Annotated in this window: 52 protein-coding genes and 1 pseudogene (2 of these 53 running past the window's edge); 19 read left to right on the forward strand and 34 right to left on the reverse strand. The window is 61.3% G+C overall.

Annotated features, from left to right (window positions below):
* From rsxC to gloA, 6 genes are all read left to right on the forward strand, one after another.
* Positions 1-1,116, forward strand: partial view of an electron transport complex subunit RsxC gene (gene rsxC / locus AB5Y98_RS09285; protein ID WP_368231787.1) — the final stretch only. It extends 1,620 nt beyond the left edge of the window; only the last 1,116 of its 2,736 coding nucleotides appear in the window; its start codon lies off the left edge, out of view; its stop codon occupies positions 1,114-1,116.
* 3 nt (positions 1,117-1,119) lie between these two features.
* Complete coding sequence (gene rsxD / locus AB5Y98_RS09290; RefSeq protein WP_025201512.1) at positions 1,120-2,172, forward strand: electron transport complex subunit RsxD; 1,053 nt, start codon at positions 1,120-1,122, stop codon at positions 2,170-2,172.
* A gap of 112 nt (positions 2,173-2,284) precedes the next feature.
* Positions 2,285-2,917, forward strand: a complete 633-nt coding sequence (rsxG, locus tag AB5Y98_RS09295) for an electron transport complex subunit RsxG (protein WP_010633633.1) — start codon at positions 2,285-2,287, stop codon at positions 2,915-2,917.
* 16 nt (positions 2,918-2,933) lie between these two features.
* Positions 2,934-3,692, forward strand: a complete 759-nt coding sequence (locus tag AB5Y98_RS09300) for an electron transport complex subunit E (protein WP_017764207.1) — start codon at positions 2,934-2,936, stop codon at positions 3,690-3,692.
* A 14-nt stretch (positions 3,693-3,706) separates the two neighbouring features.
* On the forward strand, positions 3,707-4,348 hold the full coding sequence (gene nth / locus AB5Y98_RS09305) for an endonuclease III (protein WP_017778817.1): 642 nt from the start codon (positions 3,707-3,709) through the stop codon (positions 4,346-4,348).
* A 96-nt stretch (positions 4,349-4,444) separates the two neighbouring features.
* The gene (gene gloA, locus AB5Y98_RS09310; protein ID WP_021467004.1) at positions 4,445-4,858 is read left to right on the forward strand and encodes a lactoylglutathione lyase; all 414 of its coding nucleotides are present in this window, start codon (positions 4,445-4,447) and stop codon (positions 4,856-4,858) included.
* Between the two features lie 68 nt (positions 4,859-4,926).
* Here gloA and AB5Y98_RS09315 read toward each other — a convergent pair whose 3' ends face one another.
* Together AB5Y98_RS09315 and AB5Y98_RS09320 are read right to left on the reverse strand one after the other, a co-directional pair.
* A complete protein-coding gene (locus tag AB5Y98_RS09315; protein ID WP_005302285.1) occupies positions 4,927-5,802 on the reverse strand; it encodes an OmpA family protein in 876 nt (291 codons plus the stop codon).
* Positions 5,803-5,870: 68 nt separating this feature from the next.
* Positions 5,871-7,844 (reverse strand): methyl-accepting chemotaxis protein, encoded by a 1,974-nt coding sequence (locus tag AB5Y98_RS09320; RefSeq protein WP_368231788.1) that lies wholly within the window; start codon positions 7,842-7,844, stop codon positions 5,871-5,873.
* Between the two features lie 148 nt (positions 7,845-7,992).
* Between AB5Y98_RS09320 and rnt the strand changes: the two genes are divergently transcribed.
* Both rnt and AB5Y98_RS09330 read left to right on the forward strand, forming a co-directional pair.
* The gene (rnt, locus tag AB5Y98_RS09325) at positions 7,993-8,652 is read left to right on the forward strand and encodes a ribonuclease T (RefSeq protein ID WP_017764203.1); all 660 of its coding nucleotides are present in this window, start codon (positions 7,993-7,995) and stop codon (positions 8,650-8,652) included.
* A gap of 270 nt (positions 8,653-8,922) precedes the next feature.
* The gene (locus AB5Y98_RS09330; RefSeq protein WP_005302295.1) at positions 8,923-10,245 is read left to right on the forward strand and encodes a Na+/H+ antiporter family protein; all 1,323 of its coding nucleotides are present in this window, start codon (positions 8,923-8,925) and stop codon (positions 10,243-10,245) included.
* Positions 10,246-10,625: 380 nt separating this feature from the next.
* Here AB5Y98_RS09330 and AB5Y98_RS09335 read toward each other — a convergent pair whose 3' ends face one another.
* From AB5Y98_RS09335 to AB5Y98_RS09350, 4 genes are all read right to left on the reverse strand, one after another.
* A complete protein-coding gene (locus AB5Y98_RS09335) occupies positions 10,626-12,521 on the reverse strand; it encodes a DEAD/DEAH box helicase (RefSeq protein ID WP_005302298.1) in 1,896 nt (631 codons plus the stop codon).
* A 180-nt stretch (positions 12,522-12,701) separates the two neighbouring features.
* The gene (locus tag AB5Y98_RS09340) at positions 12,702-13,163 is read right to left on the reverse strand and encodes a hotdog fold thioesterase (protein ID WP_368231789.1); all 462 of its coding nucleotides are present in this window, start codon (positions 13,161-13,163) and stop codon (positions 12,702-12,704) included.
* A 139-nt stretch (positions 13,164-13,302) separates the two neighbouring features.
* On the reverse strand, positions 13,303-13,791 hold the full coding sequence (locus AB5Y98_RS09345; protein ID WP_324043279.1) for a hypothetical protein: 489 nt from the start codon (positions 13,789-13,791) through the stop codon (positions 13,303-13,305).
* The gene (locus AB5Y98_RS09350) at positions 13,791-16,847 is read right to left on the reverse strand and encodes an FAD-binding and (Fe-S)-binding domain-containing protein (protein WP_368231790.1); all 3,057 of its coding nucleotides are present in this window, start codon (positions 16,845-16,847) and stop codon (positions 13,791-13,793) included. The genes AB5Y98_RS09345 and AB5Y98_RS09350 overlap by 1 nt, the downstream gene beginning before the upstream one ends.
* 169 nt (positions 16,848-17,016) lie before the next feature.
* Here AB5Y98_RS09350 and AB5Y98_RS09355 point away from each other — a divergent pair, with 169 nt between their 5' ends.
* The 3 genes from AB5Y98_RS09355 to AB5Y98_RS09365 all read left to right on the forward strand — a co-directional run bounded on the left by AB5Y98_RS09355 (position 17,017) and on the right by AB5Y98_RS09365 (position 21,084).
* A complete protein-coding gene (locus AB5Y98_RS09355; protein WP_010633622.1) occupies positions 17,017-17,943 on the forward strand; it encodes a cation diffusion facilitator family transporter in 927 nt (308 codons plus the stop codon).
* Between the two features lie 297 nt (positions 17,944-18,240).
* Entirely contained in the window at positions 18,241-19,776 is a 1,536-nt protein-coding gene (locus tag AB5Y98_RS09360; RefSeq protein ID WP_124249860.1) for a TerC family protein, read from the forward strand.
* Positions 19,777-19,962: 186 nt separating this feature from the next.
* On the forward strand, positions 19,963-21,084 hold the full coding sequence (locus tag AB5Y98_RS09365) for an alkene reductase (RefSeq protein ID WP_368231791.1): 1,122 nt from the start codon (positions 19,963-19,965) through the stop codon (positions 21,082-21,084).
* A gap of 84 nt (positions 21,085-21,168) precedes the next feature.
* Here the strand turns inward: AB5Y98_RS09365 and AB5Y98_RS09370 are convergent, their stop codons facing one another.
* Positions 21,169-22,188 (reverse strand): adenosine deaminase, encoded by a 1,020-nt coding sequence (locus AB5Y98_RS09370; RefSeq protein WP_368231792.1) that lies wholly within the window; start codon positions 22,186-22,188, stop codon positions 21,169-21,171.
* A 212-nt stretch (positions 22,189-22,400) separates the two neighbouring features.
* On the opposite strand from AB5Y98_RS09370, the gene AB5Y98_RS09375 reads away from it, so the two are divergent.
* The 5 genes from AB5Y98_RS09375 (at position 22,401) to AB5Y98_RS09395 (ending at position 27,824) form a co-directional block, all read left to right on the forward strand.
* Entirely contained in the window at positions 22,401-23,150 is a 750-nt protein-coding gene (locus AB5Y98_RS09375; protein WP_368231793.1) for an HAD-IIA family hydrolase, read from the forward strand.
* 56 nt (positions 23,151-23,206) lie between these two features.
* Complete coding sequence (locus tag AB5Y98_RS09380) at positions 23,207-24,781, forward strand: cation:proton antiporter family protein (protein ID WP_010633618.1); 1,575 nt, start codon at positions 23,207-23,209, stop codon at positions 24,779-24,781.
* A gap of 125 nt (positions 24,782-24,906) precedes the next feature.
* A complete protein-coding gene (locus AB5Y98_RS09385) occupies positions 24,907-25,272 on the forward strand; it encodes a cupin domain-containing protein (RefSeq protein ID WP_368231794.1) in 366 nt (121 codons plus the stop codon).
* 207 nt (positions 25,273-25,479) lie between these two features.
* The gene (gene asnB, locus AB5Y98_RS09390; RefSeq protein WP_368231795.1) at positions 25,480-27,144 is read left to right on the forward strand and encodes an asparagine synthase B; all 1,665 of its coding nucleotides are present in this window, start codon (positions 25,480-25,482) and stop codon (positions 27,142-27,144) included.
* Between the two features lie 179 nt (positions 27,145-27,323).
* Positions 27,324-27,824, forward strand: a complete 501-nt coding sequence (locus AB5Y98_RS09395) for a thioredoxin family protein (protein ID WP_126881600.1) — start codon at positions 27,324-27,326, stop codon at positions 27,822-27,824.
* An 81-nt stretch (positions 27,825-27,905) separates the two neighbouring features.
* Here AB5Y98_RS09395 and maiA read toward each other — a convergent pair whose 3' ends face one another.
* The 6 genes and pseudogenes from maiA to AB5Y98_RS09425 form a co-directional block, all read right to left on the reverse strand.
* A complete protein-coding gene (gene maiA / locus AB5Y98_RS09400; RefSeq protein ID WP_041203201.1) occupies positions 27,906-28,544 on the reverse strand; it encodes a maleylacetoacetate isomerase in 639 nt (212 codons plus the stop codon).
* Between the two features lie 73 nt (positions 28,545-28,617).
* Positions 28,618-29,616 (reverse strand): fumarylacetoacetate hydrolase family protein, encoded by a 999-nt coding sequence (locus tag AB5Y98_RS09405; RefSeq protein ID WP_368231796.1) that lies wholly within the window; start codon positions 29,614-29,616, stop codon positions 28,618-28,620.
* A gap of 11 nt (positions 29,617-29,627) precedes the next feature.
* Positions 29,628-30,788, reverse strand: a complete 1,161-nt coding sequence (locus AB5Y98_RS09410) for a homogentisate 1,2-dioxygenase (RefSeq protein WP_005302352.1) — start codon at positions 30,786-30,788, stop codon at positions 29,628-29,630.
* 47 nt (positions 30,789-30,835) lie between these two features.
* Positions 30,836-31,933: a 4-hydroxyphenylpyruvate dioxygenase gene (hppD, locus tag AB5Y98_RS09415; protein WP_019840442.1), complete on the reverse strand. Its 1,098-nt coding sequence runs from the start codon at positions 31,931-31,933 to the stop codon at positions 30,836-30,838.
* A gap of 236 nt (positions 31,934-32,169) precedes the next feature.
* Positions 32,170-32,828 (reverse strand): annotated as a pseudogene (locus AB5Y98_RS09420) (HAD family hydrolase).
* On the reverse strand, positions 32,825-33,484 hold the full coding sequence (locus tag AB5Y98_RS09425) for a TIGR01621 family pseudouridine synthase (protein ID WP_017764188.1): 660 nt from the start codon (positions 33,482-33,484) through the stop codon (positions 32,825-32,827). Before AB5Y98_RS09425 ends, AB5Y98_RS09420 begins: the two are co-directional and overlap by 4 nt.
* An 86-nt stretch (positions 33,485-33,570) precedes the next feature.
* Here AB5Y98_RS09425 and AB5Y98_RS09430 point away from each other — a divergent pair, with 86 nt between their 5' ends.
* Positions 33,571-35,154, forward strand: coding sequence for an ABC transporter substrate-binding protein (locus AB5Y98_RS09430; protein WP_368231797.1), 1,584 nt, complete (start codon positions 33,571-33,573; stop codon positions 35,152-35,154).
* A 66-nt stretch (positions 35,155-35,220) separates the two neighbouring features.
* Here the strand turns inward: AB5Y98_RS09430 and AB5Y98_RS09435 are convergent, their stop codons facing one another.
* From AB5Y98_RS09435 to AB5Y98_RS09450, 4 genes are all read right to left on the reverse strand, one after another.
* A complete protein-coding gene (locus AB5Y98_RS09435; protein WP_368231798.1) occupies positions 35,221-36,774 on the reverse strand; it encodes a PAS domain-containing methyl-accepting chemotaxis protein in 1,554 nt (517 codons plus the stop codon).
* Positions 36,775-36,930: 156 nt separating this feature from the next.
* Entirely contained in the window at positions 36,931-37,617 is a 687-nt protein-coding gene (locus tag AB5Y98_RS09440) for an AcvB/VirJ family lysyl-phosphatidylglycerol hydrolase (protein ID WP_368231799.1), read from the reverse strand.
* Between the two features lie 9 nt (positions 37,618-37,626).
* A complete protein-coding gene (gene mprF / locus AB5Y98_RS09445) occupies positions 37,627-40,176 on the reverse strand; it encodes a bifunctional lysylphosphatidylglycerol flippase/synthetase MprF (protein ID WP_024941090.1) in 2,550 nt (849 codons plus the stop codon).
* 455 nt (positions 40,177-40,631) lie between these two features.
* Entirely contained in the window at positions 40,632-42,257 is a 1,626-nt protein-coding gene (locus tag AB5Y98_RS09450) for an MCR-3-related phosphoethanolamine--lipid A transferase (RefSeq protein ID WP_368231800.1), read from the reverse strand.
* Between the two features lie 388 nt (positions 42,258-42,645).
* Here AB5Y98_RS09450 and AB5Y98_RS09455 point away from each other — a divergent pair, with 388 nt between their 5' ends.
* Both AB5Y98_RS09455 and AB5Y98_RS09460 read left to right on the forward strand, forming a co-directional pair.
* The gene (locus tag AB5Y98_RS09455; protein WP_368231801.1) at positions 42,646-43,425 is read left to right on the forward strand and encodes a hypothetical protein; all 780 of its coding nucleotides are present in this window, start codon (positions 42,646-42,648) and stop codon (positions 43,423-43,425) included.
* Between the two features lie 121 nt (positions 43,426-43,546).
* Positions 43,547-44,761 (forward strand): MFS transporter, encoded by a 1,215-nt coding sequence (locus tag AB5Y98_RS09460; RefSeq protein WP_368231802.1) that lies wholly within the window; start codon positions 43,547-43,549, stop codon positions 44,759-44,761.
* A gap of 128 nt (positions 44,762-44,889) precedes the next feature.
* On the opposite strand, the gene AB5Y98_RS09465 is transcribed toward AB5Y98_RS09460, so the two are convergent.
* The 17 genes from AB5Y98_RS09465 to aopD all read right to left on the reverse strand — a co-directional run.
* Positions 44,890-45,522: an HrpE/YscL family type III secretion apparatus protein gene (locus tag AB5Y98_RS09465; RefSeq protein ID WP_054544601.1), complete on the reverse strand. Its 633-nt coding sequence runs from the start codon at positions 45,520-45,522 to the stop codon at positions 44,890-44,892.
* Positions 45,501-46,127 (reverse strand): Yop proteins translocation protein K, encoded by a 627-nt coding sequence (locus tag AB5Y98_RS09470; RefSeq protein WP_336290920.1) that lies wholly within the window; start codon positions 46,125-46,127, stop codon positions 45,501-45,503. The genes AB5Y98_RS09465 and AB5Y98_RS09470 overlap by 22 nt, the downstream gene beginning before the upstream one ends.
* Complete coding sequence (gene sctJ / locus AB5Y98_RS09475) at positions 46,127-46,864, reverse strand: type III secretion system inner membrane ring lipoprotein SctJ (RefSeq protein ID WP_269320737.1); 738 nt, start codon at positions 46,862-46,864, stop codon at positions 46,127-46,129. The genes AB5Y98_RS09470 and sctJ overlap by 1 nt, the downstream gene beginning before the upstream one ends.
* A 6-nt stretch (positions 46,865-46,870) precedes the next feature.
* Positions 46,871-47,209, reverse strand: a complete 339-nt coding sequence (sctI, locus tag AB5Y98_RS09480) for a type III secretion system inner rod subunit SctI (RefSeq protein ID WP_005347994.1) — start codon at positions 47,207-47,209, stop codon at positions 46,871-46,873.
* Positions 47,209-47,763, reverse strand: coding sequence for a YopR family T3SS polymerization control protein (locus tag AB5Y98_RS09485; protein WP_268010582.1), 555 nt, complete (start codon positions 47,761-47,763; stop codon positions 47,209-47,211). The genes sctI and AB5Y98_RS09485 overlap by 1 nt, the downstream gene beginning before the upstream one ends.
* The gene (locus AB5Y98_RS09490) at positions 47,760-48,113 is read right to left on the reverse strand and encodes a YscG family type III secretion system chaperone (RefSeq protein ID WP_268010581.1); all 354 of its coding nucleotides are present in this window, start codon (positions 48,111-48,113) and stop codon (positions 47,760-47,762) included. Before AB5Y98_RS09490 ends, AB5Y98_RS09485 begins: the two co-directional genes overlap by 4 nt.
* On the reverse strand, positions 48,113-48,370 hold the full coding sequence (gene ascF, locus AB5Y98_RS09495) for a type III secretion system needle filament protein AscF (protein ID WP_005302405.1): 258 nt from the start codon (positions 48,368-48,370) through the stop codon (positions 48,113-48,115). The genes AB5Y98_RS09490 and ascF overlap by 1 nt, the downstream gene beginning before the upstream one ends.
* Positions 48,363-48,575: an EscE/YscE/SsaE family type III secretion system needle protein co-chaperone gene (locus tag AB5Y98_RS09500; RefSeq protein WP_017786730.1), complete on the reverse strand. Its 213-nt coding sequence runs from the start codon at positions 48,573-48,575 to the stop codon at positions 48,363-48,365. Before AB5Y98_RS09500 ends, ascF begins: the two co-directional genes overlap by 8 nt.
* On the reverse strand, positions 48,538-49,839 hold the full coding sequence (sctD, locus tag AB5Y98_RS09505; protein WP_336290921.1) for a type III secretion system inner membrane ring subunit SctD: 1,302 nt from the start codon (positions 49,837-49,839) through the stop codon (positions 48,538-48,540). Before sctD ends, AB5Y98_RS09500 begins: the two co-directional genes overlap by 38 nt.
* Positions 49,836-51,680, reverse strand: a complete 1,845-nt coding sequence (sctC, locus tag AB5Y98_RS09510) for a type III secretion system outer membrane ring subunit SctC (RefSeq protein WP_244365668.1) — start codon at positions 51,678-51,680, stop codon at positions 49,836-49,838. The genes sctD and sctC overlap by 4 nt, the downstream gene beginning before the upstream one ends.
* Positions 51,653-52,078, reverse strand: a complete 426-nt coding sequence (locus tag AB5Y98_RS09515; RefSeq protein ID WP_054544595.1) for a YscB family type III secretion system chaperone — start codon at positions 52,076-52,078, stop codon at positions 51,653-51,655. The genes sctC and AB5Y98_RS09515 overlap by 28 nt, the downstream gene beginning before the upstream one ends.
* Before the next feature lie 15 nt (positions 52,079-52,093).
* On the reverse strand, positions 52,094-52,912 hold the full coding sequence (locus tag AB5Y98_RS09520; RefSeq protein WP_244365664.1) for a T3SS regulon anti-activator ExsD domain-containing protein: 819 nt from the start codon (positions 52,910-52,912) through the stop codon (positions 52,094-52,096).
* 119 nt (positions 52,913-53,031) lie between these two features.
* Positions 53,032-53,847 carry an AraC family transcriptional regulator gene (locus AB5Y98_RS09525; protein ID WP_054544593.1) on the reverse strand — a complete coding sequence of 272 codons (816 nt, stop codon included), beginning with the start codon at positions 53,845-53,847 and terminating at the stop codon, positions 53,032-53,034.
* A gap of 347 nt (positions 53,848-54,194) precedes the next feature.
* On the reverse strand, positions 54,195-54,596 hold the full coding sequence (locus AB5Y98_RS09530) for a YscW family type III secretion system pilotin (RefSeq protein ID WP_274437062.1): 402 nt from the start codon (positions 54,594-54,596) through the stop codon (positions 54,195-54,197).
* Positions 54,593-54,826 (reverse strand): T3SS regulon translocated regulator ExsE family protein, encoded by a 234-nt coding sequence (locus AB5Y98_RS09535; protein ID WP_017783016.1) that lies wholly within the window; start codon positions 54,824-54,826, stop codon positions 54,593-54,595. The genes AB5Y98_RS09530 and AB5Y98_RS09535 overlap by 4 nt, the downstream gene beginning before the upstream one ends.
* Positions 54,827-54,828: 2 nt before the next feature.
* The gene (locus AB5Y98_RS09540) at positions 54,829-55,272 is read right to left on the reverse strand and encodes a type III secretion system chaperone (RefSeq protein WP_005302426.1); all 444 of its coding nucleotides are present in this window, start codon (positions 55,270-55,272) and stop codon (positions 54,829-54,831) included.
* A 134-nt stretch (positions 55,273-55,406) separates the two neighbouring features.
* Positions 55,407-56,249: the 3' portion of a type III secretion system translocon subunit AopD gene (gene aopD, locus AB5Y98_RS09545; protein WP_017784900.1), read on the reverse strand. Its footprint extends 48 nt past the window's final position; the window shows 843 of its 891 coding nt (coding positions 49-891); its start codon lies beyond the right edge, outside the window; the stop codon is at positions 55,407-55,409.

Genomic DNA, 56,249 nt, shown 5'->3' on the forward strand with positions numbered 1-56,249 from the left:
GAAGCCCGCCGCGCCGCCAAGGCGCTCGACACGGCGCCAGCCATGCCGGGCGATGCCACTGCCACCACAGAGGCGGATCCGAAAAAAGCGGCCATCGCCGCCGCACTGGCGCGGGCCAAGGCCAAGAAGGCAGCCCAGAGCGGTGACACCGAGGCGGCACAGGCCACCCCGGCGGATGCCACAGCGTTAACCAGTGCTGCTGCCCAGAGCGATCCCAAGAAGGCCGCCATCGCGGCAGCCATTGCCCGTGCCAAGGCGAAGAAAGCGCAAGCCGGCAGCGAGGCTGATGCCACCGAACCTGGCGCTGACAGCAGTGCGGCAGCAGCCGAGCCGACCGGCGCGGGGGACGATCCCAAGAAGGCGGCCATTGCCGCCGCCATCGCCCGTGCCAAGGCCAAGAAGGCCGCTGCTCAGGCGCAAGGTGACACTGTCGTAACCGAAGATGAAGAGGCCGTCGCGGCAGCCCCTGCCGCCGTCTCGCAACCTGACGCTGCCGACGCGGATCCCAAGAAGGCAGCCATCGCCGCCGCCATCGCTCGGGCCAAGGCCAAGAAGGCCGCGACTCAGGCGCAAGGCGACGCAGCCGTGAGCGAGGGTGAAGAGGCCGTTGCAGCCGCCCCTGCTACCGACCCACAGCCTGACGCTGCCGACGTGGATCCCAAGAAGGCGGCCATTGCCGCCGCCATCGCCCGCGCCAAGGCCAAGAAGGCCGCGGCTCAGGCGCAAGGTGACGCCGCCATCGCCCGCGCCAAGGCCAAGAAGGCCGCGGCTCAGGCGCAAGGTGACGCCGCCATAAGCGAGGGTGAAGAGGCTGTTGCAGCAGCCCCTGCTACCGTCCCGCAGCCTGATGCCGCCGACGCGGATCCCAAGAAGGCGGCCATCGCTGCCGCCATCGCCCGTGCCAAGGCCAAGAAGGCCGCGGCTCAGGCGCAAGGCGACGCAGCCGTAAGCGAGGGTGAAGCGGCTGTTGCAGCCGCCCCGCAGCCTGACGCCGCCGACGCAGATCCCAAGAAGGCGGCCATCGCTGCCGCCGTGGCCCGTGCCAAGGCCCGGAAACTGGCGGCCGAGGCGGCAGCCCAGGCCTCCCCTTCTCCATCGACCGACAAGAGCCACTGATCCATGTTCAATATCGCGAGTGCGCCGTTTGCCCATAACCGCAGACAGACCCAAACCCTGATGTTGCTGGTGATGCTGGCCTGTCTGCCCGGTTTTCTGGCGCAGACCTGGTTCTTTGGCTGGGGCACCCTGATCCAGATCCTGCTGGCCCTGGTCACGGCGCTGGCCTCCGAAGCCCTGGTGCTGCGCCTACGCCAACGCCCCGTCAAGCCAGCCCTGCTGGATGGCAGCGCGGCGCTCACCGCCGTGCTGATCGGTCTCTCCCTGCCGCCGCTGCTGCCCTGGTGGATGCTGGTGCTGGGCACCGCGTTTGCCATCATCATCGCCAAGCACCTCTACGGCGGACTGGGCCAGAACCTGTTCAACCCTGCCATGGTGGCCTACGTGCTGCTGCTGGTTTCCTTCCCGGTGCAGATGACCAGCTGGCTGCCGCCGTCTAGCATCGCCGCCTACGACATCGGCTTTGGTGATGCGGCCTCGGTGATCTTCACCGGCTTCAGCCTGGATGGCTACAGCATGGCCCAGCTCAAGCAGGGAGTGGACGGACTGACCATGGCCACACCGCTGGATACCCTGAAAACCGGGCTGACCCAGGGCCTCACCGCCGGCGAGGTGATGACCCACAAGGTGTTCGAGGGCTGGGGCGGCATCGGCTGGAGTTGGGTCAACCTCGGCTACCTGCTGGGCGGTCTGTTCCTGCTGCAACAGAAGGTGATCAACTGGCGCATCCCGGGGGCCATCCTCGGCGCCCTGCTGCTGGCCGCCACCCTGGGTTATCTGGTGACGCCGGATGCCACCGCCACCCCCATGTTCCACCTGTTCAGCGGCGCCACCATGCTGGGGGCCTTCTTCATCGCCACGGATCCGGTGAGTGCCAGCACCACACCGCGCGGCCGCCTGGTCTATGGCGTGCTCATCGGGGTGCTGGTCTACCTCATCCGCCGTTTTGGCGGCTACCCGGATGCCTTCGCCTTTGCCGTGCTGCTGGCCAACCTGTGCGTGCCGCTGATCGACAGCCTGACACGCCCCAAAGTCTATGGAGCCCGCCGCAAATGATCTCGACAGCCAACGCCTGCATGGCTTGCTGGACAGACAGCCTGAGCTGTCCCAGCGCCCATGGCGCCCGTCGTATGAGCGTCGCACACACCTCACTCTCAGGAACGATGCAATGTTAAAGAGCATGCGCAAGAACGGCGTCACCCTGGCCATGTTCGCCCTGGCCTGTACCGCCCTGGTGGTGCTGACCAACGAATTGACCCAGGGCCGGATCGCCCATCAACAGCAGCTGGAGAAGCTGCGCACCCTCTCCGCCCTATTGCCGGAGGGGAGCTATGACAACGATCTGGTGGCCAGCTGCAAGCTGGTGCAGAGCAAACGCTATCTGGGCAGCGACCAGCCGATGCCCCTCTACACCGCGACCCTGCAGGGCACCACCACCGGCTATGCGCTGGAAACCGTGGCCCCCGACGGCTACAGTGGGGCCATTCGCCTGATCGTCGGCACCGACGCCAAGGGCACCGTCAGCGCGGTGCGGGTGTTGACCCACAACGAGACGCCCGGTCTTGGCGACAAGATAGAGTTGAAAAAATCTGGCTGGATCAACAGCTTCGTCGGCAAGTTTCTCAACCGCGACAACGAATCCAGCTGGGCCGTGAAGAAGGATGGCGGCGAGTTCGACGCCTTCACCGGCGCCACCATCACCCCCAGGGCCGTGGTCAAGGCGGTGAAGAACCTGCTGTTGCTGCAACAGGAGCACCCCGAGCTGCTGCGGGACGCCCCCGCCTGTGACGCCACCCCCTAACGCCGGAGCACAAGCTATGGAACAAGTTGATGTGATTGACGGGCAGAGCCCGATCAGCGAGAGCAATGGCCGCCGTGAAGAGCTCAAGGAGCTGATGCTGCAGGGGCTGTGGAAGAACAACCCCTCCCTGGTGCAGGTGCTGGGGCTCTGCCCCACCCTGGCGGTCTCCTCCACCTTCACCAATGCGCTGGGGCTCGGCCTTGCCACCATGGCGGTACTGGTCAGCTCCAACCTCGCCATCTCCCTGGTGCGCAACTGGGTGCCCAAGGATATCCGCATCCCGGTCTACGTGATGATCATCGCGGCCCTGGTGACCAGCGTGCAGCTGTTGATGAACGCCTACACCTACGGCCTCTATCAGGCGCTCGGCATCTTCATCGCCCTCATCGTCACCAACTGCGTCATCATAGGCCGGGCCGAGGCCTATGCCTCCAAGAATCCGCCACTGCTGGCGGCCATCGACGGCTTCATGATGGGACTGGGCTTTACCCTGGTGCTGCTGGTGCTGGGGGGCCTTCGCGAGATCATCGGCATGGGCACCCTGTTTGACGGTGCCGACCTGCTGCTGGGTGAGTGGGCCAAGTCCCTGCGCATCGAGCTGTTCCACGCCGACGCCAGCCTGCTGCTGGCGATCCTGCCCCCTGGCGGCTTCATCGGCCTCGGCCTGATGATCGCCGGCAAGAACGCCATCAACGACTGGATGGGCCGCAAGCAGAGTGCCGAAAAGGCCCATTGCAGCGTGCCGGCCGCGGGCGCCCGCGCGACCCAGCTCTGAGCCAAGAGGGAGCCATGAACAACCAGAAACGCAGACTGATCCTGGAGCGACTGCGGGACGACAATCCCCACCCCACCACAGAGCTCAACTTCACCACGCCGTTCGAGCTGCTGATCGCCGTGCTGCTGTCGGCCCAGGCCACCGACGTGAGCGTCAACAAGGCCACCGACAAGCTCTACCCGGTGGCCAACACCCCGCAGGCCATGCTGGATCTGGGGGTGGACGGGCTCAAGGAGTACATCAAGACCATTGGCCTGTTCAACACCAAGGCCGAGAACGTCATCAAGACCTGCGCCATCCTGCTGGAGCGCCACGGCGGCGAGGTGCCGGAGAATCGCGAGGCCCTCGAGGCCCTGCCCGGTGTCGGCCGCAAGACTGCCAACGTGGTGCTCAACACCGCCTTCGGCTGGCCCACCATCGCCGTCGATACCCATATCTTCCGGGTCTCCAACCGCACCGGTTTTGCGGTGGGCAAGAACGTCGATCAGGTGGAGGAGAAGCTGCTCAAGGTGGTTCCGGCCGAGTTCAAGCTGGATGTGCACCACTGGCTGATCCTGCACGGGCGCTACACCTGTCTGGCCCGCAAGCCGCGCTGTGGCTCCTGCATCATCGAAGATTTGTGTGAGTACAAAGAAAAAGTCTACCCCGAGAGCTGATCCGCAGGGCGAGGCCTGGCTCACAGGCGTCTGCGGACCCAGGCCGAGGGCCATGGATTCAAGGCAGTACCAATCACCAACCCGGAGAATTGAGCAATGAGAATTCTGCATACCATGTTGCGCGTCGGCGATCTGCAACGTTCCATCGACTTCTACACCCGTGTGCTGGGCATGAAACTGCTGCGCAAGAGCGAGAACAGCGAATACAAGTACACCCTGGCCTTCGTCGGCTACGGCGACGAGAAGGATGAGGCCGTCATCGAGCTCACCTACAACTGGGGCGTGAGCGAGTACGAGCTGGGCTCGGCTTACGGCCACATCGCGCTGGAAGCGGACGACATCTATGCCACCTGCGATGCGCTGCGCGCCGCCGGTGCCAAGATCACCCGCGAGCCGGGTCCGGTCAAGGGCGGTACCACCGTCATCGCCTTCGTCGAGGATCCGGACGGTTACAAGATTGAACTGATCGCCAAGAAAGATGCCGGCAGCGGCCTTGGCGAGAGCTTCTGATCCAGGCTTGTCCCCGAAAAAACCAAAAAGAGCGCCGAGGCGCTCTTTTTTTATGGCAAAGATATTACTCAGATGGCGCCATTGCGGCCCATGTTGATCACCACCCGCCGGTTCTTGGCACGGCCACCCTCGGTCTCGTTGGAGGCGACGTGCTGCTTCTCGCCGTGCCCTTCCACCGAGATCTTGCCGGGATCGATACCCAGATCGACAAACACCTTCTTGATGGCATCGGCCCGCTTCTCCGAGAGCTTCTGGTTCGGCCAGCGGCCGCCATAGCTGTCGCTGTAGGCGTCGATCACCACCACGTCGATGCTTTTGTCCACCTTCACATACTCGCCGATCATCGCCAGCCGCCGCTTGGAAGCCAGCGACAGCTGATCGCTGTTCTTGTCGTAGGTGAGCACGCTGAAGGCGATGTCGTTGAAACTGTAGGGCAGCAGGCCGTTCACACAGTCCATGAAGGCCTGGTACTTGACCCGGAAATTGACCGAGGAGAGGGAGACCCGCACCGGCCGGTTCTGGCGATACCAGTCGCGATACTGGAAGGTCGGCATGCGCCCCCCCTCCAGCTCGTCCAGCATGGTCCAGGCGGTCTGCCCCTCCACCAGGCCATCAAACTGCTGGTAAAAACGCAGCTGGCTTATCTCCCGACCGGCCAGGCCAGGGCGCCAGATGGGCGGCATGATGCCCAGACTCACCGTCTGGGTCTGGGCCTGCTGGCGCAGCCCCTTGAGTTCGAAGTCCAGATTGATCTTGCGACCGGCGCGGCTGACGAAGGCCCCCGTGCCCCAGCTGGGGATGGGATGCTCGAGCCGGCACTCCACCTGGGTATCAGAGGTCAACCGCCAGACGGATTGATCCAGGCCGGCACCGAATTCGGTGACCCCCGCCTGCAACTGCATACTCACTGATATGCTGACCAACCCCAACACCCAAGCGTTCAACTGCCTGCCCTCCACACGATCTCTGGTTAGGTATCGGCAGGGACAGGACAAGCTTTAGGTCAAAGCGCTCAATGGGGTGAAGATCCGCCCATCAGCTTGAAGCTGGCGATGCGGCCTGCCAGCTCTCGTGCCAGCTGATCCAGCTCAACGCTGTTCTGCTGCAGGGTCTCCGAGTGCTGGCGATGCGCCTCGTACACCTCGCGGATGGTCATCACGTTGTGCTGGATATCGTCGGTGACGTAGCGCTGCTCCTCGGTGGCGGTGGCCACCTGGGCCGTCATGTCGCTCACCTTGCGCACCTCGTTGACGATGTCGGTCAGCTCACTGCCCGCCCGCTTGGCTTCGGTCACGCTCAGCCCCGCCTGCTCGGTCCCCAGGTGCATGGCAGTCACCGCCTGATTGGCCCCCTGGCGCAGACGCGCCAGCATCCGCTCGATGTCGTCGGCGGCCTGCTGGGTGCGCGATGCCAGCGCCCGCACCTCTTCCGCCACCACCGCAAAGCCGCGACCGGATTCGCCGGCACGGGCCGCCTCGATGGCCGCGTTGAGGGCCAGCAGGTTGGTGCGATCCGAGATCTGCTTGATGAGGTTGAGGGCCTCCCCCACCGACTCGGTATCCTGATGCAGGCTGTCCACCAGTTGCTGGGTATCGCTCAGGGTACCCGCCACCAGCTGGATGGCGTCTATGGTCTGATCCACCTCCTTGTCCCCCTGCCGGGCCCGGCCGATGGCCTGCTGGGTCGCCAGCGAGGTCTGGGTGGCATTGCGCGCGATCTCCGCCACCGTCGAGGCCATCTCGGTGGCGGCGGTCGCCACCAGGTCCACCTGACCAAAGCCCCTGGCCACCCCGGCGTTCACCTCGGTGATGACGTTGGCCGAGGCGGCGGCGCTGCGGGTCAACACCTCGCAGGAGCGGCGCACCGCCAGCAACAAGCCTTCTAGGTGTTCGAGGAAGTGGTTCAGATCCCGCGCCAGCGCCCCCAGCTCGTCACCGGATTGCCAGTTGACCCGCACCGTCAGGTCGTTCTCCTTCACCAGCCGCTTGAAGGTCTGGTGCAGCGCCGTGAAGCCCAGATGCAGATCCCGCACCACCCGCCAGCAGACGAAGGTGGTCAGTGCCACGCACAGCAAGACCCCGATGGCAGCCCACCAGAAGTCGCTGGCACTCTGGGCCCGCATCTGGTCGACCCGCTCGGACAGCTGTTGATAGAGGCGATCCTCACTCTGTTTGAGCAGGCCTATCTTGTCGGTACTCAAGGCAAACCAGGCTTCGGCATCCACCCCGAAACCACCGCTGGCCGCCTTGTCGAGCGCCAGTTTCTCCATGGCGGCCACCTTGGCTACCACGGGCGAGGCCAGGCTGTCGGCCAGCAGCTGGCGCTGGGAGAGGCTCGCCACCGCCTGGAAGCGTTCAAGATAAGTATTCTGGGCCGCCAGCAGCGAGATGAACTGCTGCAGCAGCGCTGGCGTGAAGCTGTCTCGGCCGAACACGTTGCTCAAGGTCGCCCGCTCCAGCCCCATCCGCTCCTTGCTCTGCAAGAAGGCGGCATAGGCGTTGGTCTGCAGCGCTATGGTGGCATCCCGGCTGTGGATGCTGATCTGATCCACCACCGCCAGCAGGCGGGAGATGATCCGGCTGTAGACGCCGACCTGCTCCGCCACCTCCACCCCCAGCGCACTGACCCGCTCGCGCATGGCCGTCAGCCCGGCCAGCTCCTGCTGCACCTCGCTGAGCGCCAGCAGGGCCGGGTCTTGTGCAAAACGCTGCAGCAGGCCATCCACCACCTTGCGCTGGGCCGGCAGGGCATCGCGGAACTTGTTGCCGCCAGAGCCGAGGAAGCCGGCCGACATGCCGCGCTCTTTTTGCAGCTCGTGGGCCAGTTGCGCCGCTTCCCGAACCACATCCAGCGCGGCCTGGGCCTGGCTCATCTCCTGTTCGACCCGATAACGCTCATACACGTACCGGCCGGAGAAAAACAGCAGGGCCAGCAGTGGCAGGCAGACAACCAGCAACATCTTGTGCGCCAATCCCAGCTTCTTCATCCTTGCTCTCCATTCCATTGATTGAGTGGTCAATTATAAGCTCGCGTGTCGATAATAGAATCGGCTAGCGCCTGCAGGGCGGCGGAGATGGGACAAGGGCCCGCTTTTTTGCCATAATGCCGCCTCATTTCACGCCGACCGAGATACCATGACCGACGCAGTTCACACCCTCAAGGGCCGTTTTCGTGGCTTTTACCCCGTCGTCATCGATGTTGAAACCGCCGGGTTCAATGCCAGAACCGACGCTTTGCTGGAGATCGCTGCCCATACCCTCAAGATGGACGAGCAGGGCTGGCTCGTGCCCGATCAGATCTTCCATTTTCATGTCGAACCGTTCGAGGGCGCCAACCTGGAAAAGGCGGCGCTCGACTTCACCGGCATCGACCCCTTCAATCCCCTGCGTGGCGCCGTCAGCGAGAAAGAGGCGCTGACCGAGATCTTCAAGGGCATTCGCAAGGGGATGAAGGAGCAGGATTGCGGCCGCGCCATCATAGTGGCCCACAACGCCACCTTCGATCACGGCTTCGTGATGGCCGCCGCCGAGCGGGCCGGCCTCAAGCGCAATCCGTTCCATCCGTTTGCCACGTTCGATACCGCGGCGCTCTCCGGCCTGGCCTTGGGTCAGACGGTGCTGGCCAAGGCGTGCCAGAGCGCCCGCATCCCGTTCGACAACAAAGAGGCACACTCCGCCCTCTATGACACCGAACGCACCACAGAGCTGTTCTGCCATATCGTCAACCGCTGGAAGAGCCTGGGTGGCTGGCCACCCGCTCACCCGGACAACGAGAGTGACGATGCGGGCGAATAAACCCCGATCTCAAGCAGGCTGCCACGGCAGCCGCTTTTCTTTGCACGGTTTGCCTCTGCTGGTTTATTCCTGATCTGGTTTGACCAGAATAGATAATAAAGTGCCATCCAGCGCCTTTTTTCACGCCTCCGACCCCGTTGTCGGCAGCAGAGCGCCGTGAATGCTGCAGATAGGCCATCAGCCTGATTTTTTACTCGACATTTGTCACATTTTTCGCAAACTAACTGCCTTTCACACGACAGACAGCAACACAAACTATAAGGAAATCAAATGAATCCTGTTGTTATCGCAGTGGCGCTGATGCTGGTGCTCAGCCTACTGCGGATCAATGTGGTGGTCTCCCTCGCCATCGGCGCCATCGCGGGCGGCCTGATCGGGGGGCTCACCCTTGAGCAGACGCTCTCCACCTTTACCGGTGGCCTGGGTGGCGGCGCCGAGATCGCCCTCTCCTACGCCATGCTGGGTGCCTTCGCCGTCGCCATCTCCCGTTCCGGCATCACCGATCTGCTGGCCCGCAAGGTGATCAGCCAGCTCGGCAAGGATGCCAGCAGTACCCGCATTCTCTGGGTCAAGAGCCTGCTGCTCGCCTCCGTGCTCGCGGTCTCCGTCTCTTCCCAGAACCTGATCCCGGTTCACATCGCCTTCATTCCCATCCTGATCCCGCCGCTGCTGCACGTCATGGCCCAGATGCAGATCGACCGTCGTCAGGTGGCCTGCGTCATCACCTTCGGCCTGACCGCGACCTACATGCTGCTGCCGGTGGGCTTTGGTGGCATCTTCCTCAACAACATCCTGGCCAAGAACCTGATCGACAACGGCGTGCCGGTCGAGCTCAGCCAGCTGCCGATGGCGATGGCCATCCCGGTGCTTGGCATGTTCTGCGGCCTGCTCATCGCCGTCTTCTTCAGCTACCGCAAGCCGCGCCAGTACGATCTGGAGAAGATCCTGGCCGCCGAGCCGGAGACGGTCGAGCTCAACCTCAGTCACATCTGGGTGGCCCTGCTGGCCATCGCCGTGGCGCTGGGGCTGCAACTGATGACCAACAGCATAGTGCTGGGGGCCCTGGCGGGTTTCGTCATCTTCACCTGTGGCGGCGTCATCAAGTTTCGCGAGAGTCAGGATGCCTTCACCCAGGGCGTGCGCATGATGTCCCTCATCGGCTTCATCATGATCTCCGCCGCCGGTTTTGCCGCCGTGATGAAGGAGACCCACGGGGTCGACAGCCTGGTGCAGTCCGTCGCCGGCATGATGACCGGCCACAAGGGGCTGGCCGCCCTCCTGATGCTGCTGGTGGGCCTGCTCATCACCATGGGGATCGGCTCCTCCTTCTCCACCGTGCCCATCATCGCCACCATCTATGTGCCGCTGTGCATCCAGCTCGGCTTCTCGCCCATGGCCACCATCGCCCTGGTGGGTGCGGCCGGCGCGCTGGGGGACGCGGGTTCGCCCGCCTCGGATTCGACCCTGGGTCCCACCTCGGGCCTCAACGCCGACGGCCAGCACGACCATATCTGGGACAGCGTGGTGCCGACCTTCATTCACTACAACATCCCGCTCATCCTCTTCGGCTGGATTGCCGCCATGGTGCTCTAAGCCGGGCAGCAAGAGACAAGACAACAAAAAGGCGACCTACGGGTCGCCTTTTTGCTGCCTTCATAGTTCCATGTATACGCCGGAATATATGAGCGGACAGGCGAGGTACTTTTCCTTCCTGGCTGCTCTGTCGGCCCTCTCTTGTTCTGCTTCGCTCTCCCCTTCGCGCAGGTTCTGCTCGCAACGGCACAAGGCGGCTCCTGGGCTGGCAACCTTAGTTACCATCCTGCACTTGGCAGCCGATACCGGTGGCAGTGCCAGGCAGCCTGTCGGCGATACCAATGACGCTCAATGGGTGAGCCCCACCAGCACAGCGTGGGTAAACCTCAGGCAATAAAAAGGCCGCTCGATGAGCGGCCTTTTTAGATAACAATCAGAGCTTAGCTGTCGCGGCGCTTGCCACCGAACTTGCGACCCTTGTCGAAACCGCCTTCACGGCGATCCTTGTTGAAGGGACGGTCACCCTGCGGACGGCGATCCTTGTTGAAAGGACGGTCGCCACGGAACGGACGATCACCGCGCGGCGGACGGCTGCTGGTGTTGCCACCGGCCGGCACCTCGGTGTAGCGGCTGATCTGCAGCGGACGCTGGCAGACACGGGCCTTCTTGATCACTTCCAGCACGTCAGGGCTGATGCCCTTGGGCAGATCGACGGTGGAGAAGTCGTCAGCGATGTCGATGTTGCCGATGAAACGGCTCTCGATGTTCGCTTCGTTGGCGATGGCGCCCACGATCTGACCCGGCTTGACGCCGTGATGGGCACCCACGTCTACGCGGTAGCGCTCCATCTCCACGTCCGGGTTGTCTTTGAGCGGACGCGGCTCCAGGGACGGCATGCGACGGGCCGGGCGATCGCCACGGTCACCGAAGTCACGACCGCCGCGGTCGTTGAACTCACGACGCTCGAAACCACCGCGATCGTTGTTGTTGCTGAACAGAGGATCCGGGATGGAGTCATCCAGCAGCAGCGGCTGATCACCCTGTACCAGCTTGGCCAGTGCGGCAGCCAGCTCCAGCGGATCGGCAGAATCTTCTTCGATCAGCTCGTTCACCAGGTTCACGTAGATCTCGAGCTCTTCGCCCATCATGGTTTCGCGAATGCGCTCCTTGAACTTGGCCAGACGGTGCTGGTTGATGTCCTCGGTGCTCGGCATCTTCATCGGCTCGATGGCCTGACGGGTAGCGTGCTCGATGGCGCGCAGCATGCGGCGCTCGCGCGGTGCCACGAACAGGATGGCCTCGCCCTTGCGACCGGCACGGCCGGTACGGCCGATACGGTGAACGTAGGATTCGGTGTCGTACGGAATGTCGTAGTTCACTACGTGGGTGATGCGCTCAACGTCCAGACCACGAGCAACCACGTCGGTGGCGATCAGGATGTCCAGCTGGCCCTGACGCAGCTTGTCAACGGTACGCTCACGCAGCTTCTGCGGGATGTCGCCGTGCAGCGCTTCACAGGCGTGACCACGAGCAGCCAGCTTGCCGGCCAGCTCTTCGGCGGCGTTCTTGGTACGCACGAACACCAGCAGCGCTTCGTAGGGTTCCACTTCCAGCAGACGGGTCATGGCGTCCAGTTTGTGCAGACCGGTCACCTGCCAGTATCGCTGGCGAATGGTGGTGGCGGTCGCAGTCTTGGAGGCGATCTTGATCTCTTTGGGCTGCTTCAGGTGCTTCTGGGCAACGCGACGGATCTGCTCCGGCATGGTGGCAGAGAACAGGGCAACCTGACGACCGGCCGGGCACTGATCCATGATCCAGTCCACGTCGTCGATGAAGCCCATGCGCAGCATTTCGTCCGCTTCGTCCAGCACCAAGGCTTTCAGACCGGAGAGGTCCAGGTTCTTGCGACGGATCAGGTCCATCACACGGCCCGGAGTACCCACGACAACCTGAGCACCGCGACGCAGGGCGCGGGTCTGGGTTTCGTAGGAGGCGCCGCCGTAGATGGGCAGCACGTGGAAATCAGGCATGTGGTGGGCATAGCGTTGGCACGCTTCAGCCACCTGCAGGGCCAGTTCACGGGTAGGCGCCAGCACCAGGATCTGGGTGTTGCGGTTACCAGCTTCCAGACGAGACAACAGAGGCAAGGCAAAAGCAGCGGTCTTCCCTGTACCGGTTTGCGCCTGCCCCAGCAGATCGTGGCCCGCCATCAGGTGGGGAATTGCTGCGGCCTGGATGGGGGACGGGCGCTCATAGCCCACGTCCTGCAGCGCTTTCAGTACAGGCGCGGCCAGTCCAAGCTCACTAAAAAGGGGCAGTTGTTCGGTATCAGACATAGATTCTTCCAGATTAAGGCAGGCGGCTAACACCGCGGAATAGCAAAAAGGCGGCGATTATAGCGCCACTTTGTTCTGCTGTCTTGAAAAATGTGATAGGCCTCTCAAGACGTTGGCAATTATAGAGGGATCTGACGACTATGGCTTGCTTATTTTTCACTCATGGTGCGTGATTGCGGATCACGCTTCGCCAGAGTCCTTGTCTCGCTTGTGCTTGAGCACCGCCATGGTCAACCGGCTGGTGCACAATAAACGACCACGTTCATCGCGAATTTCTATCTGCCACACCTGAGTGGTCGCCCCCAGATGCAGCGGCGCGCAGCGCCCCGTCACCACCCCTTCCCGCTTGGCCCTCAAGTGGTTGGCATTGACCTCCAGCCCCACGCAGTAACTGTCAGGTCCGACCGCCATGTTGGCCGCAAGTGATCCCAGCGTCTCCGCCAGCACCACGGAGGCGCCGCCGTGCAGCATGCCGAGCGGCTGATGGGTGCGGTGATCCACCGGCATGGTGGCCTCCAGCCAGTCAGGGCCAAAGGCGGTGTAGACGATGTCGAGGTGGGCCATCAGGGTATTGCGGGAGCAGGCGTTGAGCCTCTCAAGGCTCATGGGCTTGCGCCAGATGGGGGCGTTCTCTTGACTCATGACGAGCTGACTCCTTCTGTGATCAATGGGTTATCGCTGCGCCGTAGCGGCAAACCAGCAGTGTCGGCGAAAATGGCGCAGAAAAAAAGATGCCCCGCTTGAGGGGCATCTTCAGGGCTGGCCGGCTGGCCAGACCCTGTCACCAGGGGTAGGTCACCCCGGGCCACTCGGCCCAAGGGACGTCCCGCCCCGGCAGGCTCGGCGCGGGCCACTGCCACACCTTGCCAAGCCAGGTGCGCAGTTCGGCCTCCAGTTCGGCATCGGTGAGCGGCGCCTCGGCCACCTTCCAGAAGAAGAGCTCCACCGCCACCTCCGGCAGCACCGAGGGGTAGAGATAAACCCCGCCCCAGAACTCGGGCTCCCGCGCCGGGCTCCAGAGGCCATAGGCAAAGGAGCGTTTGGCCAGGAACTCGGAGCGCTGCCACTCCAGATCGGCCTCGTGCTGGCTCAGGCTGAAACTGGCGGAGGGCCACACATCGTCCGGGCGAAACAGCTGATGAAGCTGCTCGCGCTCGCGCAGCATGGCGACGAACTCCACCACCGCCTGGGCCGGGCTGACCGGCAGCAGCAGGAAGTGCGGGTGCCGATAGGCTTGCGGCACCCGAAACCGCTTGGGCAGAGTCAGCATCAGAGCAGTTCCAGCAGGGCCTGCAACGGGTGCTTGAGTTTCCCCCCCTCCATCCGCTTGACCTGGCTGCGGCACGAATAACCGGTGGCCAGGCAGCGCTCCTTGGGCAGGCGCGCGAGGGGCTCGGCCCAGCTCAGACCATAGATGCCTTTGGAGTTCTCCACCTGTTTGGCGTCGTGGCCATAGGTACCGGCCATGCCGCAGCAGCCCACCGAGACCGGCTGCAGCGTGGCACCGAAGCGGCGGAACAGGGTGCTCCAGTCGCCGTGGGTGGTGGGCTTGGCGGTCTTCTCGGTGCAGTGAGCGAACAGATACCAGGGTTCGGTGCCCGCCTCTTCCCGCACCGGCAGCGCCTCGGCCGGCAGGGAGAGCAGCCACTCCTGGGGCAACATCACCTGGAAGTCGCCGCGAGCGGGGCCGAGCACCTTCACGTATTCATCCCGATAGCAGAGCACCAGGGAGGGATCGACCCCCACCATGGGGATGCCAAGGGCCGCCACCTTGTTGAGGAACTGGGCGCTGCTGGCCGCGGTACGGGCAAAGGCGCGCAGGAAACCCTTCACGTGCTGGGGCTTGCCGTTGGGCTTGAACGGCAGCAAATAGGGCTGCAGGCCGAGCTTGCTGGCCAGCTTCACTAGGTCCCGCACCACGGGGGCGTCGTAATAACTGGTGAAGGGATCTTGCACGATGAGCACCACTTTTTGACGCTGCTCTGGGCTCATGGCCTCGAGGCCCGGCAGATCGAAATAGCGGGCGCGATGGTCGCGCAGCTCCTCGGCCAAGGTCGGCACGCTCAAGAGCGGCACATCCACCATGCCGATGCTCTTCTCGGTCGCCTTCTGGGCCCACTCTTTTTCGAGGAAAAAGTTGACCAGTTTCGGCGCCTTGGCCAGCAGGGGGGCGTAGCTCTCCACCGTGCCGACGAAGTAATCCTTGGGTCCACGCAGATAGCGGCTGTGGTAGAGCAGCATGAAGCGGGCGCGGAAGGTGGGTACATCCACCTTGATGGGGCACTGGCTGGTGCACGCCTTGCACGCCAGGCACCCCTCCATCGCCTCCATCACCTCGTGGGAGAAGTCATACTGGCCGCGAGCGCGGGCCACCGTATTGCGGAACTTGTCGACAATCTGCTTGAAGCGCAGACCGCCGCTTTGCAGCGCCACCTCTTCGGCAAGAGGGTCGAAGCCCTGCTCCGCCAGCTGGCGCAGCCATTCGCGCATCAGGCCGGCCCGCCCCTTGGGGGAGTGGCGGCGATCGCGGCTGATCTTGACCGAGGGGCACATGGGGGAGTCGGTCTCGAAGGTGAAGCACAGACCGTTGCCGTTGCAATCGAGCGCCCGGGTATAGCTGGTGCGTACCGCCAGCGGGATCTGGCGGTCAAACTTGCCACGCTTGGGCCCGTCCACCGACACCAGTTCGGCGCCGCTGCCGTAAGGCATGCAGATCTTGCCCGGGTTGATGCGATTGGCCGGGTCGAACGCCCCCTTGACCCGTTGCAACTCCTCCCACAGCTCGCCGAAGAAGGCGGGGCTGTATTCGGAACGAAAGCCCTTGCCGTGCTCCCCCCACATCAGGCCGCCATATTTGGCGGTCAGCGCCACCACCTGATCGGAGATGCGCCGCAGCAGCACCTCCTGCTCCGGGTCGCACAGATCGAGCGCCGGGCGCACGTGCAGCACCCCGGCATCGACGTGGCCGAACATGCCATAGTCAAGGCCATGGCCATCGAGCAAGGCTCGAAACTCCATGATGAAATCGGCCAGGGATTCCGGCGGCACGGCGGTGTCTTCGGTGAAGGCCACCGGCTTCTTGCGCCCCTCGGCGTTGCCGAGCAGCCCCACCGACTTCTTGCGCATGCCGTAGATGGTCTCGATGCTCGGCAGGTGGTCGCACACCTGATAGCCGATGACCCCGGCTTCACCACGCGCCAGCAGGCCGTCGATGCGCCGGCACAGCTCGGCTACCTTGGCTTGGTGCTCGGCCTCATCGGTGTCGGCAAACTCGACGATGTTGAGCCCCTGCAGATCCTTGCCGGGTACGTCCTGGATGAGATCCTTCACCGAGTGCCAGATGATGTCGGCGCGGGCCAGCCCCAGCACCCGGGAGTCCACCGTCTCCACCGACAGGGCGTGGGCCTCCACCATAAAGGGGGCGTTGCGCAGGGCCGAGGGGAAGCTGTCGTACTTGACGTTGACGAGCGTGCGGTAGCGCGGGATGGGGGTGATGTTGAGCCTGGCTTCGGTGATAAAGCCCAAGGAGCCTTCCGAGCCGCACAGCACCCGGCTCACGTCCAGGGTGTCGCTCTCTGGAATATAAAGGTGCTTGAGATCGTATCCGGTCAGAAAGCGGTTGAGTTTGGGGAAGGTGGCCTCGATGTCGGCGCGCCGCTCGCGGCCTATGCGATAGAGGGTGCGATAGATCTCCCCTTCACGACTCTCCAGCGCCAGCTTGTCGGCCAGTCGCTCACCGGTCACCGGCTCGGTGGCCATGAGCTCGCCGTTTTCCAGCACGGCCTTGAGACCCAGCACGTGATCCGAGGTCTTGCCGTACACCAGCGACCCCTGCCCGGAGGCGTCGGTGTTGACCATGCCCCCCAGGGTGGCGCGGTTGGAGGTGGAGAGATCCGGCGAGAAGAAGTAGCCATGAGGCTTCAAATAGGCGTTGAGCTGGTCCTTCACCACCCCGGCCTGGGCTCGCACCCAGCCCTCTTCCAGATTAATTTCCATGATCTGGTTCATATGGCGCGAGAGATCGACGATAATGCCGCCGCCCAAGGATTGACCATTGGTGCCGGTACCGCCGCCGCGAGGGAAGAAACTCAAGGCTGCGTACTCGGGCCCCTGGGCCAGCTTGAGCATCACCGCAATATCGTCTGCGCTGCGCGGATAGAGAACCGCCTGAGGTACGACCTGATAGACGCTGTTATCAGTCGCCATCGCCAACCGGCTTGCATAAGACTTTTCGATATCACCACGAAATGCTGATCGCGCCAGCAACTCAAGAAACTGCAGGGTTGTAGGTGACAAACTGTCCTGGTAATCGAGTCTCGGGATCATGAATCCTTGTTCCCATCCTTTGCTTGATGCCGGCATTCCGGCGACAACGACCGTTCGGGCCAGCCTCTTCGCGGGCCCCCGAACCAGTCCGCTCACATGTGAGCGGGCAGTATATCAGCTAGAAAACCGCTTGCGCGCGCAATCTTCACCATTTGAAAGGAGGACTTTTATGGCTCACTACAGCCATGTTATCAGTACGCTTATCCGCACCGAAAAACAGGCACTGACCCTGTCGCTGTTTGGTTGCATCACCTTTGCCATCTTCGGAATCGGCTATGGCCTCTTCGTCGGATCCAACGCCATCATGCTCGACGGCATCTTCACCCTGTTCAGCATGGGCATGACGGGCCTCGGGCTCATCACCGCCTACCTGGTCACCCGCCCCTCCGACGCCCGTTTTCAATACGGCTACGCCCACTTCGAACCCATCGCCAACGTCATCAACGGCACCATCATTCTGCTGCTCTGTCTGGCTGCGCTCTACAACGGCCTGACCACCCTGCTGGCAGGGGGACGGGAGATCGATCTCGGCCACGCCCTCATCTATGCCGTCGTCTCCACCTTCTTCTGCGGCATCATCTACCTGGTCGAGGCCAACGTGGCCGAGCGGGTCAACTCCGAGCTGGTGCGGGTGGATTCCAAGGAATGGCTGGTGGACACCCTGCTCAGCACCACCCTGCTCATCGGCTTCGTGGTCGCCATCGGCCTCGATGCCATCGGCTACGGCCACTACAACCGCTACATAGACCCGCTGCTGGTCTCTCTCTTGGCCCTGTGCGCCACCCTCATCCCCATCAAGGTGCTCGGTCGCAACCTGCGGGAAGTGTTGAAGATCGCTCCCAAGGGGGACGTCTCCCGGCTGGTGGCAAACGAAGTCGAGGCCCTGCGCCTGCGCCATGGCGTCGAGTGCTACAGCCATCTGGCGAAAAGCGGCCGCCGCTTCGATCTCGAGCTCAACATCCTGGTGGCGCCGGGTCAGGAGTGGCCCATCGAGCGCCAGGATGCCCTGCGCCAGGAGCTCTGGTCCCGCCTCGGCGACACCCTGGGGGACGCCTGGTTGTCGGTCTGCTTCACCCGCGAAAAGCGCTGGCTGTAACCACCGCTTGAACTGCCGTTTGGGGGAGGCCAGCCGCCGCCTCCCCCTGTCATCACATCTTCATGGCTTCCCTCTTGCCAAAACGGCGCCAACCGCTATCATCAGGGCTCACTTTTAACCCGAGGTTTTATTGCCCATCATGGACAATCCCCGAAGTTGCCCTTCGTTTCTTCCCGTCAAAACCTATCTTTACCTGCTTAATCAGCGCCTCTGAATAACGTCATAGCCTTGCTGTCACTACGGCCATCGTGCGCCGTGATCACTCTTTGCTCTGTCTGTTTTTATTGAGGTCACTACATGGAATTGCTGCTGGATCCCCACATCTGGATCGGTCTGTTTACCCTGATCGTTCTGGAAATCGTGCTCGGGATCGACAACCTGGTCTTCATCGCCATCCTGGTGAAAAAACTGCCCCCCGCCCAGCGGGACAAGGCCCGCATCATCGGCCTGTCGCTGGCCCTGTTGATGCGCCTGGGGCTCCTGAGCGTCATGTCCTGGCTGGTCACCCTGACCACCCCCATACTGCACATCTGGGATCACCCCTTCTCCGGGCGGGACCTGATCCTGATGGGGGGCGGCCTGTTCCTGCTGTTCAAGGCCACCTCCGAGCTGCACGAGCGGCTGGAGGCCAAGCCGCCCGAAGAGGGACCGGTCGGCGTCTACGCCAGCTTCGGCGTGGTGATCACCCAGATCCTGGTGCTGGATGCCATCTTCTCGCTGGACTCCATCATCACCGCCGTCGGCATGGTGGAACAGCTCGGCGTCATGATGGCGGCCGTGACCATCGCCATGGTGGTGATGGTGCTCGCCTCCAAGCCGCTGACCCGCTTCGTCAACGCCCATCCCACAGTGGTGGTGCTCTGTCTGAGCTTCCTCTTGATGATCGGCTTCAGCCTGGTGGCGGAAGGGTTCGGTTTCCATATTCCGAAGGGCTACCTCTATGCGGCCATCGGCTTCTCGGTGCTGATCGAATTCTTCAACCAGCTCTCCCAGCGCAGTGCCGAGCGCCACGAGGCCAAGCTGCCCCTGCGCGAGCGCACCACCGCCGCCATCTTCAAGCTGATGGGCAGCAAGGCGTATCAGGACAAACCGGACGACGATCTGGATGCCCCCGCCCCCGAGCCGGTGAGCTTTGGCGAGGAGGAGCGCTACATGGTGACCGGGGTGCTGTCGCTGGCCGATCGCTCCATCCGTACCATCATGACCCCGCGCTCCGAGATGGCCTGGATCGACGTCAACGACACCGATGACGAGATCCGCGCCCTGCTGAAGCAGGAGCCCCACAGCCTGTTCCCGGTCTGTGACGGCGATCTGGACGAGGTGATCGGGGTGGTCAAGGCGCGCGACCTGCTGTTTGCCCTCAACGAGGGGCAGTCCTTAAGCGCGCTGGCCAAACAGAACGACCCCATCATAGTGCCGCAGACCATCAACGTGATCAGGTTGCTGGCGGAGCTGCGCCAGGCCAAGGGCAGCCTCATCCTGGTGGCCGACGAGTTCGGCATCATCCAGGGGCTGGTCACCACCCACGACCTGCTGGAGGCCATCGTCGGCGAACTGCCGGATGAAGATGAAACGCCGGACATGGTCCGCGACGGGGAAGGCTGGCTCATCAACGGTAGCACCAACATCCACCACGTGGAGCAGGTGCTGGAACACGAAGGGTTGGTGAGCGAGAGCGACGAATACGTGACCCTCGCCGGCATGCTGCTCTCCCACTTCGGCACCCTGCCCGCCCCGGGCCAGCAGCTGCAACTGCAGCAGCTCTGCTTCGAGGTAGTCGAGGTGAGCGAGCGGCGTATCGAGCGGGTGCGCGTCATGCCGCTGGCGGCCTGACGCTATCTCGTGAAGCCTGCTGCAAAAGGGGACCTTGCCGGTCCCCTTTTCTATTTATCCTCCCCCTTTCTCCTCTCTCATTTCGCCATTGCTGTCATCAGCGCAATTCTTATCTGCAATTACCCCTCTTTTTCGCAAGGGATGCCGGCACTAGAGTGAGCCCATCATCACCATGAGGAATTCACTATGCACCACGATCACCTGTTCTGCCCCCTGCGCCTCGGCCAGCTGCACCTCAACAATCGCATCGTCATGCCCCCCATGACCCGCTCCCGCGCCAGCCAGCCCGGTGACGTGGCCAACGCCATGATGGCCACCTACTACGCCCAGCGCGCAGGGGCCGGTCTCATCATCAGCGAGGGCACCCAGATTGACCCCATGGGCAAGGGCTACGCCTGGACGCCGGGGATCCACAGCGCCGAACAGGTGGCCGGCTGGAAGCAGGTGACCGACGCCGTGCACGCCAAGGGCGGCACCATGTTCGCCCAGCTCTGGCACGTGGGCCGGGTCACTCACCCTGACAACCTCGGCGGTGCCCAGCCCATCTCCTCCTCCGCCATTCAGGCCAAAGGGGTCAAGGTGTTCGTCGACAACGGCAGCGACGCCCCCGGGTTTGTCGAGACCGTCACCCCGCGCGCCATGACCCAGGCCGACATCGACCAGGTGGTGGGGCAGTTTCGCCAGGCGGCCCGCAACGCCATGCTGGCCGGCTTTGACGGCATCGAGCTGCACGCCGCCAATGGCTACCTCATCAACCAGTTCCTCGACTCCGAGTCCAATACCCGCACCGACGGCTACGGCGGCTCGCTGGAGAACCGGCTGCGTTTCCTCAAAGAGGTGACCGAGGCGGTCTGTAGCGAGATCGGGGCCGACCGGGTCGGGGTGCGCCTCGCCCCGCTCACCACCTTGAACGGCACCGTGGATTCCAATCCGCAGGAGACCTATCTGGCCGCCGCCCGCCTGCTGGGCCGGCTCGACGTGGTCTACCTGCACGTTGCCGAGGCGGACTGGGACGACGCCCCGCTGATGGCTGAGAGCTTCAAGCAGGGGCTGCGCGATGCCTTCCCCAACACCCTCATCTACGCAGGCAAGTATGACGGCGAGCGCGCCCGGGCGGCGCTCGAGGCGGGCTGGGCCGACATGATAGGCTTCGGTCGCCCCTTCGTGGCCAACCCCGACCTGCCCGAGCGGCTGCGCCACGGTTATCCCCTGGCCCCTCACGATCCGGCCACCCTGTTCGGCGGCGGCGAGAAGGGCCTGACCGACTACCCGACCTATCAGGCAACCGCCCAGCCCCACTCGGCCTGAGTCAGCACCGCTGCCCTGGCACAACGAAACGCGCCCACCATCGCTGGTGGGCGCGCCGTTTTTGCTTTTCACGCGTGCCAATGCTCAGTAGAGGCTGACCCCGTAGCAGGCGGCGTAGCTTCTGATCTCCCGGGTCAGCCGCGCCTTGTCGGCCAGGCTCAGCCAGCTCGCCTCGACGGCATTGAGTGACAAGCGGCAGAGCTGGTTCATGCTGGCCCCCAGCTCATGAGCCAGGGCGTGAAAGTTGGCGTTCATGTAGCCGCCGAAATAGGCGGGGTCGTCCGAGTTGATGGTGACGCACAGCCCCTGCTCCAGCAAATTCAGTACGTTGTGGTGGGCCATCTGGTCAAACACCTTGAGGCGGGTGTTGGAGAGGGGGCAGACGGTGAGCGGCAGCCGGGTATCGGCCAGATAACGCAGCAGCTCGGGATCGTCGACGCAGCGCACCCCGTGATCGATGCGCCGCACTTCAAGCTTCCGGATGGCCTGCCAGATGTACTCCGCCGGCCCCTCCTCGCCGGCGTGGGCCACCACCGGCAACCCCAGCTCGCGACAGCGGGCAAAGACCCGGGCAAACTTGCCGGGCGGGTTGCCCAGCTCTCCCGAGTCGAGGCCGATGCCGTGAATGCACGACAGGAAGGGCTCTGCCTCTGTCAACGTGGCGAAGGCCTCCTCTTCGCTCAGGTGGCGCAAGAAGCTCATGATGAGCCGCCAGCTGATGCCAAACTCTTTCTCCCCGCGCTGCAGCGCCCGCTCGATGCCGCCCAGCACGGTGGCAAAGGGAATGCCGCGAGCGGTGTGGGTCTGGGGGTCAAAGAAGATCTCCACGTGCACCACCTTGTCGGCGGCGCAGCGCGCCAGATAGGCCCAGGTCAGATCGAAGAAGTCCTGCTCGGTGACCAGCACGCTGGCCCCCAGGTAGTAGAGATCGAGGAAGGATTGCAGGCAGTCGAACTCGTAGGCGGCGCGCACGCTGGCCACGTCTGGCCAGGGCAGGGCCACGCCGTTGCGCTGGCTCAGGGCAAACATCAGTTCCGGCTCGAGCGAGCCTTCGATATGGAGGTGCAGCTCCAGCTTGGGCAGACCGGCAATAAAGTTATCCATGATGACGGCTCCATCAGTGCACAGACAGCGGGACCCGCCAGTGGCAGAGCGGCTCCCTCCCCTGCAATTGATTGTGCACCTATCTCTGTTTATGGGGGAGACTTGTCATCAAACAGACTTATAATGGCGTCACAAAAACAACATAACTATTTGAAGATCTTGAGCGTTGGCGCAACTTTCCGCCGCCTCTTGCGCCTACACAAGGAGTCCCCATGAAGAAAAGCGTCATCTGCGACATCGACGGCGTCATCCTGCACAACAACGATCTGGTGCCGGGCGCCGACCGCTTCGTCCACCGCCTGCTGGAGCAGGACAGCAAGCTGCTGTTTCTGACCAACTACCCGGCCCAGACCCAGAAAGATCTGCAAAACCGCTTCCGCTCCGCCGGGATCGAGGTGCCGGAGGAGTGCTTCTACACCTCCGCCATGGGCACCGCCGACTTTCTCAAGCGCCAGGATGGCAAGAAGGCCTATGTGATCGGCGAAGGGGCGCTGACCCACGAACTCTACAAGGCCGGCTTTACCATCACCGACATCGATCCCGACTTCGTGGTGGTGGGCGAGACCCGCAACTACAACTGGACCATGATGCAGCTGGGGGCCAAGTTCGTCGATCAGGGGGCCCGCTTCATCGCCACCAACCCCGATACCCACGGCCCCATGATGCACCCGGCCTGCGGCGCCCTGTGCGCCCCCATCGAGCGGATGACCGGCAAGAAGCCGTTCTACGTCGGCAAGCCGAGCGCCTGGATCATCCGCGCGGCGCTCAACCGGATGGAGGCCCACTCCGACGACACCATCATCATCGGCGACAACCTGCGCACCGACATTCTGGCGGGCTTCCAGGCCGGCCTCGAGACGGTGCTGGTGCTCTCCGGGGTGAGCAAGGTGGCCGACATCGACCGCATGCCGTTTCGGCCGAACCACATCTTCGACTCAGTAGTGGACATCGACATCGTCTGACCCGCGACCCAGGATAGAGAAGAGGGCAGGCCGGCCCTGCCCTCGCAGGAAACAACATGGAACCCATTCTTATCGCCGTGGCCTTCGGCTGCGGTATGCTGGTCAACCTCATCGGCCTGCCGCCCCTGCTGGGCTTTCTAGCCGCCGGCTTCATCCTCAACGCCATGGGCTATCACAACACCCCGGCCCTTAGCGAAGTGGCCGATCTCGGCGTCACCCTGCTGCTGTTCACCATCGGCCTCAAGCTCAACGTCAAGATCCTGATGCGGCGCGACGTCTGGGGTACCACCAGTTTGCACCTGCTGCTCTCCACCCTGCTGTTTACCGTGGTGCTGCTGGTGTGCAAGGGGCTCGGGCTGGCGCTGGCCATGTCGCTCGACTGGAAGCTGGCGCTGCTGCTGGGCTTTGCCCTCTCCTTCTCCAGTACCGTGTTTGCGGTCAAGGTGCTGGAGGAGCGCAGCGACATGAACGCCCTCTATGCCCGTCTCGCCATCGGCGTGCTGGTGATGCAGGATCTGTTCGCGGTGGCCTTCCTGGCGGTCTCCAGCGGCGAGTGGCCCAGCATCTGGGCACTCTGGATCCTGGGGCTGCCGCTGCTGCGCCCCTTGCTGCTGAAACTGCTGGAGCGGGCCGGCCACGGCGAGCTGCAGGTGCTGTTCGGGATCTTCCTAGCACTGGTGGTGGGGGCCGCCGGCTTCGAGGTGGTGGGGCTCAAACCGGATCTTGGGGCTCTCATCATCGGCATGCTGATCGCCTCCCACCCCGCCTCCGCGGGGCTGGCCAAGTCGCTGTTCAACCTCAAAGACTTGTTTCTTATCTGCTTCTTTCTCACCATCGGCCTCAACGGCCTGCCGACCCACGACACCATGTTGCTGGCGCTGGCACTGGTGCTGGCCCTGCCGCTCAAGAGCGCGCTCTACTACCTGGTCTACAGCGGCGCCCACCTGCGGGTGCGCACCGCCCTGCTCTCCACCCTGGCGCTCACCAACTTCTCGGAGTTCGGCCTCATCGTCGCGGCCATCGCCGCCAAGGCGGGCTGGATCTCCCACGAGTGGCTGGTCGCGCTCTCTCTGGCGCTGGCGGCCAGCTTCATGATCTCGGCCCCCCTCAACGGCCAGAGCGAGCGCATTTACCATCGGCTCGGCAACTGGCTGCGCGGCATGCAGGCCACCACCCTGCACCCGGAGGACAGGCCCATCGAGCTTGGCGATGCCGAGGTGATCATCCTCGGCATGGGGCGGATCGGCCAGGGCGCCTACTTCGAGCTGGAGAACAAGTACGGCACCGTGATCCTCGGGGTGGAGAACGACAGCGACAAGCTGCCCACCCTGCGCGCCCAGGGCATGAACGTCATCGAGGGGGATGCCACCGATACCGACTTCTGGGACAAGGTGCTGCTCTCCAACCAGGTCAACCTGGTGCTGCTGGCCATGCCTCACCACTCGGGCAACCTCTACGCCATCGAGAAACTGCGCAGCCACGGCTTTGCCGGCAAGATTGCCGCCATCGTCCGCTTCGAGGACGACATCGCCTCCCTCAAGGAGCAAGGGGTGGATGCGGTGTTCAACGTCTACGACGAAGCGGGCAGCGGCTTCGCCCGTCACGTCATCAAGCGGCTGCAGCCACGCTGACGGGCGGGAGCAGCCCCTTGGCAAGGAGGGCGCTATCGTTTACGTTATGCGTAACCTCGTTTAATAAAACGAACAATAACGGGGCCTGGATGGCCCCGTTTTTTATCCCTTGCCAAGGAGGCAGCATGAAGACCCTCAACGACTGGATCCTGCTCGATCGCCACGAGGCGGCTCCCACCCCGCTGATGCCCGCCCCCGAGCGCCTGCGCGCCGGCAACCCGCGCCAGACGGTCTGGAACCACTACTCGGATCCCAGCCAGCAGTTCCACGTCGGCTTCTGGGCTTGCGAGCCGGGCCGCTGGGTCATCCACTACACCGAGCATGAATATTGCCAGCTGCTGGAGGGCGAGGCGGTGATCCACGACGGCCAGGGCGGCAGGCTGCCCCTCAAGCCCGGCGACCAGTTTGTCATTCCCGCCGGCTTTGTCGGGGAGTGGGAGACCCTCACCCCCTGCCGCAAGCTCTATGTGATCTTCGAGCCCGCCAACTGACGTTCACGTCAACCTCCCCTCTTTTTTTCCGGCGGCCGGACGGGTCGCCGCACTCCCCTGTCGGCTTGACGCTTACGGCATGATTTTCTGCGGTTTTCCCGCTTGCAAAAGGTTTTTGCACTAGGCATTGTGATTGGCGAGGAATGTAAATGGAATTTCGAGCCCGAACGTGGGGGGCTCATATAAAAATCAAGAGGATTACCGCCAATGTGTTCTATTTTCGGCATTCTGGACATCAAATCCGATGCGGCCGCCCTGCGCAAATCGGCGCTGGAGATGTCCAAGCGATTGCGTCACCGCGGTCCTGACTGGTCCGGCGTCTACAGCTCCGACAAGGCCATTCTGGTGCACGAGCGCCTGGCCATCGTCGATCCGGGCAACGGCGCCCAGCCGCTCTACAACCCCGAGCGCACCCATGTGCTGGCCGTCAACGGCGAGATTTACAACCACAAGGAGCTGGAGAAAAACCTCAAGGTCGACTTCCGCTTCCAGACCCACTCCGACTGCGAGGTGCTGCTCGCCCTCTACAAGGAGAAGGGCCCCGCCTTTTTGGACGATCTCAACGGCATCTTCGCCTTCATCCTCTATGACGCCGAGCAGGATGCGTATCTCATCGGCCGCGACCACATGGGGATCATCCCCCTCTATACCGGTCGCGACGAGCACGGCAACTTCTACGTCGCCTCCGAGATGAAGGCGCTGGTACCGGTCTGCAAGAGCGTCGAAACCTTCCCGCCGGGACACTACCTGTGGAGCAAGGATGGCGAGCTCAAACAGTGGTACAAGCGCGACTGGATGGAGTACGGCGCGGTCGAGCACAACGTCAGCGACAAGGCCGAGCTCAAAGCCGCCTTGGAAGCGGCAGTGAAACGCCAGCTGATGTGCGACGTGCCCTACGGCGTGCTGCTCTCCGGCGGGCTGGATTCGTCCGTCATCTCCGCCATCACCAAGCTCTATGCCGCCCGCCGGGTGGAAGACGATGGCAAGAGCGAAGCCTGGTGGCCTCAGCTGCATTCCTTCGCCGTGGGTCTCGAAGGCTCGCCGGATCTCGCCGCCGCCCGCAAGGTCGCCGATCACCTTGGCACCATCCACCACCAGATCCACTTCACCGTGCAGGAAGGGCTGGATGCCCTGCGGGACGTCATCTATCACCTCGAGACCTATGACGTCACCACCATCCGCGCCTCCACCCCCATGTACCTGATGGCGCGCTACATCAAGGCCATGGGCATCAAAATGGTGCTCTCCGGCGAAGGCTCCGACGAGCTGTTTGGCGGCTACCTCTACTTCCACAAGGCGCCGAACGCTAAAGAGTTCCACGAGGAGACGGTACGCAAGCTGTCTGCCCTGCACCTCTATGACTGCCTGCGCGCCAACAAGTCGATGGCCGCCTGGGGGGTGGAGGGTCGCGTGCCCTTCCTCGACAAGGAGTTCATGGACGTGGCGATGCGCCTGCAGCCTGCCGACAAGATGTGCGGCAAGGGCAAGATCGAGAAGCACATCCTGCGTGAAGCGTTCGAGGATCTGCTGCCCCATGAAGTGGCATGGCGCCAGAAGGAGCAATTCTCCGACGGCGTAGGCTATTCGTGGATCGACAGCCTGAAAGCCATGGTCGAGCAGGAAGTGACGGATCAGATGTTCGAGGCTGCGGCCTTCCGCTTCCCCGTCAACACCCCGCTTACCAAGGAGGCCTACTACTACCGCGCCATCTTTGACGAGCACTTCCCGCTGGAGTCCGCCGCCCGCACCGTGCCCTACGGCAAGTCGGTCGCCTGCTCCACCCCGACTGCGCTGGAGTGGGATGCCAAGTTCAAGGAGATGGCCGACCCGTCCGGTCGCGCCGTGATGGACGTCCACCAGCAGGGTTACTGATCTGCCGGCGACCTCCCTTGCCTCAATGCCAAGCCCCTCCTGCGAGGGGCTTTGTTTTTTCCCGCCGACCCATTCCCGCTTTTTGCATAACAAGGGCCCATCTCGCCCTTGGCGGCCGGGCTCGCTCGTGTCACATTGTTGCGGCTTGGAAGCAACCACAACAACACAAGGAGCTCGTGATGAACCGACTGCTATTGCCGCTGGTGCTTGGCACCGCCCTGTTTCATGGCGAGGCGTACAGCGCCGACCACCTCTGGAGCCAGACCCTGCCCGACTACAGCCAGGGCTATGACGAGCAGCGGGACCCGGCCCGCGATCTCGCCGCCGCCACCGCCAAGGCCAGCGCCGAGGGCAAGAAAGTCCTGCTGCTGGTGGGCGGTGAGTGGTGCAGCTGGTGCCAGGAGATGAACCACTTTCTGGACCGGGAACCCAAACTCGCCGGCCAGTTCAACCGCACCTTCGTGGTGGTCAAGGTGAACGTCAGCAAGCAGAACAAGAACGAATCCTTCCTCAAAGGTTATCCCGAGTACCTGGGGGTGCCCCACTTCTACGTGCTGGATGGCAAGGGCAAGCTGCTGGAATCCTTCAACACCGGGCTGCTGGAGAAGGGGGACAGCTACGACGGGGAGAAATTCGGCAAGTTCATCGCCTTCTTCCAGCCCAAGCCGACCCGCGGCTAGCGAGCCCCTGATATGAAAGCCCCGCACGGTCGGCTGACGGTGCGGGGCTCGATAATTGGAACCTGACAGGAAGGCGCAGCCTCAGGGCTGGGCATCCGGCTGATTGGCAGGGGCGGCCTTGATAAAGGCCTGCAACTGCTCGCAGTTGGCGACGATGCGGTTGATGGTGGGATAGTCTTCCAGCGACATGTCGTAGCGGCGGGCGTTGTAGACCTGGGGCACCAGCATGCAGTCCGCCAGGGTCACCTCGTTGCCGACGCAATAGATGCCGGCGGTGGTCATCAACAGTTGCTCCAGCGCGCTGAAGGTTTCGTCAATCCAGTGGCGATACCAGGCCGCTTCCTGCTCCTTGCCCGCCCTGAGGTGCTCTCCCAGGTAATTGAGCACCCGCAGGTTGTTGAGGGGATGGATGTCGCAGGCAATCATGTTGACGATCTGGCGTACCCGGGCCCGCTCCTCGGGGGCGGACGGCATCAGCGGGTGAGCGGGGTAGGTTTCGTCGAGGTACTCCATGATGGCCACCGACTGCCCCACCTGCACCTCACCATCCACCAGAAACGGCACCAGCCCCTGGGGATTGAGCCGGCGATAGGCCTTCTCGCGCTGCTCGCCCTGCCGCAGATTGACCGGATGCTGCTCGTAGTCGAGCCCCTTGAGCTGCATCACGATCCGTACCCGATAACTTGCCGATGAACGCCAATATCCAAACAACTGCAACATACTTTGTCCCTGTGTTGACAGGTGCATGGACACCTGCCGCTCACCCGTCGGCCACGTGTCCATGCCGGCCCCTTCACTTCGTCTGACTGGCCTCTGCCGGCGTGACCCGCTGCAAAATGGTGCCAAACAGACTCATCCCGTTGCGATCCTGCATCGCGATGGACACTGTATCACCAAAGCGCAGAAAGGGTGTAGTGGCTTGACCTGACTCGATAATTTCCAGCATGCGCAGCTCGGCGAGGCAGGATGAGCCACGACTTCTGTCGTAGTTGGAGACGGTCCCCGAGCCGATGATGCAGCCCGCCCCGAGCGGCCGGGTCTTGGCGGCGTGGGCGATCAGCTCATAAAAGTTGAAGGTCATGTCCACCCCGGCATCGGGGGCGCCGAACAGGGCGCCATTGAGGTGGGTCTCGAGGGGCAGATGCACCTTGCCGTCGCGCCAGTCATTGCCCAGCTCGTCCGGGGTGATGGCCAGCGGCGAGAAGCTGCTGGAGGGCTTGGACTGAAAGAAGCCGAAGCCCTTGGCAAGCTCGCCCGGAATGAGGTTGCGCAGGCTCACGTCGTTGACCAGCATCAGCAGCTTGATGTGGCTGGCGGCGGCCTGCGGGCTGATGCCCATCGGCACGTCGTCGGTGATGACGGCGATCTCCGACTCGAAATCGATGCCCCACTCCTCCGACCCCATCGGGATGACACCCCGCGGCGGCAGGAAGCTGTCCGAGCCTCCCTGGTACATCAGGGGATCGTGCCAGAAGCTTTCCGGCATTTCGGCGCCGCGCGCCTTGCGCACCAGCTCCACGTGGTTGACGTAGGCGCTGCCGTCGGCCCACTGGTAGGCGCGCGGCAGCGGGGAGAGACAGGCCGTCTCGTCGAACGGGAAAGCATCGGCGCAGGTGCCATCGTTGAGCTGCTGATAGACGGCGGTAAGCTTGGGCGCAAGCTCGGCCCACTCGTCGAGGGCCGCCTGCAGGGTGGCGGCCAGCTGCGGCACGCGCACCGCGCGGCTCAGATCGCGACTCACCACCACCAGGGCGCCGTCCCGTTTGCCATTGTTCAGGGTTGCCAGTTTCATAGGGATTCCTTTTATTTGCCGTTGGTGGCGGGTGTGAGTTCCGGGCGCAACCAGCTGGTGACGTAACGCGGGTTCTCCACCCCGTCACACAGGCTGCCGACGTTGAGCGCATCGCGGGTATCGAGCATCACAGCCACCTCGTCGGTGAACTTCTTGGCGTAGGCCTGACCCGCCGCAAACGCCTTGGGATGGGGACCGTGGGTAAACCCGGCGGGATGGAAGGTGACCATGCCCCGCTCTATGTTGTCCCGACTGAAGAAATCCCCGGCGTGGTAGAAGAGCACCTCGTCGTAGTCGTCGTTGCTGTGGTAGAAGGGCACCTTGAGGGCGCCGGGATCGCTCTCGATGGGGCGCGGCACGAAGGTGCAGACCACGAACCGGCTCGCCACGAAGGTGGAGTGAGCCGACGGTGGCAGGTGGTAGCGGTGGCTCATCAGCGGGCGGATGTCCCGCCAGTTGAGGCGCACCACGCACAAGTCCCCGTGCCACCCTTGCGCATCCAGCGGATTGAACGGCCAGGTGATGACCGACACCTGGTTGTGGCGCTTGACCTGCAGCGACCAGGGATTCTCATCCTGCTGGGCCAGGAAGCGCTCGTTGATGGCGGGCACATCGAGCGCCGCCGGGTCGAAGATGGCGTGATTGCCCACCAACCCCTTGTCCGGCAGCTGGTAGCTGTCGTTGGTCGCCTCGATCATCAGGATGAACAGGGGCGCCGTCGGCTCGATGCGCCACATGGTGCCGCGGGGGATCACCAGGTAGTCGCCATCGCGCAGGGTCAGGTGACCGTAGTCACAGTAAAACTCGCCGCTCCCCTCGTGGATGAACAGGAGCTCGTCGCCATCGGCGTTGCGCACCAGAAACGGCATGGGCTCATGCAGGCGCCAGATGCGGTAACGGCAGTGGGGGTTGCTCAGAATATCCGGCATCACCCAGGGGGAGAGAGAGCTCACCTCCTCGCCCAGCGCGTTGAGATCGAACAAGCGCGGGCGCAGCGGCCCCTCCCAGTTGATCCAGTCGGTGGGGGCATGCTTGTGGTGCATGTGGGTGGCCGGCCCGAAAAAGCCGGAACGGCCCAGTTCACGCTCATAGATGGCCTGCTCGGGCAGGTCGGCATGAGCCTGACGGGAGTGTGTCCCCTCCCGGTGGGGAAAGTTAATCCAGTTACGCATTGCCAACCTCCCTTGCCTGACCGACAACCTGCGCGTGGCGGCTTTCGTTACGCATCATTGAGCACCCCGCGGCGGATCTGATCCAGCTCGATGGATTCGAACAGTGCCTGGAAGTTGCCCTCGCCAAAGCCTTCATTGCCCTTGCGTTGGATGATCTCGAAGAACACCGGGCCTATCACGGTGTCGGTGAAGATCTGCAGCAGGATGCCGTCCTTGGTGGGAGAGCCGTCGATGAGGATGCGCAGCTCTTTGAGCGCCGCCAGATCCTCCTGGTGACCCTCGACCCGACTGTCCACCTTCTCGTAGTAGGTGTCCGGGGTCGGCATGAAGCCGGTGCCACGGCCACGCAGGGTACGGATGGTGTGGTAGATGTCGCTCGACGCCATGGCGATGTGCTGGATCCCCTCCCCCTTGTACTGGCGCAGGTACTCTTCAATCTGGGACTTGTCGTCGGAGGATTCGTTGATGGGAATGCGAATTTTGCCGCAAGGGGCGGTCATGGCGCGGGAATGGAGCCCGGTCAGCTTGCCCTCGATGTCGAAGTAGCGGATCTCCCGGAAGTTGCCGATCCGCTCGTAGAAATTGGACCAGACATCCATGTTGCCGCGCTGCACGTTGTGGGTCAGGTGGTCAATCTCGTAGAGCCCTGCATCCACCTCGGCCATGCGCGCCTGCCAGTCCGGATAGAAGACGAAGTCCACATCATAGATGGAGCCCTTGTCGCCGTAGCGGTCGACAAAGGAGAGGGTGCTCTCGCCGATGCCGTAGATGGCGGGGATGTTGAGCTCCATGGGGCCAATCTTGCCGACGAACGGCTTGGCGCCCTTGCCGATGGCGTACTGCTGGGCCTTGCCGGCATCGCTCACCCGAAACGCCATGCCGCAGACGCTCGGCCCGTGCAGGCTGGCAAACTGCTCGGCCTGGGAGTGGGGCTCGGCATTGACCACGAAGTTGATGTCCCCCTGACGATAGAGCCAGCACTGCTTGTGCTTGTGCTTGGCCACCTCGGCAAAGCCCAGCGAGACGAACAGCGCCTTGAGGGCGGCAATGCCCTTGGCATCGGGCGCCGTGTACTCGACGAATTCGAAACCATCGGTACCGAGCGGGTTGATGGTGTGAGTACGGGCAGAAGAAGTGGTCGTCATGATGCGCTCCTTGCGATTGACTGATAACGAAACGGGTCACACCGGGGCGCTGCGGGCAGCTGCCCCGGCGTTGTTAACAACTTGTTTCATTAGAGGCAGGGGCGTAGCGGAAGAAAAGAGGCGGCGTTCAGATAGTTTGGCGGGGGGCGGCGCTAAAAGATGTAAATAGATTGTGACATTTAAGCCGCAACCTTGTGGCACGCTCGGTGGCGACCCACAAGGCTGTCAGTTTTGCCTTACAGGGACCAGTATCTGGGCTCGATGCGGGGCAGTGACTGCCGCGCTCGTTGCAGCCGCGCCGGGGTGGGGTTGATGAGCCAGGCCGCCTGCCCCTCTGCCAGCAGTGGCAAGTCGTGCAGGCTGTCGCTCAGGGCCAGGGTGGCGCTGAGGGCCTGGATCCCGGGCAGGATCTTGTGGCGGCCGTGACAGTAAAAACGTGGCATCAGGCCGCCAAGGCGATAGTGCATCCGCGAGCCCAGAATACGATGGGGCAGTTGGCCGGGCAGCTGCTGATGGAGCTGACCCCGCACCAGGGCGCGGGGGCTGGCGGAGAGCACCCAGCAGCGCTGCCCTTCGGCCAGCAGCAGGGCGCGCGCCTCACGAAACAGCCCTGGTCGGGTGCGACAATAGGCCCGCACCAGGCGGCGCCACGCCAGCGGCGAGAGCCCGAGGGTGATGGCCCACCAGATCAGCGAAATACCGCGCCTGCGCTGGCTTGGCAGCAGATAGACCAGCCCCCCAGCGCCATCACAGGCCACAGCAGCAGCGGCCAGATACGGCGGCGCAGGATGAAGCGCAGCAAGTCAGCATGGCTGTCATCCGGTGCCAGGGTGTCGTCAAAATCCGCCAGGATCCAGCCGCTGGCGGGTAGATCCGGCACTGTCGCCCCCATCATTCGGCCAGCCCCGCAATGGCGGCGTGCAGCTCGGGCAGCACAAACAGCGCGCCTTCGTCGGGCGGACAGACAAAGTCGAACGCCTCCCCCGCCAGGGTGAAGGCGAGGCGCCAAGCGTGCAGATAGCCGCGATCGGCCGCCGTGCCGCCGTAGCGCTCATCCCCGAGGATGGGCGCCCCCACGCTCTTCAAGGCCACCCGGATCTGGTGGGTCTTGCCGGTCTGAGGCTTGATGCGATAAAGGCGCAACCCTTCGCGCACCGAGACGGAGTCGAACCAGCTGATGGCGGGGTTGTCGAGTGTGCGGGTCAGCATCCAGCTGCCGCCCCGCCCCTTTTGCATGTCTCCCTTCACCCAGCCCTGCTTCTTCTTGGGCTTGCGATCGGAGAGGGCCAGATACTGCTTGCTCACCTCCCGCGCGGCAAAGGCCATGCTGAGGGCCCGGTTGGCCTCGGTGGTGCGGGCCAGCAGCACCAGCCCGGAGGTCATCTTGTCGAGCCGATGCACCGGATAGAGCAGCAGACCGGTGTCGGCCTTGACCCGGCTGACCAGGCCAGGATGGAGCAGACCGGACTCGTCGGTCTCGTCGTGCATGCCGAGCCCGGGTCCCTTGTTGATAACCATGAAATCTTTGTGCTGCGCTAGTATCCGGTACATCAATAACCCTTTAGAATGTTTTTAATTACAAGAAGATGACCCTGCGGGGTCGCACCCCATGAACACTCAGAACAAGACTCGCACGGATGAAGAGATGCTTGCTTTGGCTGCTGCTGATCGGTATCAGCCATGCTGTTCCCCTGCGGGCCAGCGAATCCCCCCTTGAGGCCCCGGAGCGGGTGGTGCTCCAGTTGCGCTGGCTGCACCAGCCCCAGTTCGTTGGCTATCACATGGCCAAGGCCAAGGGCTTCTATGCCAGTGCCGGGCTGGACGTCGAGATACGGCCCGGCGTCAAGGGCATCAGCCCGGTAGAAGAGGTGCTGAGCGGGCGGGCCGACTTCGGGGTCGGCAACACCGAGGTACTGACCAGCTATGCCAACGGCAAGCCGCTGCTGGCGCTCGCCAGCGTCTATCAGCACTCGCCGTCCATCTTTCTGGCACGCCGTGACAGCGGCATTCTCACCGTTGATGACATGCGTGGCAAACGGATCATGATGTTTTCGGCCCATCAAGACGCCGAACTGCTGGCCACCCTCTTCTATCAGGGGCTGAGCGAGCGTCAGCTCATCCCGCTGCCCACCTCGGTCAACATCGAGGATCTCATCGAGGGCCGGGTCGACATCTTCAATGCCTACCTCAGCAACGAGCCCTTCTATCTGGAGGAGCGCGGCATCCCCGTCTCCGTCATCAATCCGCGCAACTACGGCATCGATTTCTACAGCGACATCCTGTTCACCACCCAGGCCCAGGAGCACGCCCATCCGGATCGGGTGGCCCGCTTTCGGGCCGCCAGCCTGGCCGGCTGGCGCTACGCCCTGGCCCACCCGCAGGAGGCCATCGCCCTGCTGCGCAAGGAGTATGGCGTCAACCGCAGTCAGGCCCACATGGAGTACGAGCTGCAGGTGAGCAAGGAGATGATCCAGCCGCTCTATGTGGAGATCGGGTATATGAATCCGGACCGCATGGCCCATATCATGCAGCAACTGGTGGAGATCGGGCTGGTGTCAAAGCCGGCCTCCTTGAGCGACTTTCTCTATCAGGCCCCCTCCGAGCATTGGATCTTCTGGCGCCCCTGGTTCCTGCTGAGCCTGGCGGCCAGCGTGCTGATCCTGCTGCTGGCCCTCTATCTATTGATGTGCAACCAGCGGCTCAACCGCGAAATTGCCCTGCGCCGTCAGCGGGAGGAGGAGATCTGGCAGCTGGCCCGCCGCGACCCCCTCACCAACCTGCCCAACCGGCTGAGCCTGATGGAGCGGCTCGATGCCCAGGTCAAGGGGCCGGCGCCAGGCTGCCTGCTGTTTTGCGATCTCAACGACTTCAAGCAGGTCAACGACAACTTCGGCCACAGCCACGGCGATGCCCTCCTCTGCCAGCTGGCGGAGCGGATCAGCCGCAGCCTCGGGCCGCAGCACTTCTTCGCCAGGCTGGCCGGCGACGAGTTCGTGTTGCTGTTGCCGGACCATGATCAGGCGCAGGCTGACGCCATTGCCGAGCAGATCAGGGCCACCATGCAACCGCCATTCGAGGTGGAGGGAGTCCCGCTGTCGGTCGGCATCAGCGTCGGCATCAGCCAGTACCAGCCGGGCTGGCGCCCAGAGCAGTGGTTGATCCAGGCCGACCGCGCCATGTACCACGACAAGGGGAACCCGCTGGGCCAGGCCACTGCCTGATCGACACGCCTGACAGCACAAGGCCACCCGTGGGTGGCCTTGTTGTTGTATGGATGTCAGCGGCGGCTAGCCGAAGGTCTGTCCCAGGGATTTGAGCTGTCTGGCCTTGGTCAGCAGGATCTCGCTCGACTCGTCCACGTCCTGCATCTTGTTGCTGTTGGCGTGGGAGTGCTGGGAGATGAGGTTGACGTTCTGGCTGATATCCTCCACCACCGCCTGCTGCTGCTCCGCCGCCGCCGAGATCTGGGCCGAGAAGGCCATCACCAGCTCGATCTCCGCCAGCACCTGATGCAGGCTGTCCGACCCCATCCGGGTCATCTCCACGCAGGCCTGGGTCTGTTGCAGGTTGTTCTGCATCATTCCCTTCCAGCCGTTCAGGGTGCGCTGGATCTGGCCGATGCTGCCCTGGATCTGTTCGGTGGCCTTGTGGGTGCGGGTAGACAGGGTGCGCACCTCGTCCGCCACCACAGCAAAGCCGCGCCCCTGCTCGCCAGCCCGCGCCGCCTCGATGGCGGCGTTGAGCGCCAGCAGGTTGGTCTGATCGGCGATGCCCTGGATTTCCCCCATCAGCACCCCGATGCGATCCGACTCGCTGGCCAGCGCCACCGCCGAGGCAAAGGCGTGTTCCGCCTCCTTCGCCAGATCGGTGATCTTGTGCTCGGTCTCGATCAACTGCTGATCCGTGTGCTGGCAGTGAGCCTTGGCCTCGGCAATCTGGCTGTTGGTGTCCTGAATGTTGCGGGCGATCTCCTGCGCCGTGCTCGCCATCTCGGTGATGGCAGCCGCCATCTGCTGGGTCTGGGCATCCTGCTCGGCGATGTCCGAGCTCGCCTCGCTGGAGGCGCTCTTCAGATGCACCGCCAGATCCTGCAACGAGTGCGTGGCATCGTCCACCCGGCCAAGCACGGTGCGGATGCGGGCCTGCAGCAGCTTGATGTGAAAGTCGGCGATGGCGCTCGGCTCCTGCCCCGAGTAGATGAGGCGGGTCAGGCTGTCATACTCGCCGGCCAGTTGCTGCAAGTAACGGGGGGTGGTGATGAGCTCGTGACGATAGAGCAGCCCCAGCAAGATCAGCGGCAGCGCCATGTAAAGAGCGGCCCAGCCGCCCAGTTCTACTGTTCCGAACCAACCCAGTGCCAGCAGCCCGGCCACCGCCACCCCGTGGCGCAACCGCGCCAGCGAAATCCTGGGCCTGCCGCCCCCCTGCTCCGCCGCCCGCAGCCGCGCATAGGTGCGAGCGGCGATCTGCTTCATTTGAGGATCGGCGCGGCAGCGCACCGACTGGTAGCCGCTGATCTTGCCCTGCTCGAAGATGGGGGTGACATAGGCATCCACCCAGTAGTAGCGACCATCCTGGCAGCGATTCTTCACCATGCCGCGCCATGGCTGGCCTTGCTTGAGCTTGCCCCACAGGTCGGCAAATGCCGCCTTGGGCATGTCGGGGTGGCGCACCATGTTGTGGTGCTGCCCCACCAGCTCGGCCCGGCTGTAACCGGCGACCCGGCAGAAGTTGTCATTGGCGTAGGTGATCACGCCCCGCAGATCCGTGGTGGACACCAGCTGTTCATCGGCGGTGAAATCCACTTCCTGATCAACTAGATGAGCTCTTTGTTCGCGCATGCAGCCCCCTCTACTGTTTTATTGCTCAGTAGAGTGTTGGGAAGCAATCCACGCCTGTAAAGGCGAAATCAAAAAGAAACAGGCCGGCTGCGCACAATCCGGCCTGATAGGGAATGAACTTTGATTTACATCAAGTTTTTCTGCCCGCGTTCACACTTACTGCAGGTTGAGATGGCTGACGATGGCCTTGAACAGCACAGGGTAGTCATCCTCGAAATGGTGGGATCCCGGCAGGGTCACCGTAGTCACGTTGGGCTGCTGCAAGTGGGGGCAGAGCCGCACCGGCGAGTCGTCTGCCGCCCCCTGCAGGCAGAGCATCGGCAGGGAGTGAATGGCGTTGACCTCGGGCTGGGTGGGATAACTGCCCGCCTTGTCGCGGGTCACCATGTCGCTGACGTGGATCTCGAAGTCGGAGGCGGTCGAGGGGGAGAGCATCACGGCCCCGACCAGGCTCTTGCGGAAGGGCTCGGGCAGCCGGTTGATGACGAAGGGCACGATCTCCGCCCCGAAAGAGAAGCCCACCAGCAGCCAGCGCTGACGCCCCCAGCGGGACTGGTAATCGTCCAGGATCCGCACCAGATCGGCGGTGACCTGCTCTGGATCCTTCTTCTTCCAGTAGTAGGTGAGCGAGCTCCAGCCCACCACCGGCATGCCGTGCTGTTGCAACTGGGCGCTGAGCCCCTTGTCCAGCGCCGCCCAGCCGCCGTCACCGCTCAGAAACACCACCATGGGGGCACTCGAGGCTTGCGCCACCGGCAGCTCCACCAGCCCGAGATCTTCTTTCACCGGCGCGGCCGAGAGCGAGAAGGCGCAGCACGCCAGCAGCAATAACAGGATCCTCATGAACGACTCCTACTTTTTGATGAGCCCGAACGGGCCTCGGCTGATCAGGGAGATCAGGTTGGTCAGCACCCGCGGCAACACCAGCTTGCTGGCGCAGAGCAGGTAGCGCGGCTCCCAGTCCGGCGAGAACTTCTCCTTGTAGCGCCTGAGCCCCTGAAAATTGTAGAAACGGCTGCCCCGGGTGAAGATGGTGTTGCCAAGCTTGGTCCAGTAGCCGCTCAGGGGGTGATCGTTGAAGCCGGACATGGGGGCCATGCCGAGGTTGAAGCTGGCGTAGCCCTCGCCCTTGCCCCACAGCAGCAGCTCGACGAACAGGAAATCCATGATGGGGGCCGTGCCCGTGTCCAGGCTGTAGCGCATCAGGTCGATGGAGAGGCTCGCCTTGTTGTCGCTGACCCAGAGGTTGGCAAAGCCGACGATCTGACCCTCGTGCCACACCAGGGCGGCCGGGCTCAGACTGAGATAGGCCGGCTCGAAACTGCCCACCGAGAAGCCTTTCTCCTTGCCCTGCTTGCTCTGCAGCCAGGTGTCCGACACCTCCTTGAGGCGGGGCAGCAGCGCAGGCACGCACTCCGGCGCCACCACCTCGAACGACAACCCCTCCCGCTTGCCCTTGGCATGGCTCTGGCGCAGGTTGCGCAGCCGGCTGCCGGCCAGCTCGAAGGCCGCCAGATCGACGATGGCCTCCTCCCCCAGCTTGAACGGGATCAGCCCCAGCTCCAGATAGAGCGGCAGGTAGCGGGCCGACACCTGGTAGAACACCGGGCTGGCATCGTGCTGGTCGCACAGCTCGCGAAACTGCCAGAGCAGCTCCTCGATAAGCTCAGGTTGACCGATGGGATCCCCCATCACGATCCAGCCGTTGCCTTCGACGCCGTACATCAGAAACGCCTCGCCGCCGGGATGAAACAGCAGCGACTTGTCGCCAAGCTGGGCCAGGTAACCGTGACCGCCCCCCTCGCGCAGCACCAAGGCATGGGCACGGGCCAGCTCGTCCGGCTCCGGCTTGCGCCCGGAGACCCGCAGCGGCGCCAACAGCTGGGCCACCCCCACCACCGCCAGTACCGCCACCACGCTGCCCATGGCCCGCAACCCGCGGGAGGCGGCGCCATGGGGCGAGAAGTGGAACCAGAGGGCGTGGTCATACTCCACCTGGCGGTAGGAGAAGAGCAGCAGCCAGAGCGCCCCCAGCAGCACGGCCCCCACCGAGATGAGCCAGCCCGGGGTGAACTGGGCGTGCAGCAGGGAGCCCTTGCGATAGAACAGTGAGCGACAGGGGGTGATGATGAGCAGGAACAGCCCGAGCAGCAGGGCCGACTCCCAGTCAAACCCCTTGAGCAGGGAGAAGATCATCCCCAGCCCCAACAGCAGCTGGGTGATGCGAAACGCGGCATCGTGGCGCCGGTAGAGGCTGCGAGCCAGCAGGATCAGCAGCACGCCGCTGACGCTGCCGAGCACATGGGAGAGCTCCAGCAGGTGCAGCGGCAATACCTGCAGGAACATCTCGATGCGCCCGCGCATGGTGGGGATCATCCCCGAGCAGAGCAGCAGGCTGCCCGCCGCGAACGCCCCCAGGCTGATCAGCGCCGGCAGGAACTCGCGCACCGCGCTCATGATGCCCTGCAACCGGCTCCAGCGCGCTTTCTGCTGCAACAGCTCCTGGCTGGTGAACAGCAGCAGGGCGCACAGGAAAGGCAGCACATAGTAGATGCAGCGATAGAGCAGCAGGGAGGCCAGGAGCTTGTCCACCGGCAGGTACTTGGCCAGCAGCAGGCTCATGCTCGCCTCGAACACCCCAATCCCGCCCGGCACATGGGCCAGCACCCCGAGGAAGCTGGCCAGCACGAAGGCACTGAGCAGCACCGGATAGGAGACGCTGTCTGCCGGCAGCAGCACATAGAGCACGGCGGCGGCGGCCATCCAGTCCAGCAGCGCCACCAGCAGTTGCAGCAACCGGGTTCTGAATACCGGCAACACCAGCTCATGGCCGCGCCAGACCAGCACGGGCTTGGGCCAGAACAGGTAGCCAAGCACCGCCAAAAGCGCCAGCCCCCCCGCCAGGTTGAGCAGTTGATCGGCCCACAGTGGCCAGTCCGGCAACAGGGTGGTGGCCTGCCCCACCAGCAGGGCGGAGCCCCCCCAGGCCAGCAGGCCGAGAAAGAAGGTCACCGAGCAGAAGAGGATGATCCTGGCCACCTCCCCGGTGTTGAGCCCGAGTGCCGAGTAGATGCGATAGCGCACCGACGAGCCGGTCAGCAGGGCGAAACCCAGGGTATTGGAGAAGGTGTAGGCGATAAACGAGGTGACCCCCACCTGCTGCCAGGGCAGCCGCTTGCCGAGGGCATGCACCGCCAGCATGTCGTAGCAGCAGAGACAGCCATAGCTGAGCAGGGTCAGCAGCAGGGCACCGCCCAACAGCGGCAGCGGCAAAGACCAGATGGCCAGCCGGATGTCGTGCCAGTGCCAGAGGTGGGTCAAACGATAGAGGACGACCAGCGCCGCCCCCAACAACAACAAGCTACATAACGGGCCTAACCAGATAAACAGATGACGCCGCATTGCCAATCCCTACCGACGCGGCTGATGGCTGCCTGCGTCATGTTGCTGAACATTGCACCGATGGCGGGCAGTGCCCCTGGCACGTACTCGCCCCTTGCTCTTTGATTGCTGTGTGATGCGCCATGACGGACGAGCCGGGAAGGTGAGCGTGACGGCCTGTTCCTCCGGCAAACCAGCGCGCCCCAGCATGGCATCCCACTTTATATCGACTCTTTTGTAAAAGACGAGTCTCGCCGCGAAAATAAATTACTCAGCTCTGGCCGGATTAATTCCCCGGCGACGCAGACTCACATCCCACCATCGCTCTGAACAATTAATAAACAGAAACATCATACGCCAGATAAAGGGATCCGCCCGCCCCATCTGGTCGGTGCGGCAAGTCGCTCAAAGGATAATCATACTGGCGCACCAAAATAAAAAAGGGGAGCCTGGCTCCCCTTTATCTCGCTATGGCGTTATTGCACGCTGCGACACTGGCTGAAGATATCCAGCGGCTGTTCATACACGGCCGTATTCACATCCCAGATCCCCAGCATGGAGGAGAACAGATTGTCGTGAGAATAACGGGTATTGGCCGCCTTCTGCTGCAAACAGTCGAGGTTCATCCCCTTCTCTTTGGCAAAACCCGATGACATCCACACCTGCATGGGGACCCGGGTCTGATCATCCGGTGCAAATTTATAAGGGGTGCCGTGCAGATAAAGTCCCAATGCCCCCAGTGACTCACCGTGGTCGGAAATATAGACCAGCGCCGTATTGTATTTGTCCTCGTACTTTTTCAAGCGCTCGATCATGCTGGCAATCACATAGTCGGTGTAGCGAATGGTGTTGTCATAGGTGTTCTCCAGCTCCTGATCGGTGCAGTTCTCGATGTCGCTGCGCTGGCAATCCGGCAGGAAGTGGCGGTGCGAGCCCGGATAACGCTTGTAATAGGTCGGCCCATGGCTGCCGATGAGGTGGAAGCCCACCAGCTTGTCCCCCTTCATGCCAGCCAGTTCGTCATCCACCCCCTCCAGCACCACCTCGTCATAACAGGTGTTCTTGTCGCAGAACTTGGGGTGATCCTTCGGGTTGACCACCATGTTGGGCACCCGATCGCACACCCCTTTGCAGCCGCCGTCGTTCTCCTTCCAGAAGATGGAAACACCGCTCTTTTGCAGAACGTCCAGCAGCCCTTCGCTGTTGCGGGCCTGGTTGCCGTCGAACTGGTTGCGCCCCATGTTGGAGAACATGCAGGGCACCGAGACTGCGGTCGCCGTGCCGCAGGAGCGCACGTCGTTGAAGGAGATGATCCCCGCCTGCTTGCTGGTGAAGGGGTTGGTCTCCTTGTGATAGCCGTTCATGGAGAAGTTCTTGCCGCGCGCCGTCTCCCCCACCACCAGGAACATCATGGTCGGCTTGTCCGCACCGGCCACCCGCCTGGCGTCGTCGCCCAGGCGCTGGAACGGCACCGGCTCTGTCAGATAGCGTTTCTGCAGATACCTGGCGGTGCTGTACATGTAGTTGGCCGGTACTATCTCCCGGTTCAGGGTCTGGTTGTTGCGCCCGACCGAGGCGTAGTCCTGGTAGTAGGCCGCGGCGATGAGCCCCAGTACCACGAGGGAGGCCAGCATGGAGAGCCCGCGCTGCAGCAGCCCCTGATACCATCTGGCCGGATACTCTATCTTGACGAAGAACAGCAGCACCGCCGGCAGTACCCCGGCCAGCAATACCCAGATCACGATGGGCACGCTCAGATAGGAGTGCGCCTCGCTCTGGTTGGTCTCAAAGATGTTCTGGATCATGTCGCCATCAAACAACACCTTGTATTTCATCATGGTGTAGCTGGCAATAGCACCTGTGATAAACAGAAAGGCAAAGAAAGGCTTGATGAAATAACGCACAGAAAATGGCATGAAGACAAAGTTCAATGCCGCAACCAGCACGATGGGAATAGAGATGGCAAACCCGATTTTAAAATGTTCAAGCTGCGTCAATATTTCATAAAAATGCAGCAATACTGGCCAGTTGAGCAAGAAGGCAAAGATGAATGCCAGCAAAAACACAAATGGAACAATTCTTATTCTAAGAAAAGAAGGCATGTATATCTCCCTGTTACACTTCTTTATTACACCTTGAAATACCTGCTCCGGAGTCGACACGCCGATATTTGGCGCCGGATAGTAACAGTGTGTTGAAAACGCCAAATGCGATATTTTCAGACATTTTCAATAATGTGATAAATATCAACAACCACAGCAAACCGACAGCCTAACCGGCAAAACTTAAGGAAGAATTAAGCAATCCGTGTTATGTGGTCGCTCAAAAAACCGGCGCGCTGTCATATTGAATGACAACGCCCTCCCATCGGCACGTCGTTACCACCATTTTTCAGGTCCCTCTCCCGCGCTTAAGTTTTGCTTAAGAGTGCTCGGCGACGCTGTCTCCTGACGAGTCCTCGTCATACGACAGATACGAGAGAGGGTTAACATGCACGACAACAGCAAGGCAGCGATCAGCAAGGTGCCAGAGATCACCCTGGCGTTCTGGGTCATCAAGATCCTGGCGACCACCCTGGGGGAGACAGGGGGGGACGCCGTTTCCATGTCGATGGAGCTCGGTTATCTGGTAAGCACAGGCATCTTTGCCGTGATCTTCTTCGTCTCGGTCAGCGCGCAGATCGCGGCAACCTCCTACAACCCCCTCCTTTACTGGACCACCATCATCGCCACCACCACGGTCGGCACCACACTGGCAGACTTTGTCGATCGCTCGCTCGGGCTGGGCTATGCCGGCGGCTCCACCCTGCTGCTGGCCTTGCTGATGGGCTCCTTCCTGCTCTGGTATCGGCTGCAGGGCAGCATCTCCACCGGCAGCATCACCACGCCGCGCACCGAGCTGTTCTACTGGGTGACCATCATGTTCTCCCAGACCCTGGGCACCGCATTGGGTGACTGGACCGCAGACGAGGCCGGCTTTGGCTATGCGGGCAGCACCCTGCTGTTTGGCGGCATGCTGGCCGCCATCGTTGCCGCCTACTACCTGACCCGGGTATCGCGCACCCTGCTGTTCTGGGCCGCCTTCATCCTGACCAGGCCCCTTGGCGCCGTGGTGGGGGATTTTCTGGACAAGCCACTCAGCAAGGGCGGGCTTGAACTGAGCCGTTACTCCGCCTCCTTTGCCCTGCTGGCCGCCATCGCCACCCTGGTGCTCATCTCGACCCTGCGCAACCGGCAACCGGTTCGGGCCGAACTCGACATCGAGCAATGATGCCGTGACCGCAGGCAACCGTCTGCGCTTACGCTGGCAGACATGATCAGCCAGCCCGGCAGCCTTGTGGCGGCCGGGCTGGCTATGCTCTGGGTGAATCGATGCAAGGCAGGAGAACCCCATGACCACAACAAGCCGTCCCCCCGCTCCCCAACCCGCCGGCCGGATCCCGGGTGGCGTCTGGGTGCTGGGGTTTGTCAGCCTGCTGATGGACATCTCGTCCGAGATGATCCACAGCCTGCTGCCCCTGTTCATGGTGACCGTGCTCGGCAGCAGTGCCCTCACCATCGGCCTCATCGAAGGGATGGCAGAGGCGACGGCCCTGATGGTCAAGGTCTTCTCCGGCACCTTGAGCGACTATCTGGGGAGACGAAAGGGGTTGGCTTTGCTGGGTTACGGGTTGGGAGCCCTGACCAAGCCGCTGTTCGCCATCGCCACTGGCAGCGGGTTGATACTGACCGCCCGCCTGCTGGACAGAATCGGCAAAGGCATTCGGGGCGCCCCCCGCGATGCGCTGGTGGCCGACCTCACTCCGCCGGAGCTGCGCGGCGCCGCCTTTGGCCTGCGCCAATCCCTCGACACGGTCGGCGCCCTGCTGGGGCCACTGCTGGCCGTCGGATTGATGCTGCTCTGGCACGATGACTTTCGCGCCATCTTCTGGCTGGCGGTGGTGCCTGGGCTGGCCTCGGTCACCCTGCTCGCCATCGGCCTGCGTGAACCCAAAGCGGCTGGCCACCACGCCCGCAGCAACCCCTTGCGGCGCGACAACCTGCGCCGGCTGGGTAAACCCTATCGCTGGGTGGTGCTCATCGGCGCCCTGTTTACCCTGGCCCGTTTCAGCGAAGCCTTTCTGGTGCTGCGCGCCCAGCAAAGCGGCATGGCGCTCGCCCTGGTACCGCTGGTCATGGTGGCGATGAATCTGGTCTATGCCCTCAGCGCCTATCCGTTCGGGCGCCTCTCGGATCAAATGAGTCACCGTACCCTGCTGGTCTGGGGGTTGCTGGTGCTGGTGGCCGCCGATCTGGTGCTGGCGGCCAGCCCCCACTGGGGGTCATTGCTGTTGGGGGTGATATTGTGGGGCATTCATCTGGGGATGACCCAAGGTCTGCTGGCCGCCATGGTGGCCGCCAGCGCCCCCGCGGAACTGCGCGGCAGTGCGTTCGGCTTCTTCAATCTGGTCTGCGGCCTCGCCATGTTGCTGGCCAGCCTGCTGGCCGGGCTGCTGTGGGACACTCTGGGCGCCGCCTGCACCTTCTACGCCGGCGCCGCCTGCTGCCTGCTCACCCTGCTGGTGCTCGGCAGATACAAGCAGCCCACCCCCGGCAGCCAGCCATGAGCAGCGCATCCCGCTTGCAACAGACAGCAAAAAGCCCCGGCAACCAGGTTGCCGGGGCTTTTCTCAATACCCAAGAGCCAGCCATCCACTGACGGAACTCACTGCGATGTCGTGATGCTATATATGTGCTATGAGCGTGCTTCGCCCCGTTCCAAGGTCAGAGAAATGGCCCGAGACAAAGCCTCCAACTGACCATCCAGACTGGCATCGATAATTCCCACTTCGGTTTCCAAAATACAGCCGCCCTGATCCAGACGGGCATCGGCAGAGATCTCCAGATAACCGATTTCGGGGAAATCCTTGTGTACCTTGGCGATCTGCTCACGCACCGCCGCAACCTGTTCAGGGTTTACCCGAACCGTGACCTGTTTCTGGTTGCTCACCAACGAGAGTGCTTCGCGCACTACCTTGAGGGTCAACGCAATTTGGTCATAGTCATGCAGGATCTTGCGCACGGCCTGCAACACGACCTCGCTCATCTGCTGCTCCACAGTGCGATAGTACCCCTGACACTGCAACTGGGTCTGATGGATCAACACGGCTTGCTCACGACGAGCCTGTTCCATGCCGGCTTGCCAGCCAAGTTCGCGCTGCTGCTCATACACGCTGTGCGCCTCCTGCACTATCTCGGCAGCCTGTGCTCTGGCCGCATCAACCAGAGCCTGTGCACTCAAATAGGACTGATAATCCTGACTACGCAAGATACGCTGGCCTGGGGCCAGCTGCAGATGTTCACTCTTTATTTCAACAAATGGCAGCATTGCGGCGTTACCTGTTTGGCTATTTTGAGACAAAGCGCCCGGGCAAGTGGTACCTGCTCAGTTGCCATATGCCATGTTGGTGCGGGAATCATTGGAGGCAACCGCAACGCCAGCCGCTGACACCAGCCGGACGCCGTGTCTCCCGCAGCCGCCAGCCAGAATTGCAATCCGGTGGCCTCCAGACAGGCATCATTCAGCTGCTGCGGCAAGGGTTGCTGCCAACCGGCAGGCCAGGGACCGATCAACAAGTCAAGCTGGGACAACAGGGTTCGGTACCCATCTTCCCCCAACAAATTGATGATATGGCGCAAGGTGGAAGCCAGCAGGCAATGACGAATGGATTCACCGTGCAAGACGGCACCGAGGTATGTCAGCAGGCGGATGAGTTCACTTCGAGGAAAGAGAGCCAATCCACCCAGAGGGGAAGGCAGCTCATAGACAGTGTCCAATGTCAGTTCATCCAGCAACGCCTCGTTGACGGCAGGCAGAGTGCGCCACTCCGGCATTGTTTCCTGCACCCAGCGCCAAGACTCGGGAAAATGCCCCTCATCAAGATAGGCAGCCGGGCAAAATCGCAATTGGTAGGGCGTCAGACCAACCGTCATCAACGACTCCGACTTCGATGCCACATATATTGGGCCAGGTTGGTGGTCACCACCAACATCAACAAGAGGGCAATCAACCCCGTCAACCGCCACTTCGATGACTCGCTCACCTCGATGGAGAAAATACTGGTATTGCGCGATACCAGAGGCATTTGGCGAATATCTGCAGAAGGCACCAGCACAACACTGATCCTGTCATAGGCCAGCCCTTCGATACTGTTATTGACCAGTTGTTTTATCTGCGGAATATAGGTATCCAGCTGGATGTCTGCCGCATGCTTGATAAAAACGGAAGCCGATGCGGGGGAAGGTTTCTTGCTGATCCCTTCATTCCCCTCGGGCAGCACCACATGCACCCTGGCTACCAGTACACCGTCTATTTCGGACAGGGTATGGGAAATTTCCTGGGCCTTAGCATAGTTGAGGCGTGCCCGCTCCTCAGTTGGGGATGAAATGAGTCCATCTTTGGGAAAGACATCCTGCAAGGTGGAAAAGCTCTCGCGCGGATAGCCTTTACGCTTGAGTGCCTCTATGGCCTGCGCTACATCAGACTCCTCCACCAGCAATTTGACATGGCCATCCTTGTCCGGCTGCTTGTCCGAGGAGATCCCCTCGGTGCGCAGCAACGCCAGCATCTCGTTGCCTTCCTTCTGACTGACCCCGGTATAGAGTTCCACCTTGCAGCCACCGAGCAGCAGTGAGGTGAACACCACCCCCATCAGCATTGATCTCTTCACACTACCTCACTGGGTCTTTAACAGTGTTTCAACGTTCTGGCTCATCTTGCCGACCGTCTTGGCAATCAGTTCTTCCTGCATGGTGATCCGCATCAATGACCACTGCATCTGCATCAGACTGTTGGGATCATCGCCCGGCGTCGATAGCTCGGCGCGCAAGCTCTCCTTGGCTTCTACAAATTGCTGCCTGATCTCCCCCAACTCCCCAAGCAAAGAACCACCAATCCCCTGGGATGGGGAACTCATCGCCTGTTCAAAACTGGCAACTTGGGAAGAGGTCGCATCCGTCGTCTTCAACTCATCCAGGCTGGTTACGACCGCCTGGGCTGACTGGGAAATTTCCATCATGCCTCCAGATCAAGTTTGTGCGAGTGTCGCATCAGGTTGTTCACCATGCCGTTGAGCGGGATCAGCGTCATCAATTCACGGCGGGCCAATTCATCGAGATATATCAGGTCAGTTTGATCTCCGGTGGCAACTTTCTTGAGGTCTGCCATTACGTTTAGCAGTACCTTCTCCCGTCGCGACGGCAACGGGTCAAACTCGCGCATCAGAGCCCGCAACTCCGGCAGATCAATCGCGGCCACGACAGGCAACTGACGACCTGAAAAATAGGCGATCAGCTTGTCTGTCACCGGCTGAAACAGCTGACTGCCAACCAATTTTGCCTGCTCCCCTCCTTGCTGATGAATTTGCCATAGCAGATCCCGCTGAACCGCAGATGACGCACCCTGCAATAGGGATTCCAATGCAGAGCCCTGTTTCCAGCGTTCAAACAGTGTTGGTTCATCCGTGCGAGCCAGCAGACGTTCAAACCCGTGCTGCACCAGCGGCTTGGAAAACGTCTCGGACTGCCCCTCCCCATAGCCAAGGGAATTGACGCCGCCTTCAATCTTCATAATGCCATCTGCTCACGCAAGCCAGCCGCAAACTGCTGCAAAGCGGGTTGCCCGCTCTCTTCCAGCCTTGTCAGGCGCACAACCAGCTCATCATGCATATCAAGGCGCCATTCACACAGGGCTAACCAAGGCTCAATATCCTGCGAAGAGTTAGTGCGCCCCAGTAACAGAGCCCCCTGATAGTCCCCTTGATTCATCAGGGAGGACAGGCGGATCAAGGTCACGCATTCAGCCATGGATGTTTCATGATCCAGCCAGTCGGCGATGGAAGCCGCCTCCCGATGGCAATGATGCCCTGTGCCCGCCAGAGCCAGTTCTGCCAGAAGCTTCTTGAGTTCAATATTCATCATCAAATTTTCTGCAAAATGCCCTGCATCAGATCCTTCATGGCCCGAGTCACGGTGGAGTTGATGTTGTAGATAACCGACCATTTGTTGATCTTGTGCTGCAGCTCGGCAAGCAACGCAGGGTTGTCCGGGTTGGTTTTCATCGCCTCAATGGCCTTGTTGACCTCAGTATTGGCCGTATTGGCCTGTCCCGAGAGATTGGTTGCCACCTGGTCGAGGGTGTTACTGTTCTTGTCTGTATAGGTAAAGTAATCAGCCATGGTTGTACTCCTTTATCTTGCCAATGATCTTGAGCCCCGCCTCAATGGCGTCAGCCTCCTGTTGCCACTCTCGATATTGTTGCGGGGTTCCACCGCGCAGCAGTTGCCGTTTCACAGCCCCCAGTGCCTGCACCAGCTGCTCCTGCAGCTCGCGAGCAAAGGTGGGATCAACGCCGGACAGTCGCGCTTCCAAATTGGTCATCATGACGCTCGACTCCTTTTAACTTGACGATATATTGTTGTTTTCCCTTGCTGACCACCACGGCATCCGGACGGATGGCCAGCACGCGAACCCCACCAGCCGTCGCACCACCGACGGGATAACGCTGGTTATCAGCCAGGATCACGTAAGGAACGCGGCCAAACGAGACACTGCGTACCTCAAATTCCAGCTCATCCTGACGTGGCGTCCTGGTCTGATTAATCAGCTCCAACACAGGATGAGCACCAAACTCCCGCCGAAATTGCTGTTGTACCAATTGAAACTTGACAAGCTGGGTGCCATCCAACTGCCCGGAAGCTTCAAGCCGCCCTTTCGTTTCACTCACGCGCAGCGCACGGGACAGTCCTTGTTCCTGCAACAATCCATCTAGCCGCTCGCGATAAGTACCTGCGATCTGCACCTGATTTTCAATCCCCATCAGCCCGGGGACCTCCTGTCTGAGCAGGGAATCAAGCTTGTTCCAATTTGGATCCTGCGTATCAATCTCGCCGCTCAACCGCAGCCAGCCAGGCTCCTTGCCATTGCGGATCTGCAACTGCTCATAGCCCAACTTCTGCAAGATGAAGCCGGCACCCTGGCGAAGATCCTCCATGGTGCGAACATCCAGCCGATAATTGAAACCACTGCCGTCCAAATACTGTTGCAGTGCCAGTCGAGTGCTGTTCTCATCCACATAACCGGACAGCAGCCACAACCCCTGGACATCGCTGTTGAGCGTTACCTGCTGATAAACCGGTGACACAAGAAAACGCTTTAGGGTCTGCTCCTGACGAACAACGTCATTGTCACTGTTTCCCTGCCACCAGCCATGTCCAAGCAGAACCAGCACTGCGATGACCAGCATCAGACACAATCCCCCCATCCAGAGGTCGGCGCGCCGGGCACGCTTTGGTGGGCGAAGAACAGTCTGAGCCACCAATAGCGGTTCCAACTGCTCTGGCAGTGATAGACTGCCATCACAAAAACTCCAGAGCAGCGGGCCGGCTTCAAGCCGGGTAGCAGCCTTGAGCAAGGCTCCTACCTCCAGCACGTCTCCGTCCTGGGTAGGGACAACCCCTTCAGCCCACTCCTGCAAAGTGATCCCTTCCGAGGTCACCATCAAGGTCAGGTGAACGGGAGCCATTCCCTCATCCACCAAAACCAGATCGGCTTGCAGCGGATCTGCACCGATGACCAGACGCCCCTCTGGCAGCGTGACTTCGACCCCCTGATTCAACCCGCGGTATATGCGACATTTCCAGCTCATCGCGCTTCCCCGGCTTGCACACACCACTCCAGAGCCGGTGTGCATTTCTGTTCTTTGCTCATTTCGACCAGGCGCCACCCCTGCTCACGACCCATCTGACAACGAGTCAGAGAAGAGCTCCTGCCCCCCTGGCGCAGCAGTTGCTGTACCTCACGGGCTGCGGCCAAGGGTTGACACTGGGCTCCGCCGAGCACCTTGCCAAGGGAGAGACTCTGATTGGAGATCTCATCGACACCCAGCACCCCGGCGCGCAGATCCTGCCCATGCCCCAACGACAGGTAATGAGCGATGCCATCATCGATCAGCCGGGGCTCGATGATGAATAACCTCACCTGACGGCGTGTCTGGCTCTCCTTGCTGCGAAACAGAGCCCCCAGATAGGGGATATCCCCCAGAAAAGGTACCTTGCTCAGGCTCTCGCTCAATTCGTCACGGTAAATCCCACCGATGAGCAGGCTCTGCCCATGTCCAACCCGAGCAATGGTATCCACAACGGTACGACTGATGGTGGGAATACCATCCAAACCCGAACTGTTGGGTTTTTGACTGCCATCCTCGATGTGCAGGCTCAGGCTCACTTCCGGCCTGTCTCCCAATTGGATCACCCTGGGCGTCATCCTCAACATGGTGCCGTAGGTAATTCCTTTCAGCTCTGCTACCCGTTCTCCGCTGATCTTGACGTAATAGGTTTCACTGTGATCGATCACGGCCTGAGTATTTTCCTGGGTCAGCAAGGTCGGCCGAGACACCACCTGGGCATTTCCTTCATTTTCTAGCAGATTGACCCTGGCCAGCAGATAATCGAGTCCTCTGGAGTCCACCAGACTGCCGAGAGCGGCCCCCCCTTCTATCCCTTTGCGGTCCCCCGTGGTCTTGATAATCACCTGTTGGTTGGAGCCGGTACGGATCCCCACTCGCCAATCAACCCCCAGCTGGGAGAGATCCTCGGCGTTGATGTCAATGATGGAGAGCGCAACTTCGATACGAGCGGCAGGTTTGTCCAGAGCCGCAATCAGCTTGCCATACATGGCCATCCTCTCCGGCGCATCACGTACCAGCACGGCATTGAGGGAAGGGTCTGCCTGGACAATGGCCTGGCCCGAATGAGTGCCAACCCCTTTTGCGCCTTCGCCATTGACCATCTGCACACCTGCATTGCTGAGCAACCGGGAAAGAATGGTGGCGACACCGGGGGCATCGACATCTTTGTCACGATATTGAATGGCCCGGTCGGTGGCTGACGCGTACTTGAGCGGAAAAATCTCGATGGCAAGTGGTCCAGTCTTTTCGCTGCGCAGTTGGGACTGCTGCTCCAGCGCCATGGCGGTTTGCTCAATCAGTTCGAGGTAACGCGGAGGACCTGAGACATAAACCAGACGATTATCTGCGTCCGGACGCCAGCCAAAACGAGGCTCCCAGATACCTGCACGCAACAGAGCCTGCTTCAGCTCCGCGGCACCAGTCTGTGCCAACTTGATGAGTCGGGACTGGACTTCACTGTTCTTGAACACGTACAACACGTTGCCGTCGTAGTACCAGACCAGGTTGTAGAGGGATGCCAGCTGCTGCAAGAATGCCAAGGGTTCCTCATGTTCAAACTGGCCATTCACCTGATCGTTGATCTTGTCGCTCACCACTACGGAAACCTCGTAGTTAGCACCAAAATTGACCAGTACATCCCGCAGACTTTCCCCTTCAGCTACATAGCTGTAAGGCATGGGAAGCCAATCCAGTTCTTGCGCCAGTGCAGGGCGAGACCATGCCATCGCTCCCATACAGAACAACAACAGAGGACGAAGCAGGCGTTGCACGCTCAGGGATGCCATATCATCTGTCTCCATTGGGGGGCCATGGCAGCCTCATTCAGTTGGGGTTCGAGCCTTTCCAGCAAGGCGATGTGCTGACTCAGATGCGCCTCCAATTGATGCTCATCAAGCCACTCCAGGGCGAGTCGGGCCTCCAGCTGCAGATTGCCCAATTCGTCTAGCACCAAAGCCTGGGGAGCATGGCGCGCCCAGGCGACGGCTTGTTGCAGAAGGCGCTTCAACAGTGACGGTTCCAGCAATTGGGCTCGCTGCCCAGCGGCACTTGCCAGGGGCGTACTCACCAAGAGTTCATTTGGTCTTGGCAACAGAAAAAGAGGATAACCATCAAGCCGCAGATGGTACTTTCCCTGAACATCAGCAACAAAAGGCCCTTGGCCCAGCTTTTCGGCCAATCGATTGAGTAGAGTTTGCATAGGTCCTCGGGTTATCTAGCGGGCCTGTGGCAGCCAGTAGAAACGATCCTGGGAAAGGGCCAATCCTCTTTCTGCCAGCCACGCATGCAATGGCTCGGCAGCTGTGGACTGAACTGGCAGGGCTTCCAGTAAATGCCAGAATTTTTCCAGCTCCAGCGGGACCGGCATCAATGTCTGTGGCTCGCCCTCTGTTGTGTGCCGTGCATACCATGCAGGCCAAGCCAGATGAAGACGTGTTTCACATTCGGCTTGCAACTGCAGCAGCTCCTGTTCACGCCGCGTCAACTGGGCAAGCTGGGCATCAATCTTGCTCTCGATACCGGATTGGACATCCACCACCGTCTGCCAGAAAACGGCTTGAGCATTCAATTGACGCCGCATGACCTGCAGTTGCGCCAATTCGGTTGTCCAGCCTGAGTGGAGAGGCTCCTGATGGCAAACCCACCAGCGATGCAGGGGGTAGAGCACCCAGTGCCACAGTAACGGGCGTTCAGCCAGGTTGATAGCATCTCCCAGTTGCTCGACCCAGGAGCCCTCTTCTGCGTTCGCAGCCGAGCGCAGGATCCGTTGCATGTCCTGACGTGACACAGCCATGGCAACCTCCATGCGGCGCTGCAGCCAGACAGATGCAAGCAGACCCTCCAATCGGGTTCTGGGCAACACACGCTGCAGCAGGTTCAGTTGCTGTGCAGTGAGCACACCGGCATCCTGGTAGCAGAGCACGGATTGCTGGCCAACCAGCTGCTCTAGAGAAAGACGCTCTGGCTGGACAACCGTAACCCGACGGCCTGCAAACAAGCCTCGTTTTGGGGAGTGGTGATCTTGCTGACTCATGCTATGCCTTGCTCATCTTGCTGCGGGCAATAATCGAATAGTGTGTTGATATGCTGGCTATTCTATCCATTACTCCCTCTTCCGACTTATAAAAAACGTCAGATTATTTTAGTCCGGCGTTAATCTTTGCCATGTCTGGCGCGGCTTGGCGTACAACCAAACCGGCGCCGATAACTTTGAGTGAAATAGGACTGGCTGGAGAAACCGGCCTCCATCGCAATATCCACTATGCTCATCTCGCTATTGAGCAATAACTGATGAGCATAGAGAATACGGCGCTCGCTGATCCAGGCACGAGGAGAGACACCATAGATAGAGCCGAAAAGCTCCTTGAAGGTGGTCAGTCCCATACCAAACTCTTTGGCAAACTCGCTGAGTTTCCACTCCATCAGGTAGTGCTTTTCCATGAAATGCTGCAAGCGCTCAACCTGTCGATTACTCAGTTGACGCAAGATGGACATCAATTGCGGACCGAGCTCCCCAAATGCCAGCAGAAACAGCAGTTCCTCGGTACGCAATTGAGCAAGGGCTGGTGGATATTCGTGTTCAGTCAGGCCATGCAACCCTTGAATGCATTGAGTCAGCAACGGTGAGGTGCCAAATGGCAATAAACTAGGTGCAATCGTGTCTATTCTGGGCACGTCACTCAACAGTGCACCAAAACGTTGCAAAAAACCTTGCAGAAAAGTATTTGAGAGGGGTAACCAAAGCAGGTGACAAGGCGCTTCACCGGTACAGACCGCATAATTGCCACGGCGCACGAACATCAACTCGTTAGCGGATAACTCGTAAGTATCGGTGCAGTCCTGCCAGGTCATAGTTCCATCCAAGAGGATATATATTCCCTCCTGCGAATGCTCAATGACACTAAAAGCAGACATGCACCACTGGAGCCGGGCTATATCACCCTTCTCTGTGGTTGTAATGCCTTTCATATTGTCGTTTTCCTGAATCTGCGCGTGGTGCCTGTGACTCCTCAGCAAAGACAGGATTTCTGCCGGGCGTCTTATTATTGGCGTTTTATTTATTCTGTATTGAATTAACTGATTCCAATATAGGCAATTAATTAATCACCTTTGAAATGAGGGGGAGCATCCTACAACAGCTATGCGCAAGAAAACCAGTCATAAATTAGAGTCAATACACTACTCATGTATCATTTTGATGACCAAACTAAAGCTGTCGTTATATACCGATGATAGTTTGTTACAAAAATAAACTTTTCCAATAAGACAGATTGTTGATAAACAATTGATTTGAGCGCCGTTTGTTAGTTCAGCATTTATTGACATTGCGGATAACAAGATCTTGGCCGCAATTCGAAATGATATGTATCCGGATTAAATTCCTTAAAAACTTTTTGTTGATACGCTGCTTGCACAACTGAACTGCCAAGGAAACGCAATCTGGCTCGCAGATATATATTGCCTTCTGCCATTTGCAGTGGCGTCAAACGTAGCTCGAATGTCAGTGGCAACATGGTTACTTCGTATTCCGTTGCAGCCACCACCAGAGGACGACCGTCGATAACGCTCAGCGCAGTGACCTCCACTCGGGCAGGCCGAGGGAGTGTTCCAGCCAGATGAACCTCTCCCTTCAATTGCCTCAACGCTGGCTTGACCATCGGCGTCGTGACGCAGCCTGTCAGCAGGCCCAACATCATCAACACCAGCCATTTTTTCATACGACCCTGATCCTCCGCTCCGACAGTGGCAAATGTTCTCCCTGCTGCAAGCGTTGCAACGCCACCTCATGAGTTTGATCAAGGTGGATGGAAGCACGCAATTGTACCGCCAACGGTTGAGGATCACTGCCAATCGAAACTATATGCATCTCCCGCCCGGCAAAGTTGCCATCTTGAGATCGTGCGGCACCTTGCGACAGGGCCGTCACTTGCTGCTCTTGTATCTTCATGGTTATACCCGAACACCCTGCATCTCATCATGATTCGTCTCAACGTGATGTGATGACCTCAGCAGCTCCTGCCAGAACTCGGCATGTTCAAGCATGCTGGCAAGGCTTGTTTCAAGAGAGGCCAACGTCAGCTGGCTGGCTGACATCTGACGATAGAGCTGTACCATCAGTGACGATTCGTCAAAACCGAAGTGCAAATTGAATTGATACCAATGACGGTTGAAACTAGCCAACTGGCGGAATATACCCTCACCAACCTGATGCAGCTCGGCTACGTTGGCCTGCAAGACCAGCTGATCTCGCTCTGAAACCAGGATCAAGGCTAGTTGCAAGTGATCATCAAAACACAATGCCGCAACACCTTCCTGGTTCAAAACCAGAGATGGCAGGCCGTACTTGGTAGCAAACTCAGCAAGCAGCTGATTGATGATGAGGGGTAGATCCATGATGTCCTCCAGCAGAGAGGAGAGGATGGTAGCCTGCCATTCCACCTCAGGCTGTCACTCAAGGGCGGCTCTTTTATGAAAAATGGCCGGAAAACAAAAAGGCGCCCGAATGGGCGCCCCGACGATCATGGTGTTTATGCAACACCAAAGGCCGCTTTCCAGGCCTGGTTCTGGCTCTGAGCATACTGCTGCATCAGTTGCAGCACGTCTTTCATGAAGTTGACATTGAAGGACATGTTGTCCTCAATCTTCTGCTTCTCGGCCTGACTGATGGTCGCTTTGACCTCGTCTTCCTTGGCCTCTGCCTGGCTCGTCCCCTGCGATACCTGCACTGCAGAATTACTCATTTGTCCCACTGACTGGGTCACGGTGCCGGCAAGTTGTTGACGGCTATTGTTGGCATCAAACTTCTTGTTCAACGTCAGCAGGGCTGCCTTGTCGTTCTTGATCCTTGCAGTCAGATCCTGGCCAGCATCCCCCATCTCAAGACCCGCCGTCTTCTTGATATCCCCGATCTGCTTCAGCTCCTGCTGTCGCCCGGCAATATTGGCATTCAGCGCCTTGTCCTGTTTGATCGTCTTGGCCGATTTGGCCATGGAGAAGCCTCCCATGACCGCCGATGCAACAGCCATAACACCGGAAACCACGGCAGTGGCAATCATCAACATGGCGCCATGGCGCATCTCATCGACTTGCGCCTGCTGATGACCGATAACCAGCTTGTTCTCGGTATCCCGCTGTACAAGTCCCATTTCACGGGCCTGACGTGCCAGCTTGAAGAGCAGCGACATCATGTCCATCACGCTTTCCAGCTGTTCCGTCATCTGGGTAACGCCCTTGGTATCAAAGGGAACGGAGGGACGCGGAAGCACTGGCAGGCTCTTGTTCTCTGCCGCTCGCTGACCGCCCGAGCCAGCAGCCTCATGGATCGTTTCCGGGTGACGAACCTGTTGGCTCTCGCCGGTGCGCATTTCGGG

This window comes from Aeromonas sp. s3, assembly GCF_040907805.1.
GTDB lineage: Bacteria > Pseudomonadota > Gammaproteobacteria > Enterobacterales > Aeromonadaceae > Aeromonas > Aeromonas dhakensis.

Excerpts from the sequence above, each read along its gene's own strand:
- rsxD (WP_025201512.1), top strand. The coding sequence starts at position 1,120 with ATGTTCAATATCGCGAGTGCGCCGTTTGCCCATAACCGCAGACAGACC.
- rsxG (WP_010633633.1), top strand. The coding sequence starts at position 2,285 with ATGTTAAAGAGCATGCGCAAGAACGGCGTCACCCTGGCCATGTTCGCC.
- AB5Y98_RS09300 (WP_017764207.1), top strand. The coding sequence starts at position 2,934 with ATGGAACAAGTTGATGTGATTGACGGGCAGAGCCCGATCAGCGAGAGC.
- nth (WP_017778817.1), top strand. The coding sequence starts at position 3,707 with ATGAACAACCAGAAACGCAGACTGATCCTGGAGCGACTGCGGGACGAC.
- gloA (WP_021467004.1), top strand. The coding sequence starts at position 4,445 with ATGAGAATTCTGCATACCATGTTGCGCGTCGGCGATCTGCAACGTTCC.
- AB5Y98_RS09320 (WP_368231788.1), bottom strand. The coding sequence starts at position 7,844 with ATGAAGAAGCTGGGATTGGCGCACAAGATGTTGCTGGTTGTCTGCCTG.
- rnt (WP_017764203.1), top strand. The coding sequence starts at position 7,993 with ATGACCGACGCAGTTCACACCCTCAAGGGCCGTTTTCGTGGCTTTTAC.
- AB5Y98_RS09330 (WP_005302295.1), top strand. The coding sequence starts at position 8,923 with ATGAATCCTGTTGTTATCGCAGTGGCGCTGATGCTGGTGCTCAGCCTA.
- AB5Y98_RS09335 (WP_005302298.1), bottom strand. The coding sequence starts at position 12,521 with ATGTCTGATACCGAACAACTGCCCCTTTTTAGTGAGCTTGGACTGGCC.
- AB5Y98_RS09340 (WP_368231789.1), bottom strand. The coding sequence starts at position 13,163 with ATGAGTCAAGAGAACGCCCCCATCTGGCGCAAGCCCATGAGCCTTGAG.
- AB5Y98_RS09345 (WP_324043279.1), bottom strand. The coding sequence starts at position 13,791 with ATGCTGACTCTGCCCAAGCGGTTTCGGGTGCCGCAAGCCTATCGGCAC.
- AB5Y98_RS09350 (WP_368231790.1), bottom strand. The coding sequence starts at position 16,847 with ATGATCCCGAGACTCGATTACCAGGACAGTTTGTCACCTACAACCCTG.
- AB5Y98_RS09355 (WP_010633622.1), top strand. The coding sequence starts at position 17,017 with ATGGCTCACTACAGCCATGTTATCAGTACGCTTATCCGCACCGAAAAA.
- AB5Y98_RS09360 (WP_124249860.1), top strand. The coding sequence starts at position 18,241 with ATGGAATTGCTGCTGGATCCCCACATCTGGATCGGTCTGTTTACCCTG.
- AB5Y98_RS09365 (WP_368231791.1), top strand. The coding sequence starts at position 19,963 with ATGCACCACGATCACCTGTTCTGCCCCCTGCGCCTCGGCCAGCTGCAC.
- AB5Y98_RS09370 (WP_368231792.1), bottom strand. The coding sequence starts at position 22,188 with ATGGATAACTTTATTGCCGGTCTGCCCAAGCTGGAGCTGCACCTCCAT.
- AB5Y98_RS09375 (WP_368231793.1), top strand. The coding sequence starts at position 22,401 with ATGAAGAAAAGCGTCATCTGCGACATCGACGGCGTCATCCTGCACAAC.
- AB5Y98_RS09380 (WP_010633618.1), top strand. The coding sequence starts at position 23,207 with ATGGAACCCATTCTTATCGCCGTGGCCTTCGGCTGCGGTATGCTGGTC.
- AB5Y98_RS09385 (WP_368231794.1), top strand. The coding sequence starts at position 24,907 with ATGAAGACCCTCAACGACTGGATCCTGCTCGATCGCCACGAGGCGGCT.
- asnB (WP_368231795.1), top strand. The coding sequence starts at position 25,480 with ATGTGTTCTATTTTCGGCATTCTGGACATCAAATCCGATGCGGCCGCC.
- AB5Y98_RS09395 (WP_126881600.1), top strand. The coding sequence starts at position 27,324 with ATGAACCGACTGCTATTGCCGCTGGTGCTTGGCACCGCCCTGTTTCAT.
- maiA (WP_041203201.1), bottom strand. The coding sequence starts at position 28,544 with ATGTTGCAGTTGTTTGGATATTGGCGTTCATCGGCAAGTTATCGGGTA.
- AB5Y98_RS09405 (WP_368231796.1), bottom strand. The coding sequence starts at position 29,616 with ATGAAACTGGCAACCCTGAACAATGGCAAACGGGACGGCGCCCTGGTG.
- AB5Y98_RS09410 (WP_005302352.1), bottom strand. The coding sequence starts at position 30,788 with ATGCGTAACTGGATTAACTTTCCCCACCGGGAGGGGACACACTCCCGT.
- hppD (WP_019840442.1), bottom strand. The coding sequence starts at position 31,933 with ATGACGACCACTTCTTCTGCCCGTACTCACACCATCAACCCGCTCGGT.
- AB5Y98_RS09425 (WP_017764188.1), bottom strand. The coding sequence starts at position 33,484 with ATGTACCGGATACTAGCGCAGCACAAAGATTTCATGGTTATCAACAAG.
- AB5Y98_RS09430 (WP_368231797.1), top strand. The coding sequence starts at position 33,571 with ATGAAGAGATGCTTGCTTTGGCTGCTGCTGATCGGTATCAGCCATGCT.
- AB5Y98_RS09435 (WP_368231798.1), bottom strand. The coding sequence starts at position 36,774 with ATGCGCGAACAAAGAGCTCATCTAGTTGATCAGGAAGTGGATTTCACC.
- AB5Y98_RS09440 (WP_368231799.1), bottom strand. The coding sequence starts at position 37,617 with ATGAGGATCCTGTTATTGCTGCTGGCGTGCTGCGCCTTCTCGCTCTCG.
- mprF (WP_024941090.1), bottom strand. The coding sequence starts at position 40,176 with ATGCGGCGTCATCTGTTTATCTGGTTAGGCCCGTTATGTAGCTTGTTG.
- AB5Y98_RS09450 (WP_368231800.1), bottom strand. The coding sequence starts at position 42,257 with ATGCCTTCTTTTCTTAGAATAAGAATTGTTCCATTTGTGTTTTTGCTG.
- AB5Y98_RS09455 (WP_368231801.1), top strand. The coding sequence starts at position 42,646 with ATGCACGACAACAGCAAGGCAGCGATCAGCAAGGTGCCAGAGATCACC.
- AB5Y98_RS09460 (WP_368231802.1), top strand. The coding sequence starts at position 43,547 with ATGACCACAACAAGCCGTCCCCCCGCTCCCCAACCCGCCGGCCGGATC.
- AB5Y98_RS09465 (WP_054544601.1), bottom strand. The coding sequence starts at position 45,522 with ATGCTGCCATTTGTTGAAATAAAGAGTGAACATCTGCAGCTGGCCCCA.
- AB5Y98_RS09470 (WP_336290920.1), bottom strand. The coding sequence starts at position 46,127 with ATGACGGTTGGTCTGACGCCCTACCAATTGCGATTTTGCCCGGCTGCC.
- sctI (WP_005347994.1), bottom strand. The coding sequence starts at position 47,209 with ATGGAAATTTCCCAGTCAGCCCAGGCGGTCGTAACCAGCCTGGATGAG.
- AB5Y98_RS09485 (WP_268010582.1), bottom strand. The coding sequence starts at position 47,763 with ATGAAGATTGAAGGCGGCGTCAATTCCCTTGGCTATGGGGAGGGGCAG.
- AB5Y98_RS09490 (WP_268010581.1), bottom strand. The coding sequence starts at position 48,113 with ATGATGAATATTGAACTCAAGAAGCTTCTGGCAGAACTGGCTCTGGCG.
- ascF (WP_005302405.1), bottom strand. The coding sequence starts at position 48,370 with ATGGCTGATTACTTTACCTATACAGACAAGAACAGTAACACCCTCGAC.
- AB5Y98_RS09500 (WP_017786730.1), bottom strand. The coding sequence starts at position 48,575 with ATGATGACCAATTTGGAAGCGCGACTGTCCGGCGTTGATCCCACCTTT.
- sctD (WP_336290921.1), bottom strand. The coding sequence starts at position 49,839 with ATGAGCTGGAAATGTCGCATATACCGCGGGTTGAATCAGGGGGTCGAA.
- sctC (WP_244365668.1), bottom strand. The coding sequence starts at position 51,680 with ATGGAGACAGATGATATGGCATCCCTGAGCGTGCAACGCCTGCTTCGT.
- AB5Y98_RS09515 (WP_054544595.1), bottom strand. The coding sequence starts at position 52,078 with ATGCAAACTCTACTCAATCGATTGGCCGAAAAGCTGGGCCAAGGGCCT.
- AB5Y98_RS09520 (WP_244365664.1), bottom strand. The coding sequence starts at position 52,912 with ATGAGTCAGCAAGATCACCACTCCCCAAAACGAGGCTTGTTTGCAGGC.
- AB5Y98_RS09525 (WP_054544593.1), bottom strand. The coding sequence starts at position 53,847 with ATGAAAGGCATTACAACCACAGAGAAGGGTGATATAGCCCGGCTCCAG.
- AB5Y98_RS09530 (WP_274437062.1), bottom strand. The coding sequence starts at position 54,596 with ATGAAAAAATGGCTGGTGTTGATGATGTTGGGCCTGCTGACAGGCTGC.
- AB5Y98_RS09535 (WP_017783016.1), bottom strand. The coding sequence starts at position 54,826 with ATGAAGATACAAGAGCAGCAAGTGACGGCCCTGTCGCAAGGTGCCGCA.
- AB5Y98_RS09540 (WP_005302426.1), bottom strand. The coding sequence starts at position 55,272 with ATGGATCTACCCCTCATCATCAATCAGCTGCTTGCTGAGTTTGCTACC.